The 57,671-nt window shown below is 62.2% G+C and carries 47 protein-coding genes (2 of these 47 cut by a window edge); 30 read left to right on the top strand and 17 right to left on the bottom strand.

Translation table 11 applies throughout. The features are described 5' to 3' along the window. Nucleotides 1-1,318, bottom strand: the 5' portion of a protein-coding gene (locus Q4F19_RS07360; RefSeq protein WP_303541206.1) for a membrane-bound PQQ-dependent dehydrogenase, glucose/quinate/shikimate family. 1,076 nt of this gene lie to the left of the window's left edge; 1,318 of the gene's 2,394 nt are visible here — the first part of the coding sequence; its start codon is at nt 1,316-1,318; its stop codon lies beyond the left edge, outside the window. Between the two features lie 415 nt (nt 1,319-1,733). Between Q4F19_RS07360 and Q4F19_RS07355 the strand changes: the two genes are divergently transcribed. The 5 genes from Q4F19_RS07355 (at nt 1,734) to Q4F19_RS07335 (ending at nt 11,616) form a co-directional block, all read left to right on the top strand. After that, nucleotides 1,734-4,187, top strand: a complete 2,454-nt coding sequence (locus Q4F19_RS07355; RefSeq protein ID WP_303541205.1) for a TonB-dependent receptor — start codon at nt 1,734-1,736, stop codon at nt 4,185-4,187. Nucleotides 4,188-4,205: 18 nt separating this feature from the next. After that, nucleotides 4,206-5,381, top strand: coding sequence for an alginate lyase family protein (locus Q4F19_RS07350; protein WP_303541203.1), 1,176 nt, complete (start codon nt 4,206-4,208; stop codon nt 5,379-5,381). A 116-nt stretch (nt 5,382-5,497) separates the two neighbouring features. Continuing rightward, on the top strand, nt 5,498-7,339 hold the full coding sequence (locus Q4F19_RS07345) for a hypothetical protein (RefSeq protein ID WP_303541201.1): 1,842 nt from the start codon (nt 5,498-5,500) through the stop codon (nt 7,337-7,339). A 71-nt stretch (nt 7,340-7,410) separates the two neighbouring features. Further along, the gene (locus Q4F19_RS07340; protein WP_303541200.1) at nt 7,411-10,341 is read left to right on the top strand and encodes a TonB-dependent receptor; all 2,931 of its coding nucleotides are present in this window, start codon (nt 7,411-7,413) and stop codon (nt 10,339-10,341) included. Between the two features lie 30 nt (nt 10,342-10,371). Further along, nucleotides 10,372-11,616: an alginate lyase family protein gene (locus Q4F19_RS07335; RefSeq protein ID WP_303541199.1), complete on the top strand. Its 1,245-nt coding sequence runs from the start codon at nt 10,372-10,374 to the stop codon at nt 11,614-11,616. 162 nt (nt 11,617-11,778) lie between these two features. On the opposite strand, the gene Q4F19_RS07330 is transcribed toward Q4F19_RS07335, so the two are convergent. Together Q4F19_RS07330 and Q4F19_RS07325 are read right to left on the bottom strand one after the other, a co-directional pair. Continuing rightward, nucleotides 11,779-13,338 carry a carbohydrate porin gene (locus Q4F19_RS07330; RefSeq protein ID WP_303541197.1) on the bottom strand — a complete coding sequence of 520 codons (1,560 nt, stop codon included), beginning with the start codon at nt 13,336-13,338 and terminating at the stop codon, nt 11,779-11,781. Further along, entirely contained in the window at nt 13,335-15,047 is a 1,713-nt protein-coding gene (locus tag Q4F19_RS07325) for an FAD-dependent oxidoreductase (RefSeq protein ID WP_303541196.1), read from the bottom strand. Before Q4F19_RS07325 ends, Q4F19_RS07330 begins: the two co-directional genes overlap by 4 nt. Before the next feature lie 317 nt (nt 15,048-15,364). Between Q4F19_RS07325 and Q4F19_RS07320 the strand changes: the two genes are divergently transcribed. Both Q4F19_RS07320 and katG read left to right on the top strand, forming a co-directional pair. Further along, a complete protein-coding gene (locus Q4F19_RS07320; protein ID WP_303541194.1) occupies nt 15,365-16,060 on the top strand; it encodes an alpha/beta hydrolase in 696 nt (231 codons plus the stop codon). 143 nt (nt 16,061-16,203) lie between these two features. Beyond that, on the top strand, nt 16,204-18,447 hold the full coding sequence (katG, locus tag Q4F19_RS07315; RefSeq protein ID WP_303541192.1) for a catalase/peroxidase HPI: 2,244 nt from the start codon (nt 16,204-16,206) through the stop codon (nt 18,445-18,447). 291 nt (nt 18,448-18,738) lie between these two features. Here katG and Q4F19_RS07310 read toward each other — a convergent pair whose 3' ends face one another. Both Q4F19_RS07310 and Q4F19_RS07305 read right to left on the bottom strand, forming a co-directional pair. After that, the gene (locus tag Q4F19_RS07310) at nt 18,739-19,158 is read right to left on the bottom strand and encodes a hypothetical protein (RefSeq protein WP_303541190.1); all 420 of its coding nucleotides are present in this window, start codon (nt 19,156-19,158) and stop codon (nt 18,739-18,741) included. Nucleotides 19,159-19,873: 715 nt separating this feature from the next. Next, entirely contained in the window at nt 19,874-20,596 is a 723-nt protein-coding gene (locus Q4F19_RS07305) for a Crp/Fnr family transcriptional regulator (RefSeq protein ID WP_303541188.1), read from the bottom strand. 175 nt (nt 20,597-20,771) lie between these two features. Between Q4F19_RS07305 and Q4F19_RS07300 the strand changes: the two genes are divergently transcribed. From Q4F19_RS07300 to Q4F19_RS07285, 4 genes are all read left to right on the top strand, one after another. After that, complete coding sequence (locus tag Q4F19_RS07300) at nt 20,772-21,080, top strand: hypothetical protein (protein ID WP_303541186.1); 309 nt, start codon at nt 20,772-20,774, stop codon at nt 21,078-21,080. A 660-nt stretch (nt 21,081-21,740) separates the two neighbouring features. After that, entirely contained in the window at nt 21,741-22,523 is a 783-nt protein-coding gene (locus Q4F19_RS07295) for a formate/nitrite transporter family protein (RefSeq protein ID WP_303541185.1), read from the top strand. 797 nt (nt 22,524-23,320) lie between these two features. Further along, nucleotides 23,321-24,496: a zinc-dependent alcohol dehydrogenase gene (locus Q4F19_RS07290; RefSeq protein WP_303541184.1), complete on the top strand. Its 1,176-nt coding sequence runs from the start codon at nt 23,321-23,323 to the stop codon at nt 24,494-24,496. 211 nt (nt 24,497-24,707) lie between these two features. Beyond that, nucleotides 24,708-25,748 (top strand): patatin-like phospholipase family protein, encoded by a 1,041-nt coding sequence (locus tag Q4F19_RS07285; protein WP_303541182.1) that lies wholly within the window; start codon nt 24,708-24,710, stop codon nt 25,746-25,748. Nucleotides 25,749-25,991: 243 nt separating this feature from the next. Here the strand turns inward: Q4F19_RS07285 and Q4F19_RS07280 are convergent, their stop codons facing one another. Next, nucleotides 25,992-26,381 carry a PRC-barrel domain-containing protein gene (locus Q4F19_RS07280; protein WP_303541179.1) on the bottom strand — a complete coding sequence of 130 codons (390 nt, stop codon included), beginning with the start codon at nt 26,379-26,381 and terminating at the stop codon, nt 25,992-25,994. A 53-nt stretch (nt 26,382-26,434) separates the two neighbouring features. After that, nucleotides 26,435-26,674, bottom strand: coding sequence for a CsbD family protein (locus Q4F19_RS07275; protein WP_303541177.1), 240 nt, complete (start codon nt 26,672-26,674; stop codon nt 26,435-26,437). A gap of 113 nt (nt 26,675-26,787) precedes the next feature. Between Q4F19_RS07275 and Q4F19_RS07270 the strand changes: the two genes are divergently transcribed. After that, nucleotides 26,788-27,066, top strand: coding sequence for a hypothetical protein (locus Q4F19_RS07270; protein WP_303541176.1), 279 nt, complete (start codon nt 26,788-26,790; stop codon nt 27,064-27,066). 49 nt (nt 27,067-27,115) lie between these two features. On the opposite strand, the gene Q4F19_RS07265 is transcribed toward Q4F19_RS07270, so the two are convergent. Next, nucleotides 27,116-27,292, bottom strand: coding sequence for a hypothetical protein (locus tag Q4F19_RS07265; RefSeq protein ID WP_303541174.1), 177 nt, complete (start codon nt 27,290-27,292; stop codon nt 27,116-27,118). A 251-nt stretch (nt 27,293-27,543) separates the two neighbouring features. Here Q4F19_RS07265 and Q4F19_RS07260 point away from each other — a divergent pair, with 251 nt between their 5' ends. Then, nucleotides 27,544-27,786, top strand: a complete 243-nt coding sequence (locus tag Q4F19_RS07260; protein ID WP_303541172.1) for a hypothetical protein — start codon at nt 27,544-27,546, stop codon at nt 27,784-27,786. A 1,211-nt stretch (nt 27,787-28,997) separates the two neighbouring features. Here Q4F19_RS07260 and Q4F19_RS07255 read toward each other — a convergent pair. From Q4F19_RS07255 to Q4F19_RS07220, 8 genes are all read right to left on the bottom strand, one after another. After that, nucleotides 28,998-29,225: a hypothetical protein gene (locus Q4F19_RS07255; protein ID WP_303541170.1), complete on the bottom strand. Its 228-nt coding sequence runs from the start codon at nt 29,223-29,225 to the stop codon at nt 28,998-29,000. A gap of 191 nt (nt 29,226-29,416) precedes the next feature. Next, nucleotides 29,417-29,743 carry an HU family DNA-binding protein gene (locus tag Q4F19_RS07250; RefSeq protein WP_303541168.1) on the bottom strand — a complete coding sequence of 109 codons (327 nt, stop codon included), beginning with the start codon at nt 29,741-29,743 and terminating at the stop codon, nt 29,417-29,419. Between the two features lie 395 nt (nt 29,744-30,138). Next, complete coding sequence (locus Q4F19_RS07245; protein ID WP_303541166.1) at nt 30,139-30,858, bottom strand: Crp/Fnr family transcriptional regulator; 720 nt, start codon at nt 30,856-30,858, stop codon at nt 30,139-30,141. A 2-nt stretch (nt 30,859-30,860) separates the two neighbouring features. After that, complete coding sequence (locus Q4F19_RS07240; protein ID WP_303541165.1) at nt 30,861-31,106, bottom strand: DUF6894 family protein; 246 nt, start codon at nt 31,104-31,106, stop codon at nt 30,861-30,863. Further along, nucleotides 31,103-31,417, bottom strand: a complete 315-nt coding sequence (locus Q4F19_RS07235; RefSeq protein WP_303541164.1) for a hypothetical protein — start codon at nt 31,415-31,417, stop codon at nt 31,103-31,105. The genes Q4F19_RS07240 and Q4F19_RS07235 overlap by 4 nt, the downstream gene beginning before the upstream one ends. Before the next feature lie 69 nt (nt 31,418-31,486). After that, nucleotides 31,487-32,458, bottom strand: a complete 972-nt coding sequence (locus Q4F19_RS07230; protein WP_303541941.1) for a manganese catalase family protein — start codon at nt 32,456-32,458, stop codon at nt 31,487-31,489. Between the two features lie 416 nt (nt 32,459-32,874). Beyond that, the gene (locus Q4F19_RS07225; RefSeq protein WP_303541162.1) at nt 32,875-33,333 is read right to left on the bottom strand and encodes a PIN domain-containing protein; all 459 of its coding nucleotides are present in this window, start codon (nt 33,331-33,333) and stop codon (nt 32,875-32,877) included. Continuing rightward, nucleotides 33,330-33,563 carry a type II toxin-antitoxin system Phd/YefM family antitoxin gene (locus tag Q4F19_RS07220; protein WP_303541160.1) on the bottom strand — a complete coding sequence of 78 codons (234 nt, stop codon included), beginning with the start codon at nt 33,561-33,563 and terminating at the stop codon, nt 33,330-33,332. Before Q4F19_RS07220 ends, Q4F19_RS07225 begins: the two co-directional genes overlap by 4 nt. A 446-nt stretch (nt 33,564-34,009) precedes the next feature. Between Q4F19_RS07220 and Q4F19_RS07215 the strand changes: the two genes are divergently transcribed. Next, the gene (locus Q4F19_RS07215) at nt 34,010-34,513 is read left to right on the top strand and encodes a lipocalin-like domain-containing protein (protein ID WP_303541158.1); all 504 of its coding nucleotides are present in this window, start codon (nt 34,010-34,012) and stop codon (nt 34,511-34,513) included. Nucleotides 34,514-34,713: 200 nt separating this feature from the next. Here the strand turns inward: Q4F19_RS07215 and rpsU are convergent, their stop codons facing one another. Further along, entirely contained in the window at nt 34,714-34,914 is a 201-nt protein-coding gene (gene rpsU / locus Q4F19_RS07210) for a 30S ribosomal protein S21 (RefSeq protein WP_303541156.1), read from the bottom strand. A 773-nt stretch (nt 34,915-35,687) separates the two neighbouring features. On the opposite strand from rpsU, the gene rpoD reads away from it, so the two are divergent. The 16 genes from rpoD to Q4F19_RS07130 form a co-directional block, all read left to right on the top strand. Further along, the gene (gene rpoD, locus Q4F19_RS07205) at nt 35,688-37,733 is read left to right on the top strand and encodes an RNA polymerase sigma factor RpoD (RefSeq protein ID WP_303541154.1); all 2,046 of its coding nucleotides are present in this window, start codon (nt 35,688-35,690) and stop codon (nt 37,731-37,733) included. 117 nt (nt 37,734-37,850) lie between these two features. Further along, nucleotides 37,851-38,456, top strand: coding sequence for a hypothetical protein (locus Q4F19_RS07200; protein WP_303541152.1), 606 nt, complete (start codon nt 37,851-37,853; stop codon nt 38,454-38,456). A 6-nt stretch (nt 38,457-38,462) separates the two neighbouring features. Further along, the gene (locus tag Q4F19_RS07195; RefSeq protein ID WP_303541150.1) at nt 38,463-39,650 is read left to right on the top strand and encodes an MFS transporter; all 1,188 of its coding nucleotides are present in this window, start codon (nt 38,463-38,465) and stop codon (nt 39,648-39,650) included. A gap of 1,036 nt (nt 39,651-40,686) precedes the next feature. After that, nucleotides 40,687-42,270, top strand: a complete 1,584-nt coding sequence (locus tag Q4F19_RS07190; protein ID WP_303541148.1) for a TonB-dependent receptor — start codon at nt 40,687-40,689, stop codon at nt 42,268-42,270. Continuing rightward, the gene (locus Q4F19_RS07185; protein WP_303541146.1) at nt 42,267-43,028 is read left to right on the top strand and encodes a TonB-dependent receptor; all 762 of its coding nucleotides are present in this window, start codon (nt 42,267-42,269) and stop codon (nt 43,026-43,028) included. Before Q4F19_RS07190 ends, Q4F19_RS07185 begins: the two co-directional genes overlap by 4 nt. A gap of 262 nt (nt 43,029-43,290) precedes the next feature. Then, on the top strand, nt 43,291-44,175 hold the full coding sequence (locus tag Q4F19_RS07180) for a LysR family transcriptional regulator (RefSeq protein ID WP_303541144.1): 885 nt from the start codon (nt 43,291-43,293) through the stop codon (nt 44,173-44,175). A gap of 103 nt (nt 44,176-44,278) precedes the next feature. Further along, a complete protein-coding gene (locus Q4F19_RS07175; protein ID WP_303541142.1) occupies nt 44,279-45,526 on the top strand; it encodes an amidohydrolase family protein in 1,248 nt (415 codons plus the stop codon). A 23-nt stretch (nt 45,527-45,549) separates the two neighbouring features. After that, nucleotides 45,550-47,097, top strand: a complete 1,548-nt coding sequence (gene mhpA, locus Q4F19_RS07170; RefSeq protein WP_303541140.1) for a bifunctional 3-(3-hydroxy-phenyl)propionate/3-hydroxycinnamic acid hydroxylase MhpA — start codon at nt 45,550-45,552, stop codon at nt 47,095-47,097. Beyond that, the gene (locus Q4F19_RS07165; protein WP_303541139.1) at nt 47,094-47,519 is read left to right on the top strand and encodes a GlcG/HbpS family heme-binding protein; all 426 of its coding nucleotides are present in this window, start codon (nt 47,094-47,096) and stop codon (nt 47,517-47,519) included. Before mhpA ends, Q4F19_RS07165 begins: the two co-directional genes overlap by 4 nt. Further along, nucleotides 47,516-48,412 carry a VOC family protein gene (locus Q4F19_RS07160; RefSeq protein WP_303541137.1) on the top strand — a complete coding sequence of 299 codons (897 nt, stop codon included), beginning with the start codon at nt 47,516-47,518 and terminating at the stop codon, nt 48,410-48,412. The genes Q4F19_RS07165 and Q4F19_RS07160 overlap by 4 nt, the downstream gene beginning before the upstream one ends. 11 nt (nt 48,413-48,423) lie before the next feature. Beyond that, nucleotides 48,424-49,260 carry a fumarylacetoacetate hydrolase family protein gene (locus Q4F19_RS07155; protein WP_303541135.1) on the top strand — a complete coding sequence of 279 codons (837 nt, stop codon included), beginning with the start codon at nt 48,424-48,426 and terminating at the stop codon, nt 49,258-49,260. A 26-nt stretch (nt 49,261-49,286) separates the two neighbouring features. Further along, the gene (locus Q4F19_RS07150) at nt 49,287-51,587 is read left to right on the top strand and encodes a TonB-dependent receptor (RefSeq protein ID WP_303541134.1); all 2,301 of its coding nucleotides are present in this window, start codon (nt 49,287-49,289) and stop codon (nt 51,585-51,587) included. Between the two features lie 17 nt (nt 51,588-51,604). Further along, nucleotides 51,605-52,465, top strand: a complete 861-nt coding sequence (locus tag Q4F19_RS07145; RefSeq protein ID WP_303541132.1) for an alpha/beta hydrolase — start codon at nt 51,605-51,607, stop codon at nt 52,463-52,465. Further along, on the top strand, nt 52,462-53,766 hold the full coding sequence (locus Q4F19_RS07140; protein WP_303541130.1) for a family 1 glycosylhydrolase: 1,305 nt from the start codon (nt 52,462-52,464) through the stop codon (nt 53,764-53,766). The genes Q4F19_RS07145 and Q4F19_RS07140 overlap by 4 nt, the downstream gene beginning before the upstream one ends. Continuing rightward, complete coding sequence (locus Q4F19_RS07135) at nt 53,766-57,107, top strand: glycosyl hydrolase (protein ID WP_303541128.1); 3,342 nt, start codon at nt 53,766-53,768, stop codon at nt 57,105-57,107. Before Q4F19_RS07140 ends, Q4F19_RS07135 begins: the two co-directional genes overlap by 1 nt. After that, nucleotides 57,104-57,671, top strand: the 5' portion of a protein-coding gene (locus tag Q4F19_RS07130; RefSeq protein ID WP_303541125.1) for an alpha/beta hydrolase. It continues 371 nt past the right edge of the window; only the first 568 of its 939 coding nucleotides appear in the window; it begins with the start codon at nt 57,104-57,106; its stop codon lies off the right edge, out of view. The genes Q4F19_RS07135 and Q4F19_RS07130 overlap by 4 nt, the downstream gene beginning before the upstream one ends.

Raw genomic sequence — 57,671 nt, 5'->3', positions numbered from 1 at the left:
TCGTGGCTGGGCGGCGGCCACCCCACTGGTCGACGGCGCCCATGCCGATCGGAAGGTAGATCAGGCCGAGACGTTCGTCGGCTGCTGGTGTGCTCCACATGTTCGGTGTCGATGGAGTGTAGTGAGCGCCGGCCTTCAGCGGCGTCGTGTCGTTGGGCCGACCCGGATCGAAGTTCCACACCAGCCTGCCTGTTATGCCGTCATAGGCGCGGATCACGCCCGCAGGCACATCGACCGAGGCATTGTCGAACACCGCGCCACCGAGGACGACCAGGTTGCGCGCGATCAAAGGAGCAGACGTGTATTGATACCAGCCATCGTTGTAGTGGGACTGGCCTTCCAGTAGGCTCACCACCCCGTTCGTGCCGAAGCTGCGGCAGACGGTGCCGCTCCGTGGGTTCAGCGCTATTAGCCTGGAATCATTGGTGGCGACGAACAGGCGTTGCGGACACTCTGACGAAACCTTGCCGGTAGTTGAGGCGTCGAACCATGACACGCCACGGCACGTAAGGTGCTGGACGTGCTTCGGCACTTGGACTTTCGGATCGAACCGCCACAGCTCCCGGCCCGTATCAGGATCCAACGCCAGCACCACGTTGTGCGGCGTGCACATGTAGAGGGTGTTTCCGACCTTGATGGGCGTGACCTCGTAGGTCGTCTCGTCCGGGTCGCCCGCGCGTTTCGTGTCCCCGGTGTGGATGGCCCACGCGACCTTGAGCTTACCGACGTTCAATGGATTGATCTGCGCAAGTGGCGAATATTTGTTTCCATGCCACGTGCCGGCATAGGCTGGCCAATCGCCGTCCGCCATGAGGGCGGTGTCGGAAGTGGGGCCCTGGCGTATGCCGGGCAGGGATCCGGGGACGTCGTGGACATCGCGTGCAATTGCCAGGCATCCGACGACGGCGGCGATGGAAAGCGACGCGACGAGAGGCATGGCAGCGTATGCCCACCGCGTTTCCGGGTGGAGCCGCCGCATCGCCGGGGGAAGCAGCAGCAGGAGACCGATGACGAAGATGAGGTCGCCTCTCGGCACGAGCGCCCACCAGTCCAGACCGACTTCGAGCAGCGACCACAGGACGGTGGCGACTATGATCAACGCGAACAGCCAAGTCGCAAGCGATTGCGCCCGCCCGATCAGCACCGCGGCGATCACGAGGGCGGCGCCGACAACGAGATAGTAGGGGCTCCCGCCCAGCAAAAGGAGCCAGATTCCCCCGGCGACGGATAGCGCACCAAGGGCCATCGTCAGTGCGGCTACGCACCATAGGTAGGGTTTGCTCAAGCCACCGGGCTCTCGATCGGGCGTGTCGTCCACTGCTTTCTCCCAGTTCCAAACCGCGAACAGATGGGCTCCAGCTGCTCGACCCTCCAAAGAGATAGCGCGAGCAAGCTGCGCGCTTGACTGCATCGGATATGAAATTGGGTGCTCGTCCGAAAGATATACGGCAGTTGGCGCATCGCACATACTAAGGTTTAGTGCCGAAGGGGTCGGTTCTTGTGTGGATCTATCTCTATCCGGATCAAGCCGGACGAGCGGTCAACGCATTCGTTTTCGGTAGCAGACGTGCTCGACCTGAAACGAAGTTGCCGTAAATATTGGAAAGAGGACGGGAAGGCCCTGACAGATAATAGCTGGGTTTTTTGTGATCCGCACCCCCCTTTTGGGTCGTTGACACCGGTGTCTAAAGTGCCGACCAATCTCGTCAATAAAACAAGATCAGGAGAGGGTTATGGGGCGGCACGCATCGCGCGCAGTGGCACCTTTGGGCCTATTGTGCATCCTTCAGGCTAGTCCCGGCGTCGCTCAGCAGCACGTCGATGGGGTTGGGAACGCGGGGGAGATTCAGGGCATTCGAGACAGCCAGGCTTCGGCAGGCGGGGGGCTGGAGGAGATCGTCGTGACGGCTAACAAGCGGTCGGAGAACGTTCAGAACGTTCCGGCATCGGTCCTCGCGGTGACGGCCGCCGGTCTCGAGCGCGCAAACGTTCGCGACTTCGACGACGTCGTTCGCGTCGCGCCATCCCTGACGATTTCGAAAACGAGTCAACCTGCGAACAACAGCATCAACATTCGCGGCATCGGGACTTACGCGTTCTCGATCTCGACGCAGCCCAGCGTTGCCGTGGTGGCGGACGACATTCCGCAAGCCTTCCAGGCGGCGGCATTCACAGCCCTGACCGACGTCGCTCAGATCGAGGTGCTGCGCGGCCCGCAAAGCACGCTGTTCGGCAAGGCGGCCTCGGCAGGGGTGGTCAACATTACCACCGCTGCACCGACGAAGGACTTCACGCTAGGCGGTCAGGGCCTCATCACATCAGATCATGAGCGGCGGATTCAGGCGTCGGTCTCCGGCCCGATCACGGAGACGTTGAGCGGCCGCCTGACCGGCAACTACAGCAAGTATCGAGGGACGCTATACAACGACACGACGGGGAACTGGCTGAACGGCCAGTCGGATCTGACGCTGCGGGGCAAGCTGGTCTGGACACCTTCGGCCGATTGGACCGTAACGCTCATTCCATACGTGGTCCGAACGCGCGCGTCCTGCTGCGCGCCGGCGCTCTACTTCCTCAGTCCGGGTGTGACTTTCGCGCGCGCGAACGTCCCACAATCCACGCTGCTCGGCTCGATCGTGCCCTCGCCGGACAATCGGCGGACCCGCTTAGATACCGATGCGAAGGGCAACTCGACGGATTACGGCTCCGGGTTGAAGATTGCGCACGATCTGTCCGGCGGCCAAACGGTGATGCTGATCTCGTCCTACGATCGATATCATCTGATTGATAGGCAGGACACAGACTCCAGCGACTACAACTTTCAGCTGAGCGACCCACGCCTCCCGTTTGGAGGCTCGACTAACGGTGGCTTCTTCACGATCCGCACCGTGACCGAGGAAGTGAGGCTTACCTCCCCCTCCTCTGGTCGGTTCCGCTATGTGGGTGGCCTGTTCTACAGCAACACTGCCTCGATCCGCGACTTCACCCGAGGATCGCTTTCGCTGGGCAATTTCAATGGCATTGCGAACCTGCCGTCCACCAACACGATCGCCTATTCCTACTACGATTCGCGCTCAAAGCAGTCGACCTACGCGTTGTTCGGACAGCTCTCCTATGATTTGACCGACAAGCTCACGGTGATCAGTGGCGGCCGGCTTCACAGGGAGGAGCTGAGCTACAACTTCACCGATTTTGGTAACAACATCACCTACGGAAACCCGAAGTGCGACACGAAAAGTGGGACGGCTACGGTCCCGATCTCGACGTGCGACCATGACAATGTCGTGACCGGGAGTGCGGCGATCCAATACCGCTTTTCACCGGGCATCATGGTGTTCGGCCACTATGCGCGAGGTTACAAGGGCCTGGCCTACGATCTGACCAGCACCTTCACCGTGCGCACGCCTTTGACGACCGGGCAGTTCGCCGGCGTTCCCACTGCGGACGGGATCGCCGCACGCCAGCCGATCGCGCCTGAGCACAGCAATGCGTTCGAGGGCGGCTTCAAGGCTACTCTCCTCGGGGGACGGCTGACATGGAACATGACCGGCTTCTACGAAGAATATCTTGGGTTTCAGGCGCAAAGCCGAGACGAGGTCACCAACCAGAACATCCTGAACAGTCTGGGGAAGGTCACATCGAAGGGCGTGGAGATGGAACTGGCTGCCCGCTTCGTGCCGGGGCTGACCCTTAATTTGAACGGCGCCTACAACATCGCCAAGATCAATGATTTTCCCGGCGCTGCCTGCTTTTCACGGCAGACTGCAGCTCAGGGCTGCGTAGGCGGAGTGCAGGACCTGTCAGGCGCGCGCCTCCCGAATGCGCCGAAGTGGACCGCAGCCCTTTCCGGTGAATACGAACGTCGTCTCACGGACGGCCTCACCGGCTTCATCAACGCCAGCATGCGCTATCAGACCGGAGTGAACTTCAGCCTGCTGGGCGATCCGGACGCCGAGCAGAAGGGATACGCGCTCGCCAATTTCGGTGTTGGCGTAAGCACCGATCACTTCAAGGTGACGGTGTTTGTGAACAACGCCTTCGATCAGAACTACGTGCTGACCAAGGGACGAGAGGTGGTTTGGAATACCAACCCAACGTTGGCCGTGAACCCGACCAACGCGATCTCCTTCAAGCCCGGCCGAGATAGCGAGAGATACTACGGTGTTCGGCTTGGCTTCAATTTTTGAAAGCGTGAAATTCAGCCGATGGACCGCCGCACCCTTCTGACAGCGTTGGCGCTGGCGCCCTTCACGGCGGGGGCGGTTTCGGCCGCGTCCGAGCCTGACCGAGAGGCCATCCGCCAGCGCGAGAGGCCGCGCGTGGTGGCGGCTGCAAACCGCTTTCTTTCGCTCCGCCCGACTACCGTTACTGCCCGCCGTGCAACGCGTAGTCCGGGGCGCGCGCATGACTATTATTCGGAAGGAGACTACTGGTGGCCGGACCCCGAGCGACCGGGCGGCCCCTACATCCGCCGGGATGGCTATTCCAATCCAGATCGCTTCGACGAACATCGCCAGGCGCTAATCTCTTTCAGCGTCCAGATGCCAACGCTCGCGGCCGCGTGGCAGCTAACCGCGGATCCGCGCTACGCACGTCACGCCGCGGAGCATCTCGACGCCTGGTTCGTGAACCCCGCCACGTGCATGGCGCCCAATCTGGATCATGCCCAGGCGATCATCGGCGTCAATACGGGGCGGGGGATCGGCGTGATCGACACGCTTCATCTGGTGGAGGTCGCGCAGGCCGCGCTCGTCTTGCAGAGAGCGGGGTCTGCCTATCCTGCCGCTCAAGGCGCCGCCGTCAGACAATGGTTTGCACGCTACCTCGAGTGGTTGACGACCTCGCCGAACGGCCTCGACGAAAGTGACGAAAAAAACAACCACGGTTCTTGCTATGCGCTTCAGGTGGCTGCGTTCGCGAGGCTGGTGCGCGATCGGAAGCTGGTCATGGCACAGGCGCGGTCGTTCCGCGAGGTCCTCATCCCCAATCAGGTCGAAGCCGATGGACGCCAGCCGCTGGAGCTCGCCCGGACGAAACCCTACAGCTATTCGCTGTTCAATCTCGACGTCCTGTCGACGCTCGCGACCATAGCGTCGAGTGCGGACGACGATCTGTGGCATTTCGCCACGGCGGACGGCCGCGGGCTCGCCAAGGCACTCGCCTATATGGCGCCAGCAATAGCGGACAAGCGACGCTGGCCCGCCAAGCCGGACGTCGAATTCTTCGACAAGCTCCCAGTGCGGCAGGTCTCACTCCTGTTTGGAGGACTCGCGCTGGGTCGATCGGATTATCTGAAGCTCTGGCAAGGCCTTGATGCAGATCCGGAGACACCGGAGATCATCCGAAACTTCCCCATTCGTCAGCCAGTGCTGTGGATCTGATTTTCTGCTCAGGGCAGCAATAGCTCGAGGATAATCGAGACAATAACAGTTGGACAAAGCGTGTCGCAGCAGAAGGTAACATAATGATTTGTTCAAAATCTCTTCGACTCGTGGGGATGACTGTGATGCTGGCTTCAGGAACGCCGGGCGTTGCCGAGACTGCCGCTGCGGCTCCGCACGGCCCAGTCTACGGCACCGTGGCCCCCATGGACGTGACGATCCGGACCCGTCTCATGCCCCAGCTTGCGGCTCTTCTTGATCAAACGTTGCGCGAGAAGCGGGCCATGCGGCTGGACGGGGTTCCGGTGTTCGATGCCCATGACAAGTTCCTGCCGGGAAAGATCGCAGGCGCATTCGCCCTGCTGCTCCTCGATACGCCGCATTCCGATCCCCGTTTTCAGACATACTTGGCGGGCTTCCGACAAATCGCCGACATGACTGTCGAGGACGATAACGACTCTTGGGGCATGTATTACTACATTTCTGCACTCTATTCGTTGAAGAAGGCGGGACTGCTTGACTCTGCCGTGAGCGCTGAAACCCAGCGAAAGCTGCGCGAGAAGCTAGACTGGCGACGTTTCGTCCGCACCGACGACCTGACCCTCATCGAGCTGCCGAACAACTATTTCGGCGTGGCCTTTTCGATCGCACGGTTGCGCATGCTTCTCGGCTGGGAGGATGCAAGCGGCAGTGACGCCCTGTTCGAGAAGATGCTCGACCATTACCGCAAATACTCGGGCGCATTCGGCTTCGCGGACGAGACGGACGGTAAAGGTCGCTTCGACCGCTACTCGGTGCTTCTGATCGGGGAGATCGCACAGCGACTGATCGAAACCGGCAGGACCCCGCCCCCCGAAGTGCGGGAGTGGTTGCGCAAGTCAGTTGATCTCATGCTGCCGCGCTTCAACTTAACCGGTGAGGGCTTCGAGTATGGACGTAGCATCGGGCCCTACGGTGAGACCTGCTTTCTGGAGGTCATGACCGCAGCCGCCGAACTCGGAGTGCTCACTCCGGAGGAACAGCGGATGGCCTACGCGTTCTCCTCTCGGATCGCTGCCCGATACGTCGATTTCTGGATCGATGCAGACACGGGATCAGTGAACATGTGGGACAAAGGGCGTCGCACTGACGGCTATCGCGAGAAGTATCGCATTCTCGGCGAAAACCTGAGCCTTGCTCGTCAGTATGTCTATACGAACGAGGAATGGAACGATCTCGGCTTCAGAAGCAAGCCGACCGATCCAGGCTATGCGGCTTGGCTTGATCGCCTTCCCAAATCGACATTCACCTGGTTCGCCAAGGGCGATTACGACCGCGCCCTGCTCACTCTGCGGGATGGACGACACGTCATCGGACTGCCGCTCATCAATGGGGCAGACGGGCAGCATATGCACAACGCCTACTTTCCGATCCCCGCCTCCACGGGAATGCTGTCCGGTTCCGCTGACGCGACCTTCCCCCAGCTCGTGCCGCAGGTCACGCTACAAGATGGCACGGTGCTGATGCCGCTCGCCTGGTTTCGGGATGTGACCGTTGAGCTAAACGGCATTACCACGATCGTGACCTATCGGCAGGACGCCGCGGATCGCATCGGTGGTGACGATGCGGTGAAGGACAAACGGCTCTCCTTCGAGACGCGTTATGTCTTCAGCCCCGGTCATATCACCCGCACGGATCGGATGGTTCCGGCCGAGCCGCTCAAGGTTAAGAACATCTCACTCGAGTTTGCGAGCTTCTCTTCGAAGCCGGTCGTTCAGGCGGCCGGTGCGATCAGTTATGGGGAGGGGGAAGTCACGCGCTTCGATGTGCAGGGCTTCCAGAGGTGCAGGGCGGCCGAGGTGAACGCGGCACCCTACCGCGCGCCGACCGGCCCACTCTCGAGCCGAGCACTGTGCGAACGTGGCGCTGCGACCATGGCGAGCCCGCTGTCTGTCGGCTGGAGCCTTACATATCGATAGCCGGCCTCGGGTTAGAGCTAGGTCGGCACAACAGTCAGAAGCCCGGATCGGGCAAACAGGGGAGAATGAGAATGACGGACACCAGGTCGGATCCGCAGCGGCAACTTGCCCTGCGAGTTATGCTGCTTGCCTCCATGGTAGGCGTCACGGCGCCGTTGATTGCGCAGACGGTGGACAACGCGCAGTCCCCGGGGGCCGCCGCCAGTTCGCCTGTCGAAGGGAGCATCAAGTCTTCGTCGGTGCAACCCAACCCGGTAGCTGAACCCGAAACGGCGGCGATGCCGGCCCAGGGCGTCGCCACTACTGCAAACGCTTCAAAAGAGGATGAAATCATCATCAGCGGAGCGCGCGCGACTCAACGCTCATCGTTGGAGACGAAGCGCAGCGCAGCCGTCATTCTCGACGGCATCGTCAATGACCAGATAGGTGCTCTGCCCGACAATTCGGTGGGTGACACACTGACGAGGATCACCGGCGTGACGTCGGATCGCTTCAAGGGCAACGCCAACGAGATCTCTGTGCGCGGTCTTGGGCCGACGCTGAGTTTCGCGACGTTCAACGGGCGCGAAGTCAGCAGCGCCGGCGCCGACCGCTCGGTTGCGTTCCAGCAATTCCCTTCCGAACTCGTCAACGGCGTCCTCGTCTACAAGTCGCAGGAGGCGGACTTCGTCGAGGGCGGTTCGGCCGGTATCATTGACCTCCGGTCGCTGAAGCCGCTCGATTACGGCAAGCGCCGCATTGTGGCCGAGGTGCGTGGGGCTTACTCGCCGCAAGAAAACGACAATCTTGGAAGGACTGGCGCCAGCTACCGCGCGAACCTGTCCTACACCGACCAGTTCGAGACCGGGATCGGCGATATCGGCGTTAGCATAGGCTACCAGCGTCAGGACACTACCGCGCCCGAGGACTACTACACGACAAATTCGGCATTCGTGCCGTGCACGACGTCGGCGAATGCTCCCGGCACGAGTGCCACGAACTGCAGTAACGCCGTCACCGCACCAACTGGTAGCACGGTGGGAGGCCGCTACTTCGCGACGAGCAGCCGGGCCTGGCGCGCAAATGTCACCAACGAGAAGCGTGACGCGCTCATCGGCGCCCTCGAGTGGAAACCGACCTCGGAACTCGATATCTCGCTCGACGGACAATATTCGAAGCGGCGCAGCCTGGAGCGACGCTTCATCTTCTCCATCACGGAGGCCACTCGCGGCATCCAGCCGCAGATTATCGGTGGTGTCGGAAACGACGACTCCGCCGGGGCGCTGCTCCGATACGCTGGCAACTCCAACCTCGAAACACAGAACGAGCGTCGCCAGAGGAATGAGACGTATGTCGGCGGCGGCGGGACCGTGAATTGGAAGCACGACCAGCTGACGCTCGTGGCCGACGCCTCATATTCGGGGTCGCATCGCACAGAGACGCAGAAGGCAACCCGACTGCGCTCCAACACCCGCGTAGCCTATGTCTTCGATAATACGCGGGATGCCGTCCCAAGCGTGTCCTTCGGCAACTTCAACATCAACGATCCCGCTAACTACACATTGGCGGGATATGCCCGGAACCGGCTCGCGACGAACCGACGGGATAAGATCTACGCGGGCCGCGTCGACGGGTCCTACGACCTCGATGGCGATTTCCTCCAGTCGCTGAAGGTCGGCGGACGGTATTCCTCGCATCGGCGCACGAACGACAACGCTGCTAACACGGATCTCGACACCATTGCGCCTGCGCTCTCGGTCGCCGGCAATCAGCAGTGCCGCACGTCCTTCCCGACAAACGACTTCATGCACGATTCCAAGACGAACATCTCCTCTTGGGCCACCTTCGACAACGACTGCCTCTATCGGACATTTACGGGCGGCTCGGAGGGACTGCCCTTTCCGACAGAGACGCGGGATCCAAGCGACATCAACGTGCGCGAGCGCATTTGGGCGGGCTACGCGATGGCCAATTTTCGGAGCCAGGTCGGGGACGTTCCCGTGTCCGGAAACGCGGGTGTGCGCTACGTCCGCACCACTATCGATTCCAAGGGCTTTAACGTGCCCGTCTCGGTCGTGATCGATCCAAATTCCGGGCTCTTCGTGGTCAATCCCGTCGCAGGGGCGACCGTCGTGGAGTCCACGCAGAAGGGTAGATATGCCTACTGGCTCCCGAGCGCCAACATAGCGTTTGACGTCTCTGAGAAAGTGAAGTTGCGCCTTGCGGGATACCGGTCTCTCTCCCGGTCGGGCATCGAGAGCTTCGGGGCCGGTGTCGCCATCGGTGCCGCCAGCTCGACCGCGACAACCGTTCAGGATGCACTTGCAAACAGCACCACGGGCAATCCGGCGCTCAAGCCTTTGATGGGTTGGAACGCGGACGTCTCGATGGAGCTCTATCTCAATAAGGACACATCGTTTTCCTTGGCGCCCTACTATAAATGGCTGAAGGGCGCGGTGATCGCGAGGAGCGCGCCGCGTTCGACCACATTGGTAGTGAACGGTGCGCCGATCACTATCAGCTCGATTGCCCCGATAAACGATGACACCACGCGCCGCCTCTATGGACTGGAGGTGAGTGGAAGCCATCAACTGGCTTGGTTGCCCGCTCCCCTCGACGGCTTCGGGGTCAGCGGCGGTTTCAATTACGTCCATGCCAACTTCGCGTATCCGGATCCGTCGACGCTGGCGCCTTACGTGGAGCCGGCAAATCTGATTGGTTCGTCGAAATACAATGCGAACGCATCGATCTGGTGGGAGAAGTATGGCTTCTCGATACGTGGATTCTACCGCTACCGGTCGAACTACTACAAGCCGAACAGCAGCACCAACCGCTCTGTTCGGGGATCCGACTTCCTAGACGTGTCGGTCCAATACAACATCAACGATCACGTCCAGCTGAAGGCTCAGGCCCAGAACATTACGGGCACCCGCGACATATTCTTCAAAGGGGGATACGATAGCGTTACGGAGGTCAGCGCTAGCGGCCCAACCTACTATGCCGGTGTGCGTGTGGTGTTTTGATGCGCCTCACTCTTTTTTGTTATCGCGGCATTGGAACTGGGCGTCGCGCCGTATGGCTCTACACGAGCCTACGGAGCAATCGTCTCTGATCGCTGTGCCGCAGACCTCAACGGCGATCTCGGCGGTCCGAGCTTGATCATTTGGAAGGAGGATCAGCTGGCGGTTCTGAAGACGCGCCAGGCAAACGATCCGGCGCTCGCTCGCACTGTCGCCGAACTGGTAGCGCGTGCCGACGCGGCGATGGGCTTGAAGCGTTTCAGCGTCGTCGACAAAAGCAGCCTGCCACCATCGGGGGACCGTCACGACTACATGAGCATTGGTCCATATTGGTGGCCGGACAAGACGAATCTTCAGCGCCCCTACATCCGCCGCGACGGCGAGGTGAACCCGGAGCGCGCCACCAACGCGTTCGACGCGACGCGCATGGACGCGATGAGCAATGCCGTCGCGGACCTGGCGCTTGCCTACCACTATACTGGCCAGCGCCGGTATGCCGAGGCGGCCGCCAGGTTTATCCGCGCTTGGTTTCTAGATCCAAGCACCCGGATGAACCCGAACATGGACTATGCGCAAGGGGTGCCGGGCAGAGTGTCGGGTCGGAAGGAGGGGGTGCTGGACACCAGTCGCCTTCTCCGCGTTGTCGAGGCGATCGGCCTGATGAAATCGAGTGCCGCCCTCGCTCCCGAGGAACAGGCCGGTCTTGAGGAATGGTTTTCGCGATACGTCGACTGGATGCAGCAGAGCCCGAATGGACGCGCGGAGCGGGCAGCGAACAATAATCACGGGATGTGGTTCGATGCCCAGCTGACCCGTTTCGCTTTGTTTGCGGGCAAACCGGATGTCGCCCGCGCGGTCGTGCAGGCATTTCCGAAGCGTCGCATCTCTGTGCAGTTCGCGCGTGATGGGCGCCTGCCTCGCGAGCTGGCGCGGACGCGGAGCCTCCACTACTCGATTTACGCGCTAACCGCGGCATATGACGTTGCTGACGTCGCTGCGTGTCTTGGAACGGATCTATGGGACTATCGTGACGGCAGAGGCCGAGGTCTTCGTTCCGCTACCGATCTCCTGGCAGGCTACGTGCAGAAGCCGGAGCGTTGGCCATATCCTGAGCTCAGCGTGCCAAAGGGAGAGCTGTCTGACTTGATGACGCGCGCAGGTTGGGCTTGGCGGTCCTCCGACTACGCTGCACCTGAACCGAGCGCGGAGACGCAGCTTCTTTATGAGCGTTGGCCGGGACGGGGCGCCACGTTGCCTACGTCCGTTCCCAAGAGCTAGATCGCCAGCCCTACCTTACACAGCCTTCAATATCAAAAAGGGCGTCGGGACGGCGGACCGTCCCGACGCCAGATCAGGCCGGGGAGGGGTGCGGCCTGAAGGGGAAGCTGCTTTTGACCAAGGTCGTACTTTGCACGCTCGATGATTTTGATGAAAACAACATCAGAAGGTGATCGCGCTTTTGAGCCCGAGCACGACCACGTCCGGTAGTGCCGCCCGCCCGCCAGGGTTAAGGACGTATTGGAAGTTGGGGCGCAGGATCAGCCAAGGAGCGAGATGAACACTGTAGAAGAATTCCCCGGCATACTCTGCTTTCGCTCTCGGCGTTCCCGGGTCTGAGAGACCTTCCGAGCGGTCGGCACGGCCGTTTACGTTGGTTCTCGCGAAACCCAGCCCGATGTCGTCGTGGGGGCGGAAGGCGATCGCACCGGTCAGGAATAGCCCGGTTGAAATCTGGTTGTCCGTCCGCTGCGTCCGGCGGTCAGTCTGGGTGATGTTCAGAAACAGCGTGAGTCCCTTGATGGTGCTAGGTTGGCCGTTGGCGTCGAGCTTCGCGGCTCCGGTGATCTGCTGCTGGAGCATGACATAGGCCCCGTAGCGCCCGTCCCGCCGCAATGGCGCCAGTCCGGTAACGGCATAGGGGCGGTGCGACCCGTCGAGCAGAAGGTCGTTGGCGTTGGCGGTATTATACCAGGCGCCAAGCCGATAGATGCCCGGCAGGCCAGCGGCGAGCCGAGGCGTGTAGCCCACTTCCATTGGCACGAGTGCGCCTTTGGCGCCATGGAAGTAACCAACGATGAACCTGTTGTTGAGGTTGCGCGGGTTCTGTTCGTAGACGCCGGCCTGCGCATACCAGCGCGTTTTCTTCATGCGGAGCCTCACGCCCCACTGGCTGATCGGCCAATTATACCAGTAGTCACCCGCGAGGTTGCCCGCCGGCGCTCCGCACAAGCTGAGATTCATGAAGTCGCACGAGAAGGCATTGAACTCGCCCCCACCAGGGATGCGCCCGAGCTTCACATCGACCCCGCCGCCGAGGCTCTGTTGATACCACAGACGCGTCAGTCGCCAGGTCTGTCCACGTCCGTAGACTTCCTGAACCTGCTGGAGCAGTCCCAATCCGGCTCGATCCGTGAGATTGTGACCGCGCCGATAGGTGATGCTTGCCTGGACCAAGCCACCACGCAGGCCGAACAGCTTCTCTGTGTCGATCGCGGCGCCGAACGCGAGCTGACCCGTCTCGGTAGCGTCCTTGCGCGCTCCCCCGCTGATGTTCGTCGCCAATTCGCTGACGTAGGACGCGTTCAAATCGACGCCAGCGTCCCTGATTCGGGTCCGCAGGCCTCCCCACTCGCCTGTCAGCGTCGGCGGCGCGCTCGCGTGTTCCTGCGTATCTGCAGCCAAACTGTCGGGATTCGCATCGGGAACAACGTCGCGGCTTTGAGCAAGAGCAGTCCCGCTCCATCCTATCAAGAGCGATGCCGAGAGAACTAAAATGGCTGACTGTGCCCGACGGCGACAGGGCAATCGCGGTGTCATGCGATCTACTGCGAAGGCGTCCCCGGCGCCATCAAGAACGAGCGGTGGGGCGACCGTATGGGTGAGGTGTCGGTTCAACGAGACATTCCGGGTCGAAGGGATGATCTGCGTGGCCTGCCACCGGTATTGCTGTGAGGATTGTCGCCACGAGACGCCTTTTTGGACGAGCTTCGTATTATTCATGAGGCACCGCCGGCCATCATTCGAGGTGCGATCGGGCGTTGGCCAAGGTTGTCCCCAGCTGACGAACGGGTCGAAGCGGCCTGAAGCCTTGGATGATGCTGTTCGCGGTGCTTCAAGGAGGCGGAGATCCGATCCCCTGTCCTCAAGGCCAAGGCGGCGATCGTGACGGTAGGGTTCGCCCATCCGGAGGTGGGGAACGTCGACGATCCTACGATGTAGAGATTCGCGATGCCGTGCACACGACCGTGCGGATCAACGACTCCCGTGCGCGGATCGGAAGACATCCGGGTCGTCCCGATGTGGTGATAACCACCTAGCGGGTGCGACGAGACGAGGGGGTCGCTGTGCCAAATACGTCTTGGATCATCTAGCCATTCCGCCCGTTCGACATGGCCCAGACCAAGACGACGGAGCTCTGAACCGAGCGCATCGACCAGTCCGATCACGCTTCGCTTGTCCAGCTCCGTCAGGCGCCAGTCTAGCTGGACGCGCGGCATCCCGACGACATCGACGTCGCGCGTCATGGTGATCCGACTGTCCCGGTTCGGCGCTTGTTCGGCGCGGACCAGCAGCGAAAGCTCGAGACGCCCCATCTTATACAGAGCCCAGGGCCGAGCGGGATCAACATGGCGCTGGACCGAGGAAGCGAAGTTCTTGGCGCCCATCCACAGGGCTCGTCCCGCGCGGTTGGGTGGAATGTCGTGTTTCATCCCGTCATAGATACGCATCCCCAAAGATTTCCTCGCATCCTCGGGTTGCCGGGCCACGATCGTGAGCGAGGAGTTCAGAAGACCCTGCTTGCGCTGCAGCGCCGGGCTTGTGGCGATCATCGCAGCCATGTCCTGGCCCTCGATGCGATGTCGACGCGCGAAGAGCTTGAGCATCCGCCACGCCGCGCCGCCCACGATCCGCCCCCCGCGGGCGTGCGGGTGCTCCATGAAGAAGCGCCCGACCAAATCGTGTCCATTGCCCAACCCGCCCGGCATCTCTGTCCGTGACGCCAACAGCAGTCGTGGCGTTTCTATGCCGCCTGCGGCAAGCACGATTGCGCGGGCATGCACGACGAGGCGGCGTCCTCCGATGGTTCGCGCGATCAATCGACGGACGGAGCTTGCCTCCAAGTTAGCCTGTAGTCTGGTGACGTTGGCGTGGAGGACGATCCTGGCTCGCGGATGGGAGGCGATGTCGTCGGCACGGCCTATAGTAAATCGGTTGAGGCTCGTGTCGAACGTCCAGAGGGGGGTCGTTAGGAGTGCTTCGTCGAAAGGAGGCATCGTAAGCCCGGCGCCCACCATGTCGCTGATGTCGGGCCGCCAGTTCGGCTGCCCGAACAACGGCCGCGCCTCCTCGTAATAGTCACGGATTTCGCGCCAACCGAGAGGCCAGCCGGAATGGGGGATCCACTCGCGCTTCTCCAGATCGATCGGTTCGAGTTCGGCGCAGCGACCTCCCCAAATGGCGGTGGTCCCGCCGAAGAAGCGGAGGCGCGCGTCTCGGAGGGGGTAGTATGCCTGCCCGACGATCTTTCCGTCGTTAAGACCCGCTGTTCCCAGTTCGTAATCGGTCCCGCCGCTTTCGAGCAAAGTGACCTCGTGACCCAGCGTAAGCAGACGGCGCGCGATCGTCTGGCCAGCGGCGCCTGATCCGACGATGCAGATCTCTGTATGAAGCGTGATGTTTTCACTCGCCTTCTCAAGATCGATGATCATCAAACCTCCGCGGGACTACAGCGTTGACCGGCGCGAGAGGAATGTCGCCGGAATTTGTGCGGCGAAGTGCTAAAGTAGCGGTGCTGGCGTTTATTGGACGCGATGTGCGCGAATTGTCGGACCAGGCTGACTGGCAACACCCTTTCGGGTCGGCGCTGCCGATGGAGCGGACCGCCCCGCTTGTTCACGGTCAGCGCTCATACGAGCGAACTGCCTCCGTCCCGTCATTCGAAGACAAGAAAGGGCTTAATGCGACAATAAATCTGCTCGGAGTGCCCTTATCGGGCGACGATAGTTCCTAGGAATGAGGCCAGGTCATGTTTTTGTCATCGCCTACCGCCGTTTTGGTCCACGGCGCTTGGGCTGACGGCTCCAGCTGGCAGCGGGTCATTCCAATTCTTCTGGACAACGGAATCCCGGTCGTCGCCGTTCAGAATCCGACCACTTCCCTCGCTGACGATGTCGCGGCAACCCGGTTGGCTATAAGTGCGATAGAGGGTCCCGTCGTGCTCGTGGGCCTTAGCTGGGGTGGTGCCGTGATCACGGAGGCCGGTAACGATCCGAAGGTTAAGGCGCTGGTCTACGTAGCCGCTTTCGCGCCAAAGGCTGGCGAGACGGTGGGCGAACTCGTCCAGGCTCACGCTGCACCTCCGGGCCTTGCCCAACTGAGGCATGATGGGGCCAGCAATCTGAAGCTCAGCGTCGAGGCTTGGGCGCATGACGTCGCCCAAGACCTGCCAGAGGCGGAGACGCGCGTTCTCGCTGTGCTCCAGCCGCCGCTTCCGGCGAGCACTTTCGGCGAGGAGATCACGGAGGCAGCGTGGGCAAGCCGGCCATGCTGGTATGTCGTTTCCACGGATGATCGCATCGTCAGCGTGGAACTCGAGCGCGCTCTCGCCACCCGGATGGGCGCGACGACGGTCGAGCTTGAGGCGAGCCGTCTGTCGATTCTTTCCCAGCCTCAGAAGGTTGCGGCCGTGATCCTCGACGCTGTGGCTCACGTCGACGCCTGAACCGCATCGCCCGCCAGAACCACGAATTATCCCTGACGAACGCTGCCATGATGATCAACGTCGTTTGATCACGGCACGATCCTACAAGCCTCGCTCGCCCCGCAGCGGCATTCTCGCCGCACATCGACCGACGGAGAATTTGCATGGACGCCATCACGAAGGGGAGCCCGCTAAGCGATCCGGACAAGGTGCCGCAGGCGATGAGAGCTCTGCTCGGTCGCACCAACAGGGACTGGTGGCCTAACGCCCTATCGCTCGACATTCTGACGCAGGGCGGTGTTTCACCAAGCCCGTTCCTTCCAGACTTCGACTATCGACAGGCTTTCCGATCACTCGACTACCAAGGGGTCAAGACCGACCTTTTGGCCCTGATGACGGACAGCCAGCCGTGGTGGCCCGCAGACTATGGGCATTACGGACCATTCTTCATTCGCATGGCTTGGCACTCGGCCGGCACATACCGGACGGGTGACGGTCGGGGTGGTTCGTCGTCCGGCTCGCAGCGGTTCGCGCCGCTCAACTCGTGGCCTGACAACGGGAATTTGGATAAGGCGCGCCGTCTGCTCTGGCCGATCAAGCGCAAGTATGGGGCGAAGCTCAGCTGGGCCGATCTGTTCATTATGGCGGGAAACGTCGCGATCGAGTCGATGGGGGGTCCCATCTTCGGTTTCGGAGGCGGACGCGCGGACACGTTCGAGCCGCAGCGCGACATATACTGGGGCACAGAAGAGCAGTGGGTCGGCGATCCCGAAAGCAAGACGCGTATCGACGATGAGGCGGGGCGGGCGCTCGAGGAGCCACTCGCCGCGATCCAGATGGGCCTCATCTACGTCAATCCTGAAGGGCCCGGTGGCAGGCCCGAAGCCCTCCAATCAGCCCGTGACATTCGTCAGACGTTTGCGCGGATGGGAATGAACGACGAGGAGACCGTGGCCCTGACGGCCGGCGGACACACCTTCGGCAAGTCGCACGGCGCGGGGGATGCATCGAAAATCGGCGCGGCACCCGAAGGCGCCGACGTCGCGCAGATGGGCCTCGGTTGGCAGTCGGGGCATGAGAGCGGCGTAGGCGACCATACGATTACGAGCGGCATCGAAGGCTCTTGGACGCCAACGCCTACCACGTGGGACATGACTTACTTCGACATGCTGCTGGATCACGAATACGAGCTGATCCGGAGCCCGGCTGGTGCGAAGCAGTGGCAGCCGATCGGCAATCCCGCCCAGACTTTGGCCCCGAAGGCGCATTCGCCCGGCGTCAAGGTTCCTACGATGATGACTACGGCCGACATGGCGATGAAGGTCGACCCCTCCTACCGAGAGATCATGGAGCGCTACCGCAGCGATCCAGCCTTTTTCGCCGATGCATTCGCACGCGCTTGGTTCAAGCTGACGCACCGCGACATGGGCCCGAGGGGCAGGTATCTCGGACCCGACGTCCCGGAGGAGGATCTGATCTGGCAGGATCCGCTTCCGAAAGCCGGGCCCATTCGGATCGACGCCTGGGATCTGGCGGACCTCAAGGCCAGCATCGCGGATTCCGGCCTGTCGATAACGGAACTGGTCGGCACGGCCTGGGCATCAGCTGTAACTTTTCGACATTCCGATAAACGGGGAGGCGCGAACGGCGCGCGCATCCGCCTGGCACCCCAGAACGGATGGGATGTCAACGAACCGGCAAGGCTTAGACGCGTGCTGTCGGCCTATGAACAGGTCCAGACCTGCTTCGAGTCTAAAAGCAGTCCAGAGGGCCCCTCTGGGGGCAAACGTGTTGCGATCGCCGATCTGATCGTGCTTGGCGGTTCGGTGGGCATCGAACGGGCCGCAAAGGCGGCCGGCCATGAATTGGAGGTGCCCTTCGCTCCAGGTCGGGTAGACGCCACGCAGGAGCAAACGGACATCGCGAGCTTTGCGGTCCTCGAACCGCGGGCGGACGGCTTCCGGAATTACCTTCAAGTGCCGTTCAACGTGCCGACGGAGGAGTTGTTGATCGACCGCGCGCAGCTCCTCGGGCTCAGCATCCCAGAGATGACTGTGCTTGTCGGCGGATTGCGGGTGATCGGCGTTGTGCATGAGGACTCGCCATGCGGCGTCCTCACGGACCGGCCGGGAACGCTGACCAATGACTTCTTTGTCAATCTGCTCGACATGCGAACGGCTTGGAAGCGCATCAGCGACGAGAGTGACGAGGAGTTCCAAGGCACCGACAGGGACAGCGGTGACGCACTTTGGACCGCTTCGCGGACCGACCTCGTCTTCGGTTCAAACTCGCAGCTCCGTGCCGTGTCGGAGGTCTATGCAGCTGTGGATGCCAAAGACAAATTCCTAAATGATTTCGTCGCTGCCTGGACCAAAGTCATGAACGCGGACCGCTTCGACCTCGACTAAGCGTTTCGGCCGGGAACATGCGGTCGCGGCAGCCTGCTGTGGTCGTCTCTAGCCCATGGCACTCGGTCCGTGTCGCCTGTGGCGGTTCGGTCGCGAGGGCCGACTGAGCGGGCGCGCTCGGGCGTCAAATCTAATCTGTAGCCACCGGTGGTGGCCGAACGCGAAGTCGAGGAATAGCGACAACGCGTCGACTTGATCGTCGTGGGTGCAGTCCGGGAATACGACTAGCTCCCGCTTGAGATCATAAAGCCAGGCGGCTGCCGTCGGAAGCAGATAGTCCCCGGTAGCGAGCTAAGCGGAACGGCCCGCTAGGCGTTCTTCCTTAGATCCCCTCGAGGTAAGAGCGAGCACCATATCCATAACGTCGGCGCGTTTGACGGTTTGCCGAAGCGATATGCCGATACATGCTCCTTCGATCACCATAGCGTCTGCCCGCCACTTACGCTGCCAAGCAATGACGCGATCAAGCAGGGTTGGAAAGGATAGGCGAGCCCGAATAAGGTCGAGGAGATACCGCTGTTCCTCATGATATCCCCAAGTCATGCCGACCGAGTAATCCGCTGATATGCGCTCGCTAATAGCGGGATCCCGAACCTGTACGACCTTTAGAAAGGCAGAGCGTACCGGCATTTCCTCATATTGTCCGAACCACGCCAGATCGATCAGCGCGCCGTCGGATACAAAGCGAATTTTGTTGGCATTGAGCCGCAAAATATTGTGGGCCCTGCAGCAGCTTTAACTCCTTCAAATATGAAAGCGGCGCGCGAATTGGGTCAAGAACCGAGCTCTCTTATGAGTGCCTGACTTTGGGTCGTTTCAATTAGGCGTTATGATGGGAGCCAACCAGCACCAATTCTATTGCGCCGCTATTGCCTACAGCTTGGATCCGGCGAGCCAACGGTTGCGACAGCCGAGCATCGGGAGCGGGGGAGGGTGACCCGGACGGTGTCACTCGTCTCTTTGAGGTATTAAGATGGACGATAACGACGAACATTTCGCCGTCTGTGCACATGCGACGGAGCGATTTTTAAAGATGCTAGCCGGCCTGTGACCATGCCCGGCCGTGAAGGGGGAACGCCGACTGGTACGCTCGTGCGGCTGCCCGAGCTATCTAACCCTTGACCCGTCAACGAGCGCGGCGGAGTGGAAGGCTTCGAAGGTTAGGAACGCATCCGAGCTATTATGGCTCGGCGGCTTTGGAAAGTGAAACCGGCGCCAGGTATCAGACTCGCCCGCCTCTTACGGCCCGAGTGGTGACGAGATCGGCAAGCGCTACCACGAATGGTGCACCCAATAGCCATATCCAGAGATAGGGTTGCATGGCAAAGGTCCTTATTTGATTTATTCCAACGATTCGTCGGCCCTCTCGTTCCCGCCGATGCGGAAGCAACCGAGCAAGAAGGCGCTCGGATTAAGCCCTATGGCGCTAGCGTGTCTGACGAAGCCGCCGGTGCAGGAAATTTTCATCAAACCCCGCAATCTTGGCCAATTTCGACGGATCGGTGATCATCAGGCTGCCTCGCTTGAGGGTCATGGCATCGGCGAGCCGCAATTCCTTGAAGACGCGATTGATGTGAACAGGCGTCATGCCCAGCGCGTCCGCCAACACAATCTGAGACATCGGCAGAGCAAAAGGGCCCTCCGACGTTAGGCCGATATTGCGCGCTCTTAGGTAAAGTTCGCACATCAAATGGGCAACGCGCTCGACGCTGGACCGTCGCCCCATACTGGCGATCCAGGCTCGCATTGTCCCTTCGTCCACGAGCTGCGCAATATACATCGCCCTGGCCACGGGGCGGTGAGCATCGAGGATCGCATTCATCTCGACCCGGTCGATTTTGGCAACGAGCGCCGGGGTCACGGTCTGGATGCTATGGTCCATCTCCGCCAATAACCCGATATGGAGATCGCAGCAGTCTCCGGGCATCAAAAACGCCAACACCTGTCGCGTACCGCCGGGCATGATCTTATAACGAAACGCCCACCCGTCGAGCATGACGAACACAGGGCCGGGCCGGTCGCCTTCTCGGATGAGATCGGATCTGGCGGCCACTTTGCGCGGCATCGCCGTCGCCTTTGTGAGGGCGGCCTCGCCCGCTTCCCCAAGTTCCCCAAAATTGCGCAGCTTGGTGAGGAAACGATTGTTCATAAGCCGGTATCTCACACTCGGCAAGTTCCTAAAATTGTCCAAAGTTAATGCCGATTGTTAATTTCGTTGAATGTCCAGCTGGCGGTATTCGGTAAGATAGCCGGATCGTCGTGCCCTATTTCTCGCCCCGGCGGCTGGGGCTGGGGCGTGTCTGTCTGGGCGGAGTCTTGAAAATATGTCGGAGTTCATCTCCAACGACAATCACCGCAGTTTAGATGGTCGGCGGCGGATCGAAGATCCTCACGGGGAAGCAGCGATCCTGTTGGTGGAGAGCCTCATTCATAGTTTGATCGCCCGCCGCGTGCTAAGCTTTGCGGAAGCGATCGAAATCGTAGACATTGCCGGCGACGCGAAACGGGAGATTGCAGCAGATGTCGGTGAATCCGCTGCTGAGATCCAAACGCTCACGATATTGGATGCTATTCGTGCAACTTTATCGATTGATCTCGCGGGTGACGAAAGATCGAAGCCCTTGGTGATTTAATCCCTATGAAATTGATGACGCTCAATCATCCAGAGACCGCGCTGCTATATCAGGTGCGCTGAAGCCAGGATCTGGTGGACGGCTATCCCAGTCGTCACACCCGCAAAATGGGATGTTTGGGGAGGCGAGGGCAGCGGCCCGCCGTTAATCGCCTACTGCTAAACCGTCGCCGAGTCTCTCACCGTGCCGCGGACGAAACGCGTCGGCCATAGCCCGACACGCGTTCCTACGAAAGATTTGCCCGCAATGTTAACCTAGGATGAGGTGTCTGCGTGATTGCGTATCATAAACGGCCCATGAGCAGAGAGCCGGCCTCGTCCGCCACCACAGCAATTCTCCAGCGATGGGATGCTGAGAGGGCTGAGATGCACAACGCGCTGGAAAGCGCCTGGTCAGCAAACTCGGCGCGGGTAGCGCTGCATGTCTTGCATTACCGTCTCCGGCCGGTTTCAAGTGCGGAGCCTCTTTCGCTCCCCTGGAATAAGGTCGGGAGTATTATTTCGACATTTGAAGAACGGGCAGCGGCCTCAAGCGAGACGGCACGCGCAGGATAAACAGTGATCGAGCACGAGCATTGGGGGTGGTGTGGGAGCTGACGGGCATCTTGCTGAGCGTGAGTCCGAGCCTTCGTCCGGTCTTTCCAACACGGAGGCTGACTCCGTGTTCGAACGAAAAGCGGGATCCCCCAAGGTCGTTCACGAAGTCATAAGGCTCCAGGGCGACGAGGAACTCGGTCGTCCACTGCCCTCCCTGCTATTCTCTGGCTTTGCCGCAGGTGTCGCGATTAGCGCATCTATCCTGGCCGAGGCATTTCTGCACTCGCGACTGCCCGACGCCCCTTGGGCGAAGTTGGTTTGGTCGCTGGGCTACTCAGTCGGCTTTGTGATTGTCATAATGGGGAACCTCCAGCTTTTTACCGAAAATACGGTCACGGCTGTCTTGCCGCTAGCCACTCACCCCACGAAACGAAACCTCGCAAGGCTATTGCGGCTATGGGCTGCGGTATTCATTGCCAATATGGCGGGGACACTGCTTGTCGCGGTGTTGGTGGCGTACCAGATCATTGTCGATGCCGAACATCTGCACGCAGCGCTGGTAATCTCGCGGCCAATCCTCGGCCATGATGGAGCCACGACGTTCCTGATGGGAATGCCAGCGGGGTTTCTTGTTGCCGCAATCGCGTGGATCCTGCCCAACGCTCGCGGTAGCGAGTTCTGGGTGATCGTTTTGATGACCTACGTCATCGCGCTCGGCGGCTTCAGCCACGTCGTTGCCGGCTCGGGAGAGGCTTGGTTGCTTTGGTTGGCGCATGAGACGACGTTCTACGACGCAACTTGCGGGCTGATACTGCCCTCGTTGCTCGGCAATATCGTCGGGGGTACAGGGCTATTCGCGTTACTTGCGCACGGGCAGGTTAGGGGAGAAATCCAACCGGAAGGGTGATCGCGTCTTAGGGACACTGCCCTGCCCGTTGACTTCCAAGACGCCGGGAAATGGGACGTAGCTGTGCGGTCACGGCGGTTTTCGTCGCCGCCAGCGGTGCAACCGGCGCTACCGTGATCATCGCACCCGGCGGTGCGTTTTTTTGTCCTTTTCGATGGATAGCGAGGGTTTTGAAGTCGCGCCCCGGCTTGCGGATCGCGGCATTGCCTTCGTGCTCAAGTATCGCACGATCCGAAGCCGAATGACGAGCCGGGTATAGCCCTCGTCGGCCGCGTGATGCGCTAAGCGCCCCCACCCGGCGGCACCCGTGAGATCACCGATCCGCTGACACCGCCGATGGGCTCAAGGATGTGGCAGCACGCCGCGGACTGGCATATCGACCCACGCGCGGCGCTATGGGTTTTCAGCTCGAGCGCAGGCAACGCTGCAGACCGTGCTGATCGGCGCCGCGGGCGATATGTGCGGCGCTCGCGTGCATATCGGTCGGCACGGCTTATTCCGAATTTGGCGGGATGAGCGATGGTGTCGCACCGCTTACCGCCGAAAGCGACCCTAATAACCCTGCCACTTCGCAAGGATTGTACGCTTGATCGCGATGGCCGAGATCGATCGTAGGCACGCGAATGAGCGGCCGAAGTTGGAACCACAAGCACAGGCGGAATGTCCGGTTCCGGGTCGTTGCGCTGTTGCAAGCACATAGGTTGCTCTGCCAAAAACCGAGAACAAGGTTTTGATTTCACGAGGAACATGTCGCTCCCCCACCTGTTCGGCTTGCACATCCCTCACAGGAGGACTTCATGCGCGCTCTCTGCTGGCACGGTAAAGGCGACGTGCGCGTCGACACCGTCGCCGATCCGGAAATCAAACATCCCCGCGACGCGATCATCAAGGTGACCGCCTGCGCGATCTGCGGTTCCGATCTGCATCTTCTCGATGGCTATCAGCCGACGATGGAAGCAGGCGACATTCTCGGTCATGAAAATATGGGCGAGGTGGTCGCGCTCGGCTCCGAAGTGACCAACCTCAAGATCGGTGACCGCGTGGTCGTCCCCTTCACGATCAGCTGCGGCGACTGCTGGTTTTGCAAGAAGGGCCTTTACTCGGCATGCGAGCGGACCAATCCCAACTCCGAGCTGGCTATCAAGGCGATGGGCCATTCGCCGGCGGGCCTGTTTGGTTTCAGCCACATGCTCGGCGGCTATTGCGGCGGGCAGGCAGAATATCTGCGCGTGCCAATGGCCGACTTCGGTCCGATCAAGGTGCCCGACAACGTCACCGACGAGCAGGCATTGTTTCTCTCGGACATCTTCCCGACGGGCTATATGGCGGCGGAGAATGCGCAGATCGAGCCCGGCGATACGGTGGCTGTCTGGGGCTGCGGGCCAGTCGGTCAGTTCGCGATCCGTTCGGCGCTGATGCTTGGCGCAGGCCGCGTGATCGCGATCGACGAGGTCCCAGAGCGTCTGGCGATGGCCGAGGCGGGCGGCGCCGAGACGATCGATTTCAGTCAGGTCGACGTCTATGATGAGCTCCAGTTCCGCACCAAAGGACGCGGTCCCGACAGCTGCATCGATGCGGTCGGAGCCGAGGCGTCTGGCCATGGCGGAGCCGATGCCGTTCTCGACAAGCTCAAGGCGGCGACCTTCCTTGCAACAGATCGCGTCCATGTTCTGCGCCAGGCGATCATGAGCTGCCGCATGGGCGGGACGGTTTCGATCCCGGGCGTCTATATCGGCATGGGTGACAAAATCCCGATCGGCGCGATGATGAACAAGGGCCTGACGATCAAGACTGGCCAGACGCATGTGCAGGCCTATACGAAGGAATTGCTCGCGCGGATCGAGGCGGGCGATATCGACCCGAGCTTCGTGATCACGCACCCGGCAAGCCTGGAAGATGCGCCGGAAATGTACCGAAAGTTTCGGGATAAGGAAGACGGTGTCATCAAGGTAGTGATGCGGCCACACGGTTGAATTGAAGCCGGTGCGCAATAGTTCGAAGCGCACCGGCCTCGGCAGAGGATGGGCGCTCGCGAGCAGCCAGCCGGCGCCTTAGGGCTAGGACGGCTCACGTCTTTTGAAGCACAAGGCCAGACGACCGACGACCTTTTCGCAATCCCCGGAAAGTTTGCCGTTGCGAACCTCTGCCGACTTACCGCGGACTTTCATTGGTGTGAGAGCTAAGATGGCGATCGAGTTCGCTCGCGAGCGACGCGATTTCAATTTCGTTCTCATCCTCAGCGGCGGGAACGCCCTGGGTGCCTTTCAGGCGGGCGCCTATGAAGCGCTGAATGAGGCCGGGCTCGAGCCCGATTGGGTCATCGGCGCTTCCGCCGGTGCGATGAACGGTGCAATCATTGCCGGCAACGATCCGGCGGCGCGCTTGGCCAAGCTAGCGGATCTCTGGCGGCCAAGGCGGGGCCGCCAACCTCTGCCTTCCCGACACCTGGGCAGGACGATAGAAATCTTGAGGCGATCGGCCGCCGCGCATTGGACAATGACGGCCGGTCGTTTGGGGGTGTTTGGGCCGATCTTGTCCGGGGCGGGCACGCCTGCAATCTTTGAAACAAGCCAAATGGTTTCGAATCTGGACACACTGGTCGATTTCGAGCGTCTGAACAGGGGCAATGTCCGCTTCACGGCGACCTCTGTGGATATAGAGAGCGGTGAGGACGTGCTGTTCGATACCGATCGGGACGTTCTCGGGCCTCAACATGTCCGCGCAAGCGCAGCACTGCCGGTGGCGTTTCCGCCCGTCGAGATAGATGGCCGCTGGCTTGCGGACGGCGGGCTCTCCGCAAACCTTCCGGTCGATCCGTTTTTCGCGTCGCCGCCAGCCATTCCCACGCTTTGCATCGCTATCGACCTGCTGCCGCTTGCGGGGAGGCGGCCGCGGACGCTCGGTGACGCGGCAACCCGGATGCAAGACCTCCTGTTCGCGACTCAGTCACACCGGTCGATGACAAGGTGGAAAGATCACTATCAAAGGCGTCAGGGTGAAAACCTGCCAGGCATCTCCTTCCTGCGATTGGCCTACGAGGCGCCCGACACAGAAATATCCGGTAAGGCGATGGATTTCTCGCCCCGGTCGGTCGGAGACCGCTGGGATGCCGGTAAAGCAGAGATGGAACGCCTGATCGATGGGCTCGGCCGGTTCGCGCTGCCGATCAGAAAAACGGGGATTGCCATGTTCGATGGACGTACGCAGAAAGAAATGGTCGCCTAAGCTGGTCAGAGCTGATCCCCTTCTTTGCTCAACACGATTGGGGGCACCTCATGGCCCTGCTCGGGAATTTGCTGGCAGACTTATTGTGAGCGAAGCCGAACCGAAATCGGAGGCTTGAGCAAACCATCGATCCTAGCGCAAGCAATCGATCGCGCGGGAAGGATTGCGGAGGAAGCCAACATAACGGCGCGGCGCCTGCAGCTTATGAACGTCAGCCCCTGATGGTCGCTGTCACGTACGACGTTAGAGCGAAATCGTACCGGCGGGCGGACGATAATATTCGTCGATCCGTGCGCCGTAGGCGTCATCGAAAATGGGCGCTGTGTCGGGCCGAAAACTCGGACCGCCGGAGAGCATGTCGCTCGCGACCTCGACGACATATCCCCCTTTGCCGTCTTCGTAGCGCAAAGCCGACCACGGCAACGGGTGATAGGCCTGGCCGAGCCCAAGGAACCCGCCGGTCGATATGACGACATACGCGACTTGACCGGAACGCTTATCGACCATGAAATTGCGGACGGTGCCCAACTTCGAACCTGCCGCGTCAAACACGCGGGTTCCCTCGACTTTGCTCGACGCGATCAAAGAACCTGTCTCCGATGCTTGGATGGTCTCGCTGTCGATCGTATCCATGAACTGGTCCCTGTTGAACTCGGGCGCCGCCGTCAATGGCGGCGACGCACCTTCTAATTGCCGCGCAGCGTGTTGAGGATCGCTAAGCCGATTATTCCAGCGACCGCGGCCGTTGCTAAGGGACGATCGCGGGCAAAGTCGCGCGCTTTGCCATACGCATTCTGGATATTTCCGGAAAATTGGTCGGCGATCCCGGAGCCCTGCATTTGCTCATCACCGATCGCCTTGCCGGTAACCTCTTTGATCTGACCGGTCACGTTCTTGCTTGTGCCGATATATGTGTCGCTATTCATGATGACCCTTTCGGACCGCGACGGACGCGCCGGGTCCCTGCTCTAACCATCCGGGGCGCGATAAGACCCGTAACGGCTCAGGTGTTGCTATTCTCAGGCTCGGCCTCGGTGCCATGCTGAACTGGCAACTCCGGCCTTCCATCGCCCGCCGCCGGATCGCTGTCGAAATCTTCGACCCCGCCGCCGCCGCCAGCCCCAGCGCCGCTACCGACGACCTCGCCGTTCTTCGTGACCCCGGCGCGGCGACCGCGGTTCTGCCCGCCGTCGGTTGCGACAGACAAAGCGAACCGAGCGTCGCCAACCGGTGCCGGGGCCTCAGTTTCTCCGCGCGGCCGCGCCGCTCCTTGCTCAGGATTGATCAGACGATCGTCGCTCACACCGTGCTCCTGTAACCGGGCTACCGTCCTGCCGTTCAGCAGGTCGGTGGCTTCACCTCCGTGTTCACTGGACGCCACCCTCTGTGCGCTCTTCGGGGGCTTCGTCCTGGACTTCTTCCAAATCGGCAGCGTCGTCGTCTTCAATCGCTTCAACGTCGGTCGGAAGCTCCCCACCTTCGGTGGCGGCTTCGAGCGCGATGTCGTCAGTCAGCTGCTTCTCAAGCTCGGGATCCGGGATCATTGCGATTTCTCCATCAGGTCTTCTTGAACGAGCGGGAATGAGAGGAAGGCCCCGGTCGACCAGATTAAATTGCAGCCAACGAGATACGCCGCATCATCACCCTTCATCCAAAAAAAGCGTTCCTATCTCGACGTAGATCAAGATTGACATGGCGAGCGGGCGGTAGAGCGAAACATCGCTGGCCGGGGCTGAGGCGCCAGAGACAGGACATGCACCGTGGCATGTTCGCCTCGAAGAGTGGGAGCATGGGGATGCATCACTTCCGCCTCTATTTCTTGGATCCGGATGGCCGCATATTGCGGGCAGAAAACTATTCCGGCGACAATGATGCCTCGGCTGTCGCCGAGGCCATCCGCCAGGATCATCCTGGCTATGTTGAAATTTGGCAGGGCACGCGGCGCGCCGCATCAATCAATCCGGATACTGGCCAAGTCGCCCACGGGGCCTTGGGTAAGACATTGTCCGTGCGATCTTCTATGCACGGCTTATCGTAAACACCTGGCGCACGAGGCATGATGCGCAACACGTCCATCTGCATTCTACGCGGCGATCCGCCGGTGACACCACTGCCGATCGCGAGAGGGCAGTATTGCCACACCGCTCGACAGCGCCATTCCTTACGCGTGACCACGGCCGACCGAGAGGGATCTGCTGCTCGGCATACTTGTCGGCGGAGCCGGCGGCGAGTCCTGGGCTTGGCGTGCCAGCATCGGCCATGATCAATACCCCCCCGATGACGCCGCACTCCAAATACAATTGGCGGGTGACAGCTACCGGCGAAAAGGATCAGCGCACGCCGCGGATGCTGCGCCGCAGTTGTAAGGAGCATAATCCCAACCTACCCGAAAGACGGCGCCTTAAAAGACAGGAGATCGTGCCCCAGCCTCCGCTGGATCGCGGTACGGAGCGCCAACGAGTGCCGCATGATTTGGCGCGTTCGCCGTGCAATCGGCGACCTCGACTTTCACCTCCTTCGCCGTCTGCACGGCTTCAAGAGCCCGAGGGGCGTGAGCGCCGCTGCCTGGGTCAAGGCGGCTAAGGTCGCGTCCGGCACAAAGACGCGCAGCCTGACCGTGGGCCTCAGGAACGCGCGGGGTCCAAGGCTGTAGTCGTTTTCGTTGATGAGCAAGACGTTGCTCGTGCTACGCAAGCGGAGTGCGCGTATGTCTCTCGGTCATCGACGCCTGGATCGCATGTCGATGATGCAGCGCCCATCTCTCTTTTGAAAACGGTTCATGCTCGCTTACTTACGGGCGCAGGACAACTTCTATCGACCACCAGGAACGACATGGGCAGAACATCGTTTTAGCTGAGCGAGATACACGCCTCCCCCTGCGATTTCGCTAGAGCCCCGTCGCCACCCCCCGTCAGGCGGGGCTCCTATCGGCCTGAGCTCGTCAACCTCCGTTGGAGCGAAGTGCGTCGGGCTCGAATTTCCGCAATCAGCTTCAGCGCGACCTTCATGTGACGATCGGCTTCTTCGTGTCTTCCAGCGACGTTGGCCTCCGACATAGCGGCAAGCCGGGCGGCCAAAGCCTCGCAGAGCTCAAAACAAAGAGGAATATTGGCAGTTTTTCCCACTATTCTGGATACGCTCTGCCACCAGCGTTGTTCCGATAGCGCGCCTGCTCGGTCGAACATTGTAGGTGAAGACTGTCTTAACCCACGCCACCAGATGATGCGTGACTAGCCTCACCGCTGGGCTTCACGCTTCCGCATATGGATGATGTTCTCGAACGAGTTCAGCCGCCTTCTCCACTGCGGTTTTCTCATCGGCCGTTCCGACGGGGATCACGCGCCAGTTCGACTGCGGGTGCTTCGTAATCGGCAGCACTTCCACCACCCCCACCGCGCGGACCCACTTCGCATATTTTCCCCCCGTCGCGCCGACCAGCATTTCGACGAGTAGCGTTTCGAGCGCAGCGGCTTTCATACTCACATCCTGTGTCGTCGCTGCTGCAATGACAAGCACCGCGCGTCTGTGAAGCAGAGCGCGAAACCATGAACTAGAGCGGCGGTTGGGCGATATTCGCTGCGCAGGTAAAATGCCATATCGAGAGAGAGTTCTCCGGCGTGGGCCGCCATTTGACCCCACCTAGCACCGTACGCATGAGGCCGAGCATTCTACTTGATCAAGCCCTTCAGCCCCTGCGCAGGTCGAAACTTGGGGCGCCGGATCGTGCTGATGTTCAAAGGCGCGCCGGTACGTGGATTGCGCCCTAAGGAGGCCTTCCGCTCCCCGACGTAAAACCTTCCGAATCTGGCTAGCCGGACTTCGCTGCCGGAAGCCAAGGTCTGGCTGATCTTGCCGAGGATAGCCTCAACAAGCCGAGCCGCATCGCTCCGGTCAAACCCCGTCTGTTCCGCCACTGCGCGGATCAAATCTTGCTTGTTCATCCGCCCATCATCTTTTGTTGGAGCGAATAAGCCCCGCGCTGCGGCGTCTGTCAAAGGAAAGTCGTGCAGAACCGAAGCTCTTACGAGGTAGCCTCGCCGGCGAGCTGCGGGATCGTCGGATTTGGCGTCGGCACGATGAGCCCCAGCGCTTCATGCACTGCGATCCAGCGAAGCGCCGTCGTCCCCGGCCCAACGCCCTGGGCGATCTGTCGCCCGCCGCGGTCTGTGGAGATCAGCGCGTCGAAGGTTCGAAGCAGCGAGCATCTCGCCGCGAGAAACCTCGCCCCCGCGATCAGCGGTCGCGGGTCACAATGCATTTCTACGCCTGTCCTAATGCCTCATGAGCAGTGGCACACGGCGCGTTGGCCGATAGCAGTGCCCAGCGCCGGTTCAGCGATCTGAAGCGTGACATAGCATTCGCGTTCGTTCGGCATGACGCCACGCCCGAATTACCGCTTCCGACGTTCGAGATAGAGGTAGGCCGGATCAAACTCTGCTACGGCGGCCAGCCCTGCCAGATCGGCGATCCGCACCCGACCACTGCGAAACTCGACGAGTTTCCGTTCGCGAAGTTCCTTTAGCGTTCGGTTGACGTGGATCTGGGTCAGCCCCAGGCATTCCGCTAAATCGAGTTGGGTAAGTGGGAGGGAATATGCGGCCTCTTCGGCTAAGCCAACGATTCCGAGGCGAATGCGGAGTTCGCAAAACAAGGCTGCGAGCTTGGCTATAGCGGTCCGTCGGCCCAGCGAAAGCTCCCACTCCCGGTGAATAGCGGCATCGAGGTTAGTTTGAAACCAATATACCCGGGTAAGGTGGGGATGCTGTTCGGTGATAGCCGACAGTTTTGCATGCGGGACCGTCGCGATGCGACACTCGGTCAGCGTCAATATCGAGTGATCGAGGCGCTTGAGCGAAAAGCTGTGCAAATCCACAAAATCGCCGGCGACATGCAATTCGGTGATCTGGCGCTCGCCGTTGCGTAGATCTTTGAAACGGCACATCATCCCTTCGAGGAGCAGCGTGCTCGCCGCGAGCTCTTCGCCTTTGCGGATCGCGATCGTGTCGGCGGGCAGTCTGATCTCGGGGCACGCGGCCGCCCGAATTGCGGCCTCTTCAGGCGCGCTGATTTCGTCTCGTGCGCGTAACTTGCGCAGATGGATATCGAGCATCGTCACCCCTTCGAAAGCCGCAGGTCAATCGCCTCCTCGTAGCGCACGAGACACAGCAGTTTTCCAAGAGAGTCTAGAACCTCTATCCGCCCGGTAAGGTCCACCGTTCCCTGTCGGGCTTCTTCGCTGATCAAGGACCGAATGCCATCTATCGCGGCGGCTTTTGCCTCGGCAAGGCTAGCGAAATCACGACCTTCTTCGTCCTCAACCATTCCTATGCCGTTGTAGATGGTGAGATAGTATCTCATCGTTGATATCGGGCCACGCCCGGTGTCGGCGAGCGCTCTTCGTGCGCCACTTTTGTCGGACGAACGAGCAGTCGTTCCAAGCTGGCATCGGTCGAGGCTCTTGTCGATTTGGGAGATGATGCAGCCAACAAGGCAGTGCCGCTCACGAATAGGATCATGATCGAAGACCCGATGTCCGGTTCGTCGCCCATTAGCGATGCGCTGCCCATCGCCAGGAGCGCGATGAGCGACAGGAGCAACCGGCTGCGCGAGCCGTAAACCGATTTGCCAATCTCAATATCGATGGCGCTGCCTATACGCGCGTGTTTCATTTCGTCGCCTCCCTGACCACGGACAGTCAGCCCGGCGCGGCTTATACGACCTCGCCGGGCTTGAGAGGGTTAGGTCGTCAGGGTGTCCACGGACGCCGGCGGGTTCGCCTCGGCAAAGGCCGGCGCGGATGCAATGTCTTCGGCACCACCCAGATCAGCATCCGTGGTACGGCCGGCGCCGGGGCCTGCGCCCAGATCAACGCCCGTCCTTGGGTTCGAAGCGGGATTTGATGCGGTTCGCGCAGCCAACTTGGCTGCCGCGACCTCCTCCGCCGAACTCAACCCGACGCTGGCCGTGCCATCGCCGCCATCAATCGGCATCGTCTGCGTAAGGTCGTCGATCCGATCCCATTGACCGCCAGCGTTCCACGGTCCGTTCGTGTCACCTTCTCCCTGCGACGTGTTGACGTAGATATTGGCGTATTTTGCGACACCGGGCAGCTTGCCCGACGGAAAGTTGTCCTCGATCGCGTAAAGCGCCTTCTCGAAGGATTTCTGATGCGCAATTTCGCGCGTCATCAGGAAGCCAAGCGCTTCCTTGATGCCTGGATCATCGGTGATGTTGATCAGGCGCTCATAAACGATCTTCGCGCGGCTTTCGGCTGCAATGTTCGAACGAAGGTCCGCCGTCGGCTCCGAGCGGCTGTCGATATATGCGGCGGTCCAGGGAACCCCGGCGGAATCAATCAGCGCAGGTCCACCACCGAACAAGAGAGCCTCCTTCGCGCTCACGCCTGATGTTCCGAACGTACGGTAAAGTTCGACTTCTTCCATCTGGCCTTCGGCCAGCTGCGCCTTCACGCCCTTGTTGAGCATCGCGATGATCGACCCGATCACTTCGAGATGGCTCAACTCCTCGGTCGCGATGTCTAGCAGCATATCCTTGCGACCGGCATCGTCCTCGCCGAGTCCTTGAGTGAAATAGCGCATTGCGGCTGCAAGCTCACCGTCTGCGCCACCGAACTGCTCAAGCATCATAGTGGCGAGACGCGGATTTGTCTCACTAACCCTCACGGTATATTGCAGACGCTTATTGTGCATAAACATTAGGAAATTCTCCGGTAGGAGCGATTGAAACCGGTCGCGTTAATCGACGTTCCCCGGTCTGATCATAAATGAACATAGATTATTGGTTTTATATTTGTGCCATCGTGGTGGCGGTGTGGATTGGCGCCTCAGAATGGAGGGAGTCATGCGGCTGGTCGGAAGACCGGCTCTTATCGAGGTCGATCTGCGTCGCGCGCGCCTCCGCATATGCAAATACGCACCGGATGCTGGCGCCTCGAGCAGGGAAAATAGAGCTGCTAGTAATCGTTCCGATCGCGGGGGGGGGGGGCACGTTAATCGTGTCGTCGGCGACTCAAAGAAGCGCGCGACGCCCAAGCATAAAATTTATTGAGCCCGTGCTTGAGCCGTCCCTCGACGCTTCCATTCCTGTCTTTGTGAATGGCCCGAGATCAGGCCAAGAGGCTGGTCAACCGCGCGTCTGGCTCTGGCGCAAAAGGATTGACGATGATCACACCGCGCCACGCAAAGCCCAGCGACATGTCCTCAGACAGCAGCAAGCCGCAACTGGCTTCGGCAGCGGCGTTGCAAATCAGCGCATCCCAGAATTGAAACTTGTGCGCAGCCGCGAGATCGAGCGCCGATAGGAAGGCGGAGGCATTGCTGTCGGCCGTCCCGAAGGCCTCTGTCATACGCAGCACGGTATCGCGGGCTTCATCACGCGTCGCGCCTGAGCGCGTCAGCACGACAAAAAGCTCGCCCAGCACTTGAAGTGGGGCCACGAGCACGGCGCGGCCGCGTAGGCGCTTAAGAAGCGTTCGGCTGGCGTCGATCTTGGCGCCGTCGTCGGGATGACGGTCGACGCCGGCTAGATAAGCGAGGACGTTCGTGTCGAACGCGATCCGGGTCACTCGTAAAGATCCTCGCGTCGCCACGCCTTTCCATGGCGGCGGGGAAGGGTCGCAACAAAGTCGAGCAGCGCGTCGAGCGCGGGATCCTGCCGATCGAGATCGTCGATCGGTGACACTTTGGCGACGGGCCGACCGCGCGACGTCACGACGAAGGTTTCGCCTTCCTGCACCTCGCGGAGCATCTCGGAGAAACGCTGATTGGCGTCGCTGGCACTGATCGCCCGGTCCATCGTCAAACCTTTCTAGTGGTAACACCTAGATAGTGAGATGTCCGGTTTTGTCGAGGGCGCTTAGACAATCACGCGCCCGTCCAAGGGACTGAAGCGCTCTTCAACGCCCTCGGTCTTCCCACGCGCGATCGGCGACGCCAGACGTCGTTCCAATCGTCGCCGGCGGTAGAAGGCGGCGGCTTGAATGCTCTTCGGGCGAGAAATCGTCCGTCATTCCAGGGGCGGCGTACATCGAGTGCAGCATCGATGGACGAATGTCCCATCGCTTTGGCGGCAGGGGGCGCAAGCTCGTTATATCGTCTTTGCCGTGGGGATCTGGGGGGTCCGCAACTCTCCCTGCCACGGACCCGCCGGGCGTCTCGCGCCCGCTTGCGGACATCGGTCGACTGAACCAAACTGACTTATGGCTCTATCGGTTGGGAAATACATTGTTCTTTAGAGCGCTCGTGCTGACGTCACTGACGATCATGCCCCCGGTTTTCGCTTCGCAGCATGCGGTAACGCAAACGGATCATGCCGCGCCCGTGGATGAATGGGGGTTGGTCGGCACGTGGCGCCTCGTCCGTTTTGAGAATATGTCGAAGGATGGAGCGGTGAAGACGCCTTACGGCGCCCATCCACGCGGGTACTTCATGTACGACAAGACGGGCCACCTCAGCGTTCAGATCATGCGCGATCCGCCGCTGCCGGCGTTCGCCGCAGATAGCAAGAAACCAACCGACGCTGAGAAAACGCAGGCATATGGCGCTTTCGTCAGCTACTTTGGGACCTACCGTGTGGACAAGGTCAATCACCTTATTCATCATGAGGTAGAAGGCGCGTTAGATACGACTTACACCAATACAGACCAGATACGACCGTACAAGCTTTCGGGTGATACGTTGATTATTGAAGCGGATGATTTGAAGGACGGAACGCACTATTATCGCGAGCTCCATCGCGTGCGTTAGTCTCGCCCTCGGCATTGATGTCGCTTTTGATTTGCGCCCGGCAGGCGTCTGCAAGGGCGAAAGCAAGTGGAACGCTCGTGGCCGACCAGTTCGGCTCCGAGACGACCACGCTCAGGTGGTCGATCGTTACGCGGGGCAATAAAACGTCAATGAGCGCCCAAAGTAGGGGACAGCGAGGTGTCTGCTGCCAGCGACTTCTGTTACCGATCCCGCTCCGCTCGCTTGCGATCGGCCTTCCGGGCACGGCTGACTGCGGCCGCATGCTCGCGCGCGCGCTTCTCGGAGGGTTTCTCATAGTGCCGACGAAGCTTCATCTCGCGGTATATGCCTTCGCGTTGAAGCTTCTTCTTGAGCGCTCGGAGCGCCTGGTCGATATTGTTGTCGCGAACGATGATCTGCATTTTCGGCTTCTGCCTGCGCGGGAGCTGGGAAGGCATGCCGTCTAGGCTAACTAACGGAACTTCGCGAGCGAATATCCAGCGGGATGAGCATCTGGTTTGGCTGGAGGACGGGTCAAGCGGACTGTCAAATTTTCGCTACTCGTTCCGCGAGTGGCGGGCCGGGTCCAACACGTCTTTCTATCCGGGAAGCCTCATTGTGGTGCAACGGGCTAAGCCGTCCGGTGGACGGCGATCCGGCTCGCTGATAACGGCGCATCCCACAAAGCTCGAGGGGCGGCGCCGGCTGCCACCTTGCGATGATCGGAGCGATACAAGGTAGTGGCCACGAAGCAATCCCCGCGACGCGGGAGCAAGACCAGTGTGCGCCGACGTCCGACATCTTCAGGTCGCAATGACGGCTGGTTGCGGGCCGTGCGTTGGCTCATCGTGCTCGCGCTGCTGCTAGTCATCGCTCGATACGCTTATATCGCGGCACAGCCGGACCGGAGCTGTTACACATTCCTGCAGCACAAGATCGAGTGCGATCGAGTAGGGGACTATTCTGACAGCGACCGAGCGAAGCTCGAGAGCGTCATTGAAAAGGCGACCCCCGCGCAATAACTTATCAGGCCGCCGCCGTGCATGTCTGTTTCGCCTGAGCAGCATTTGACGCCCAGACGCCGTCAGGGAGAGGTAGTTCGCGCTCGTCTCACCGTCGCCTCACATCGGACTTTCTTAAGCGTAGGAGCGCAAAGGCACCTTCTTGCGCACGCATCAGGATCTGAAACGACAAAATGGCCAGTACAATGACGCCAGAGCCCGACAGCGATCACGACGCAGGAGGTGCGCCGCTGATCGAGTTGAATGAGGCCGGTGTCAGGAATCTCATCGCTCGGGCCAAGGCGCAGGGCTACGTCACCCACAAACAGCTCGCCATGGCGTTGCCGCAGGACGAAATGACGTCCGGACAGATCGAGGACGTGATGGCAGCCATCAACGAGATGGGCGTCACCATCGTCGAAAATGAAACTGCCGGTGACGACGACGATGCCGATGGCGAACGGCCGGACGACGACAATGCCGATAGGGCTGAGGCCTCCAATGAAGCCGATGAGAGCTCGGCCGTCTTTGCGCAGCCGCCGACGAAAGAGGTCATCGACCGTACGAGCGATCCGGTCCGCATGTATCTGCGCGAGATGGGCACGGTCGAATATCTCACCCGCGAGGGTGAGGCCGCGGTCGCCAAGCGGATCGAGGCCGGGCGCGATACAATGATCCGGGGGCTCTGCGAGAGCGCGCTGACCTTTACCCAGATCATCGACTGGTCGAGGCGGCTCGATGACGGCACGATGCAGTTGCGCGAGATCCTCGATCTCGACGCGATGATCTCCCGTGGGCCGACGCCCGAGCAGGCCGCGCGTGCCGGGGAAGACGATAGCGGCGAGATCAGCGCAACGTCTGCTGGGCCATCCTTCAAGGAGGAAGAGGAAACCGAGGACGCGTCCGCCGACGAAGGTCCGGAAGGCGCCGAAAATCATCCGTCGCGGCCATCCGACGACGAGGATGAGGAAGACAATGCGCTGAGCCTCGCCCAAATGGAGCAGCAGCTCAAGCCGCAGGCGCTGGCGCGGTTCGCGACGATCACGACGGTCTATCGGAGTTTCGCAGACCTGCAGCGCGCGCGCATGGCGGCGATGGGCTTGGGAGCGGCTTTCCCGGCGGCGCGGGAGCGAGAGTATCAGCAGCTCCGCGAGCAGCTCACCGCCGAGGTCGAGGGCGTCAAATTTCGTAGTGCGTTGATCGAGGAGTTGCTCGACCAGCTCTACTCGTTCAACCGCAGGCTGACCGCGCTAAGCGGACAGATGCTGCGCATGGCGGAACGCCACAAAGTCCCTCGTACGGACTTTCTAAATCGCTATGTCGGTCACGAGACCGAGGAAGGCTGGCTCGAGCGCGTCGGGACGGTCGACAAGAAGTGGATCGCGTTTGCGACCGTCGAGGGCGCCGCGGTCGAGCGCGTCCGCGCCGAGATCGCCGAGATCGCGCAGGCGACGGGCATGGCGCTCACCGAGTTCCGCCGGATCGTCAACATGGTCCAGAAGGGCGAGCGCGAGGCGCGCATTGCCAAGAAGGAAATGGTCGAGGCGAATCTCCGCTTGGTCATCTCAATCGCTAAAAAATATACGAACCGCGGCCTGCAATTCCTTGATCTCATTCAGGAAGGCAATATCGGCCTGATGAAGGCGGTCGATAAGTTCGAATATCGCCGCGGCTACAAGTTCAGCACCTACGCCTCGTGGTGGATCCGACAGGCGATCACCCGTTCAATCGCAGATCAGGCGCGAACGATCCGCATCCCAGTCCACATGATCGACACGATCAACAAGCTGGTCCGCACCAGCCGCCAGTTCCTCCACGAGACCGGTCGCGAGGCGACGCCGGAGGAGCTGGCCGAGCGCCTCTCGATGCCGCTGGCGAAAATCCGGGCGGTTATGAAGATTGCCAAGGAGCCGGTCTCGCTCGATTCCCCGGTGGGCGAAGAGGACGACAGCAAGCTTGGCGATTTCATCGAAGACAAGGATGCCGTGATCCCGGTCAATGCGGCGATCCAAGCCAGTCTCAAGGAAAACGTGACGCACGCGCTCTCGGCGCTTACGCCGCGCGAGGAGCGGGTGCTGCGCATGCGCTTTGGCATTGGCATGGACACCGATCACACGCTCGAGGAAGTCGGACAGCAGTTCGGCGTGACCCGCGAACGGATCCGCCAGATCGAGGCCAAGGCGCTCAAGAAAATGAGCCATCCCGCACGCGCGCGACGGATTCGCAGCTTTCTTGATTGACGCGGCACGCTCGGCGCACGGAGCCGCCGGCTGCGGCGAGCAGCTGGACGCCTGGCGCTGTCAGCCTCCGGAGTGCGAGCGCTGGCGCTGACCGGCACACGCCGCTATCTGCTCGCGATGTCCGTCGCGAAAGACCTCACCGAGCTTGGTAAGCTGATAGCCAGGCAGCACGGCTGGCCCGCGGCGAAGGCCTTCAAAGCGTATGAGATGAATGACCGGGATCGCGCCGTGCTGACGACGAGCGCCGTCGATCTCCTCACGATCTTTCTCGACGTCCCCGCGGCCTGTGCAGCGATGAGCGCAGCTTTCGCGGTTCAGCTCGAAAGGGTGTTGCGCGGCCCGATCCAGGTCGTTGCCGGAACGCTGACGGTGGAGGGCGAAGCCGTTTTCGGTGATCGCTCGCCACGCGGCGGGGCGGCTTCCTGCTCTACCGAAGCTTATGACTGTAACGGTCACGTCTGGGTGATGGTCGGGCCCTACGTGGCCGACATTTCCATCTTTCGGATCGCCTATTCGCCTCACGGGCCTCCGAAGCTGGCGCGTCACATCAATCTCGTCTTCGGTCCTAACCAGGGTCTCTATGTAGAGCACTGGAGGCGCACCAGGCGGCGCGGCCTTGGATATGAGCCGCACTATGTACTGAGCGCGGCTGAGGTCACGGCGCTCATGGGCGGAGCTTATCAGACGATCGAAGCGCATCGAACCTCAAGCGCAGCAGCCTGAGTCGCGATGAACAGCAAGACGCGCGGACCGGGCATCGGCCCTGCCCTCACCGCCATATTCTCGGTCGCCTGCGGGCTGATGGTGGCGAACCTCTATTATGCGCAAGCGCTGATCGGCGAGATCGCGCCGGCGTTGGGCCTTCATGGCGGGGTCGCGGGCCTCGTCGTCACATCGACGCAGCTGGGTTATGGCGCGGGCTTGTTCTTCGTCGTCTCGCTCGCGGATCGCGTCGAGAACAAGCGGCTGATCCTGCTGCTGACGGCGGGAGCATGCTGCGGACTGTTCGGTACCTGGATGGCCGCCGACGCGGTGAGCTTTCTTCTGTTTTCGTTCGCGACTGGCTTTTGCTCGGTCGGCGCCCAGATCATGGTGCCGCTTGCCGCCCATCTGGCGCCGCACGACAGCCGCGGCCGGGTCGTCGGCAATATCATGGGCGGGCTGATCACCGGCATCATGCTGGCCCGCCCATTGGCGAACGGCCTTGCCGCCGTGGCCGGCTGGCGCGCGATTTTCGGAGTCTCCGCACTTGGCATGGCGGCACTGGCGCTGCTCATTGCGCGCACCGTCCCGGAGCGGCGGCCCGAGCCGGTATTGCGCTATGGGCAGCTCTTGCTGTCGAGCCTTTCGCTGCTTGTGAAAACGCCAGCGATCCGGCGACGCACGGCCTACCAGGCGACGATGTTCGCAACGTTCAACCTGTTCTGGACGGCGGTGCCACTGCTGCTCGCGGGGCGTTTCGGCCTCGGTCAGGCCGGTATCGCGTTGTTCGCGCTGGCCGGAGCCGGCGGAGCGCTGGCAGCCCCGATCGCGGGACGGCTCGGTGATCGCGGATATGTTCGAGCTGGCACGGCAGCGGCGCTCGCATCGGCGATCGTCGCGTTTCTGATCGCGGGCTGGGCGGCGGCCGCGCATGCGCTGATTCTGCTCGCTGCGGCCGCCATCCTGCTCGATGCGGCGACCCAGATGAACCAGGTGCTCGGCCAACGCGTGCTCTTCTCGATCCTTCCAGAGGCTCGCGGACGCATCAATGCGGTTTACATGACAATCGTCTTCCTTGCCGGGGCTCTTGGCTCGACGCTCGCGACCTTGAGCTTGGACCAGGGAGGCTGGACGGCCACCGCCTCATTGGGAGCGGTATCGGCTACAGCGGCGTTCCTTCTCTTCCTTACGGAGCGCCGACCGACCATAGCGTAGGCTTAGCTCGCGGCTGCGACCACGCCGCGAGCCACGGCGTAACCGACCGCCACGGGCCGCCTCCGAGGCGAAGGGGCATTGCGCTGCTCGACGAACGAAAAAAGAAGGCGTCCATATGTCGGACGGCTCCCTATGGCGCTACGCTGAGCCGACTAGGAGCGGACAGGGAATGCCCGCGAAAGCTTTGATTTTCGCGCTTGAAGCCCCCCGTGATTGATTGCCGGCGCTCGCAGTCTAGATCGCGGAGATGACATCAATATTCGGCGTGAAACTTCCTTCGGTCGCAACCGCACCGTTCTGCCCGTCCGAGACTGTTGGCAGCGTCGTCGTCCCTTCAGGGGGTTCGCTCGCGCGACGGGTGGCAGGGTTCGTCGGCCCTGGCATGTTGATTGCCGTCGGCTACATGGATCCCGGGAACTGTGCGACGGACATCGCCGCGGGCGCTAGCTTCGGTTTCGACCTGCTCTTCGTCGTCGCCTCGATCTCGCCCAGGCCTGCCGGCTCCGCTACGGCAGGGCGCCCAATTTACCTCTATGGGCGCGGGGCTCATGGAAAGCCGGGTCTACGAGAGCCCGATCCTTATCTCAGCGGTGTCAAGTGGGCGCTTTAGGATGTATCGCGAAGAGTGAATTGGCCGTTCGCATATATGGTTGCGCGATGCCGCTTAACCAGCGGCCTATCGAGATCAGAGAACGGATTTGAGGCCTGCATTTGGTATTCTGATGGCAACTTCACGAAGGAGCCACGTGGCCGCTCTATCGTGTCGGCGCTAGCAACTGCCTCTCTTCAAAGTCATCGGTCGCGTAATCGCAGCGGCGATATCGATAGCAACCGGTCCTGCCTTCCCATTACGCGCTTTGCGGTTTCTGGCAGAGATACGCACCGAGATCACTTTAACGGTGGGACTAGGTCGGCCGACGTGCCCATCAGTGGCCTCGCGGCGGACTATGTTTCCGAAAAAATAAGATGACTGGGGATGATGATGAAGAGGATCTGCCAGGGAGCAGCCGTAATCGGGTTTAGCGCTTTACTAGCCATGCCGCCGGCACATGCTCAAAACACGGAAGGCTCGACCCTTGGATCGGGCGATATCATTGTGACGGCGCGTAAGCGCGACGAGCGCTTATTGGACGTGCCGGTCGCCGTATCTGCTTTGTCTCAGGAACAGCTTTCCCGATATTCGAACGTAACCCTGTCAAGCATCAGCCAACTGGTGCCGCAACTTGTCATTGCCGAATCTCAGAATCAGGTGGGTGGTTCGATCAATCTTCGCGGGATCGGTTCCGGCATTTCGAATCCGTCCACAGAAACGGCGGTGACGCTCAACATGGATGGCGTCCCGATCAGCTACGGCAACGCGATAAGGCTTGGTCAGATCGATCTCGGCCGGGTCGAGGTATTGAAAGGCCCGCAGGCCCTGTTCTACGGCAAGAATAGTCCGGGCGGCATCATCTCGCTGGTATCGCAGGATCCGGGCCGCGACCTCGAGATGAAGCTTCGCACAGGTTACGAGTTCAATGCGGACCAAAGATATGTCGAAGGGGTCGTCTCGGGACCGGTGACGGACAAGCTTGGCGCGCGTATTGTTGCGTATTATTCGAAGGAAGATGGCTGGTTTCGCAACGTTGCGGTGCCCATTCCCAATGTAACGCCAGGACCGGCGGCCAAAACATACAACGCTGAGGACATATTCGTTCGCGGCACGCTCAATTACAATCCTGCGGGGGGCGGTGCCATTTTCAAAGGCAAGGTCGCCTATGGGCAGAGAACGCGTGATGGCGTGGGCCCGACCGGCGGGTCGCAGATCGTCTTCTGCCCCGGCGGCGTCAGCCGGCTGTCGGGAGCCATCGACTGCAAGCTCAACCGCAACTTTTACAGTGTGATCATCCCTCAACGTGTCACCGCCCTCGATCCCACGCTCGAGGATGGCGTTCCCTTCGTCAAATCGACGCAATTCCTGTCGTCCTTGGCCATCGACCAAGAGATCGGCAGCGATTTCACGCTGTCCTCCGTGACCGGCTATTATCGGCTCGGAGAAAAATCGGTCGATCCGTTCACCTTTTCCAACGTGCCTTATTTCGCCGCCTCCAACGATATCGTCGCGGACGGTTTCAGTCAGGAACTGCGCCTGGCGACGGATTTCGATGGTCCGGTCAACTTCCTCGCTGGCGGGTTCTATCAGGACGCCCATTTCAAGATCCGGCAGGCGTTCGGCGTCGATTTCGGCGCGCCATTCCTCGTGGGCTCCACATATTACGACGTTCATACGCGCGCGACGTCCGTCTTCGGACAGACCCGCTATAAATTGCTGGACGATCTCGAACTGGCCGGCGGCGGTCGTTATTCGTGGGAGCGTAAATCGCTGACCGGAACATCGTTTGGCAGCACGATCGACGTGCTGTCTCCGAAGCGAAACTATCACGATTTCTCGCCTGAGATCACGCTTACCTACCGCCCCAATACGAACCTCACGCTATATACCGCCTATCGCGAAGGCTTCACCTCGGGCGGTTTCAACACCGTTCCTGCAACGTTGCGATCGGCCGCCAATCAAACGCTACCGCGCACGGACTTGTCCTATGGGCAGATGACCGCCCGGGGCGGCGGAGGGGGGGCGTGAAGGGGTATCTGGCGGGCAGGCAGGTGCTGTTCGATCTCGTTGGATATTATTACAAGTACAGTGGCCTGCAGCTTTCCCGCTACGACAACGCCTCCTTCACCCAGCTTACGCAGAATGCCGGCGGCGCAAAAATACAGGGTCTGGAGTTCAGCACGACTATCCGCCCCAACCAGCTTCGCGGGCTCGCGCTCAACGCGGCCCTTGCCTACAATCATTCGCGATATACCAACTTCATCGGCGGCTGTTATGCGGGGCAGGCGATCGCGGCCGGGTGTAATCTCAATCCCCGTAGTCCGGGGCTACCTGCATCGACCTACGGAACGGCGGCTAATCCCTATCAGGATCAGGATCAGACCGGGCAGAGACTGTTCCGGGCCCCGCGGTTCGGCCTGACGGCCGGTATTGGTTACGACCATGCGTTCACGGACGGCCTTGGCGGCACAATCGCGCTCGATACCGCCTACAGCAGCTCCTACGTCACCCAGACCGAGGCGAACCCTCTCAACCGCCAAGGTCGCTATTGGCAACTCAATGGCACCGTCACCCTCAACGGCGGCCCGAACAAACCTTGGGAAGTCGCACTGATCGGGCGAAACTTGACGAACAAGCTGTACGTGGTTGCCGGCTCCGTCGTCGGCTCCACCGCCACGGGGACCGGCACCGCGGTGACGCGGCAGGGGGACGTACTGGGGACGGCGAGTGCGCCGCGGGCCATCACACTGCAGGTAACGCTGAAAGACAGCCTATTGCGCAGATAGTCTCCGCGCCCTGCAAACCGACCGCTTCGACCGCTGGAGGCCACCCTAGGGGCGGGCATTGCGCAGCGGTGCGTTGCCACCGTCGCACTGAGGAGGAAGGGATCCCGCTTTTGAAAAACGCGAAGGCCGGCTCATCGGGTATACGCTAGTGCAATCCGCGAATTCACAACGGGTAGGCAACATTCCTATTTTGGATGCTTCTAGTGAAGCAGTGATGGGCGACGCACTCGGTTTCCGGCGGCGCATCGCTTAGGATCGCGCGATGCTTGACCCGCGCTCTCTCCGAATCTTCCTGTCAATCTGTCGAGAGAATTCGATCAGCGGCGGAGCCCGCGCCTTAAGTCTCTCACAGCCCTCCGTGTCCGTGGCTATGGCGCAGCTCGAAAGAGCGGTAGGAGCCATGCTGTTCGAGCGGGGGCGGCGTGGCATCTCGCTTACGGCTGCCGGGACGGCGCTTCGTGCACGCGCCGAGGCGCTCGAACTCCTGCTTCAGCACGCGAAGGAGGACGTGCTTCACGCGCGTGATGCGGTGGCCGGGCCGTTACGCGTGGGCGGCACGCCGGGCGCGCTCGTCAGCCTTCTACCCGAGGCGGTGAAGCGCATCGAGGGCCAGGTCGGCCGGCTCGCGCTGCAGGTGCTGGAACGGCCGGACGGCGATCTGGTCGGCATGCTGCAGAAGGGGGAGGTGGAACTCGCGCTCGTCACGACCGGCATGGAGCCGCCCCCGGCTGGCATCGCAGAGCTAACATGCGCGCGGGAGCCTTTCGACCTGCTGGTCGGCCGCGCCAATGACCATCTGCCGGCAGAGATCTCCCTGCGCGCGACCAGCGAGATGCGTTGGGTCCTGCCCGAGGCGAGAGGCGGCTTTCGTCGGCATATCGATGCGCTGTTCATCGCGACCGAAGCACCGACCCCCCAAGACGTGATCCGCTGCGACTCTCTGCTGACGACCAAGGCGATCGTTCGGGGCGGGTCGCGCGTTACCATCTTGCCGCGGCTCGTCGCGGCCGCAGAGCTCTCGATCGGCGTCTTGCGCGGCATCCGGATCATCGACGCCGGGATCAACCGAAGCGTCGGCGTGCGCTACGTTGCCGACCGGCCGCTTTCGCCACTGGCGGCGATGCTCCTGGCGGCGCTTCAGCCATAGCCTGCACCTATGGTGTGGCCACGAATCATTATTTTACGTGACTGCGCGGACAGGCGCATAAGCTCGACGAGCGACCGGAAAAGCCGGCGAACGAGAGGGTCTGATGCGTCATATATTTCGTGACATCCAGCTGTTCGACGGTACCGGGACCGCGCCTTATGCCGCAACCGTCGTCGTCGAAGGCGATCGGGTCGCGGCCGTCCATCGCGGGTCGGCCGGCTTCGAAACCGGCGAGGGCGATCATGTCATCGCTGGTGCCGGCCGCATGTTGATGCCCGGCCTGATCGAGGCGCATGCCCATCTCTCCTGGGGCTCGTCGGTCGAGAAAATCTATCACACCTTCATGCTTCCGCCCGACGAGATGCGGATCGCGACATGGCGCAATGCCCGCGTCCTGCTAGATCACGGCTTCACCAGCGCTTTCTCAGCCGGCGCGCTCGGCAACACGCTGGAGGTGGAGCTTCGCGACGAGATCGCGGCCGGCACGGCGCCCGGCCCCCGCCTGCGCGCGTCGACGATCGAGCGCAGCCCGGAAGCGGCCGAAGGGGTCGAGACCGGCAAGAAGATATCGATGGAGGGGAGGGGCCCCGACGCGATGCGGGCCTTCGTCCAACGATGCAAGGACTGGGGGATCGACAACGTCAAGCTCGTCATCTCGGGCGAGGATGCGCTCCTGCCCGGCAGTTCGCAGCACATCCTGTACGAAGAGGACGAGGTGGCCGCCGCCTGCGACGAAGCGCATCGGCTGGGCATGCTTGTCGGCGCGCATACGCAGGCAGCCGAGGCCGTGAAGATCGCCCTGCGCTGCGGCGTCGATGTCCTGTACCATTGCAGCTACGCCGACGACGAAGCTCTCGCCATGCTGGAAGCGCAGCGCGACCGCATCTTCATGGCGCCCGCGATCGGTGTGATCGTGGGCACGCTGGAGGCCACGCCGCCGCCGCACATCGACATGAGCTCGATGAAGGAGATGGCCAAACCCGTCATCGCCAATGCCAGGCGGATGATCCCTGAGCTGCGCCGCCGCGGCGTGCGCGTGCTGCCGGGCGGCGATTACGGCTTTCCGTTCAATCCCAATGGCCGCAACGCGCGCGATCTTCAGCATTTCGTGGACCTGTTCGAGTGCACGCCCACTGAAGCGCTGGTGGCGGCAACGAAGCTCGGCGGCGAGCTGATGCAGATGGGGGACGAATTGGGCCTCGTGAAGCCCGGCTATCTCGCCGACCTGCTGCTCGTAGATGGCGATCCGACGATCAACGTCTCGATCCTGCAGGACAAAACCAAGCTGGCGATGATCATGCAGGGAGGCCGCCTTCACAAGGCGCCGGAACCCGCGCTCGCCATCGCCTGAACCATTCGACCAAGGCTGATCTGATGTACGATGTGGCAATCATCGGCTGCGGCCCCGTGGGCGCGCTGGCTGCCAATTTGCTCGGCAAGGCCGGGCTCGCAACTTTGGTCGTGGAGCGCGAGGCGGCGCCCTTTCCGTTGCCGCGCGCCGTGCATCTCGATCATGAGATGCTGCGATTGTTCCAGTCGGCTGGCGTGATCGATCGGATCCTGCCGGACATGCGCGATACGGCGGGGCATCTGCATATCGGTGCCGATCATGGCGTGATCCGCTACATGGGCACGGTCGGCCAGCCGCGGCCATTCGGCTGGTCTAACGACTATTTCTTCTATCAGCCCGAGCTGGAAGCGCATCTGCGCAGGGCGCTGGACCGGTTTCCCAATGTGGACCTGCGATTTGGCAGCGAGCTGCGCGGGCTGACGCAGGATGCGGACGGGGTCACGCTGGCTTTGGGTGATGCGGCGGACGCGCAGTCGGTGCGCGCGCGTTGGGTGATCGCCTGCGATGGCGCGCGATCGGCCGTGCGCAAGGCGCTGAACGTCGCTCTCGAAGATCTCGATTTCGAAGAGCCGTGGCTGGTGGTGGACGCGGAAGTCGACGGTGACGTGCGCTTTCCCGATCTGACCGGCGTGCCAGAGGCGGCCGATCTGCAGCATCTTTCCGTGATGATGTGCGATCCGCGCCGCCCCGCGACGATCGTGCCGGGGCGCGGCAATCATCGTCGCTGGGAGTTCATGCTGCTGCCCGGCGAGGATGACGAGGCCATGATGCAGCCGGGTGTCGTCTCTGCATTGGTCGCGCCCTGGCTGGCGGGCGTGCCACACCGCATCACGCGCGCCGCCACGTACCGGTTTCACGGATTGATTGCGGAACGCTGGCAGGTTGGCCGCGTGTTCTTGGCGGGCGATGCCGCACATCAGACGCCGCCCTTCTTCGGCCAGGGCATGTGTCACGGGCTGCGCGATGTCGCCAATCTCTCCTGGAAGCTGGCGATGGTGGCGAACGGCGTCGCCGCGCCGTCGATCCTCGACACCTACCAGCCCGAGCGCGATCCGCATGTCCGCGCGGTGATCTCAGCGGCGGTGGCGGCGGGCCGCTACATCTGCATGCTGGACACGGACGCCGCCGCCGCGCGCGACAAAGCGATGCGCGAAGCGGCTCGCGCGGCGAGCCACAGCACGGCCGCCGACCTCATCCCCGCCATCGGCACCGGGATCGTCATGGGCGGCAGCGCTGCTGCCGGCGAGCGCTTCATCCAGCCGTGGATAGAGCGGGACGGGGTGCCGCTGCTGCTGGACAGCGCGACGGGCGACGGCTGGCGGCTTTTCGCGATCGATACGGCGACGGCGCAGGCCGCACGGTCTCGTCTGCCCACATATCCCGTGATCGATGCATCGCAGCTCGGTGACGGGGGGGCGGTCGCGGCATGGCTGACGACACGCGACGTTCGCGCAGTGCTGGTGCGGCCCGACTTCTACGTGTTCGGGACGAGCGACGATGTGGGCGCGCTGATCGAGAGCTGGAACGCGATGCTGGGTGGCTCTCCGGCGCGCGCGGAGGAGGCGGCATGATCCTGAACCTCGCCGCCGCGCACATCATTCTGACTGCCGCGCTTGCCGATGCGCGCGAGCGGGAAGCGAAGCCACTCGGTATCATCGTGCTCGACGCGGGCGGGCATCCGTTGGCGTTCGCGCGCGAAGACGGCGCCAGCCTGTTCCGCTTCGACATCGCCCGCGCCAAGGCGATGGGCGCGCTCGGCATGGGCGCGGATACGCGCGAGATCGCCGTGCGCGCTGCCGGCAATCCTGCCTTCTTCACCTCGGTCGCGATCGCGACGGGCGGGCAATTGGCGCTTTCGCCGGGCGGCGTGCTGCTCCGCGATGAAGCCGGCGCGATCATCGGCGCGATCGGGGTTAGCGGCGATACCCCAGATCAGGACGAAGCCTGCGCCATGGCGGGCATCGCCGCCCTATCTCACGGAGCCGAAGCATGAAGCTGCGCAGCATCGAACTGATCACACCGGACGCGGCGAAGGCCGCAGCCTTCCTGACCGATATCTGGGGCATGGCGCCTGCCGAGCAGCGCGGTACTACGCACTATCTGCGCGGATCGGGGACGCACCCCTATCTCGTCGCGTTGGAGGAGGGCCAAGAAGGCGTCCGCTCGACGACCTTCCTGTGCGAGGAGACTGAACTCGCTTCGCTGCAGAAGCGCGTCGCGGAAAGCGGGTTGGCCGCGAAGCCAGTGGTGTCGGAAGATCCGGGCGGCGGACATGGCCTGATCGTCGAGCTGCCCGAAGGTGTTTTGTTCCGCTTCCTCGCGGGTAGCGCGGAGGCGGAGCCGCTCGACGGGCGCGATCTGCCCGTGAAGCTGACCCACGTGGTGCTGAACGCCGCCGATGCCGAGGCTGCCGGCGATGTCGCGGAACGGGTGCTCGGCTTCCAAGTGTCCGATCGGACGAAGGCGATGGTGTTCGTCCGCTGCAACGATTCGCATCACAGCACCGCCTTCGCGCGCGCCGGCTTTTCGTCGCTCAACCACATCGCGTTCGAGATGGCGGATATCGACGCCGTCTTCCGGGGGATCGGCCGTCTTCGCGATCAGAAGATGGCGCCGGCCTGGGGGCCGGGACGGCACGGCCCGGGGGCAAATGTCTTCGCTTACTTCATCGCCCCGTTCGGCGCCGTCGTGGAATTTTCGACCGCCGTCGAGAAGGTCGCCGACGACTATAAGGTCGGCGCGCCCGAGGACTGGACCTGGCCCGAAAACCGGATCGATCACTGGGGCTTGTCCGAGAAGGACAATGCCGCGCTGCGCGAGGCCGAACAGCGCTTCCGCTTTCATCGCGACTGGGTGGCTGCCCCGCTCGCCACCACCGCTGCCTGAGGACAGATTCCATGCGCTATGTCAGCTTCCGCCGGACCGACGGCACCGCCAGCTACGGCCGGATCGAGGGCGATCAGATCGTGGATCTGGGCGCCGCGCCGGGCGCGCCTGTGGATCTGAAGTCCGCAATCGCCGCGCAGGCTTTGGCCTCGCTCTCGGGGAAGGCGCGGGTTGCACTGGCCGACGCCTTGCTTCTTCCGGTCATTCCCAATCCGGGGAAGATCCTGTGCGTCGGCCACAATTACGAGAGCCACCGGCAGGAGACCGGGCGCGCCAAGGTCGCCCACCCCTCCATCTTCACGCGCTTTGCCGATACTCTGGTCGCGGACGGCCAGCCGATCGTGCGGCCGCGCGCCTCGACCGATCTCGATTACGAAGCGGAATTGGCGGTGGTGATCGGCAGAGGCGGACGCGCAATCGCGGCGGGCGATGCGCTTGATCATGTCGCGGGTTACGCCTGCTTCAACGATGCATCGGTGCGCGACTGGCAGTGGCACACCACGCAGTTCGCACCGGGCAAGAACTTCCCGGCGACCGGCGGCTTCGGCCCGTGGCTCGTCTCGCCGGACGAGGCAGGCGATCTTCTGGGGGTGCGCGTCGTCTCGCGGCTGAACGGCACGGTGATGCAGGATCAGCCGGTCGGCGAGATGATCTTCTCGATCGCCGACATCATCGCCTACGTCTCCGCATTCACTCCGCTCTCACCGGGGGACGTGATCGCCACGGGTACGCCCGGAGGGGTTGGCGCCAAGCGTCAGCCACCGGTCTGGATGAAGGCCGGCGACAGGATCGAAATCGACATCGGCCCTATCGGCACGCTCACCAATCGGATCATCGACGAACAATAAAATCACAAAATAGCAGGAGGGATGACATGAAGACGAAGCTTTCCGCAATGATCGGCACCGCCAGTCTTATCGCATTGTCCACGCCCGCCATGGCGCAGGATGCATCCGCTACGCCAGCCGCAGCGTCGAACGCGGCGCAGGGCGGCACCGACATGACCGAACAGCAGGCCGGTGACATCGTCGTCACAGCCCAGCGGCGGCAGGAGCGCGTCGTCGACGTGCCGATCTCGATCACCGTCGCCAGTCAGGCGCAGCTCGAACGTCAGCAGGTCAACACCGTCAACGATCTCTCGCGCATCTCGCCGAGCCTCGAAGTGCAGCAGGCGCCCGGGCAGAATACGGGCGGCGGTGGCTCGCTGCGCGGGCTCGGCACGCAGACCTTCTCGGCCGGCGCCGTCGCCTCGGTCGGCATCGTCGTCGATCAGGTCAGCCAGGGCAACGCCAACATCTCCGATCTGTTCGACGTCGGCCGCATCGAAGTGCTGAAGGGGCCGCAGGGCACGCTCTTCGGCCTGACGACCTCCGCGGGCGTCATCAACATCACCACGAACGCGCCCGATCCTTCGGGCTTCAGCGCGCGCGTCCGCACCGAGCTATCGGATGCCGGAACCGCTGGTTCGCAATATGGCAACCAGATCGTCCAAGGCGTCGTCAACGTGCCGATCACGACCGATGCCGCGCTGCGCGTTTCCGGTTTCGGCAATCTGCGCCAGGGTCCCAATCGCAACGCGACGGGCGATACGCTGAACGACACCAACCGCTATGGCGGTCGCGCGCGCCTGCTGTGGCGGCCGGGTGATCGGCTGACCTTCAACCTGATCGGCGACTACAGCAAGACCAAGACGGAGAATGGCGGCGACTTCTTCACCTTCGTGAGCACGGGCGGGCCCGGCCTGATCTTCGGTGCCGTGCCCGATACGCGCGGCATCACCGCCCGCCTCGCCAGTTGCGGCGTCACCGCCCGCGAAGGCAATCGGGACTATTGCACGAGCCAGAGCTATACAGGGCGCTTTAAAAGCTATGGCGGCTCGTTCCAGGCGGATTACGAGGCGGAGCCGTTCACGCTGACGTCGATCACCGCCTATCGTGAGGCCAGAGAAACCGGCCTCGGATCGGCGACGAACGTGTTCCGCGCCGATCCGCTCGAGCTGCAGGTGGCCAACGGCCCGGTCAACCGGCGGATCAGCCTGTTCACGCAGGAGTTTCGCATCTCGTCGCCGGCCAGCCAGTTCCTCGAATATACGGCCGGCACCTTCTTCTCGCGCCAGATCCAGAATCGCGATCCGGAATCGCTGAGCGTCTCAATCGTCCCCGCGCCCGGGGTCGTGATCCCGGTCGCGCGCAATCTGGGGGCGTTCGATCGTATCCTGGACGAATCCCTGTCGGTCTTCGGTCAGGGTACGATCCACCTGACGTCGAAGGCCCGGCTGATTGCGGGCGGGCGCTATACAAGCGCGAAGCTGGCGCTCAATCGGACCAGCCTCGATACCCCGGCAAGCCCGTTCTACCGGCAGGAGCTCAGTACCGGGAAAATATCCTATCGCTTCGGCGCGCAATATGATCTCGCCAACCGGACGATGGTCTACGCAACCGCGTCGCGCGGTTTCAAGGGTGGCCAGATCGCCACGCCTGCTCTGCCGGCAGTGCCTTATGTCGTGCAGCCAGAGATCCCGACCGCCTATGAGGCAGGCCTCAAGACGACGTTGTTCGGCGGCTGGGTCGCGGATCTCAACGTCTTCTATACGAAGATCAAGGATTTCCAGGCGCAGTCGTGCACTACCGATCCGGCGACGGCGGCGATCTCCTGCGTGCAGAACAATATCGACGGCGTGAAATCCCGCGGCGCCGAGATCAATCTGTTCGGGCGCGTGACGCGGGATTTGTCCATCAATACCGGCTTCATCCTCGCCAAGGCGACGTATCCCGGCAGCTATATTGGCACGGATGGCACCAATATCGGCGGCACCCAGCTCGCTTATGCGCCGAAGTACAAATTCACCTTCTCGGGTGAATATGAGCATCTCGTGGCGAACGGCTTCAAGGGCTTCCTCGCCGGCGATACGGTCTGGAAGTCACGCATCCGTTACGAGGCCAACTCGCTCGCGGAGACGACCTACCGCGCGCACTGGACGGTTGGCGGCCGCCTCGGCGTGCGGACCGAAGACGATCGCTATCAGGTGGCGGTGTTCGCGCGAAACCTGTTCAATCAGCACGAGCCGCAGCTCATGCAGAGCTCATTTCCATATGGCGGGGCGACCAACGTCGGCGCGATCTATGGCCCGCAATCGTTCCGGCAGATCGGCCTGAGCCTCGACGCCAAATTCTGACAGCCGGGGATCGAGCCATGACAATGCAACCGGCCGCCGAACGGACAGCAATAGCCGGGCTAGGCCGGCGGCTCGGGCCCGATGTACTGGCGGCGGTCTATGCCCTGTTCCGCGAGGAACAGGGCCACCTCGCCGCCGCGCAGCCGGTCCATGCCGCTGATATCGAATATGGCGATCATTCCCGACAGCGTCTCGATCTCTATGCACCGGTCAGCAGGGACGGTCCCGTTCCCGTGTTGCTCTGGGTGCATGGCGGCGGCTTTCTGCGCGGCGAGAAAAGCAGCGTGGATCATCCTTTCAATGCTCATGCCGCGCGGTGGGCGGCCCGAAACGGGATGCTGGGCGCGGTAATGAACTACCGCCTGGCGCCCGATCATGGCTGGCCGGCGGGAGGTGAAGATGTGGGCCTCGCGGTCGACTGGCTGCGCGAAAACGGTGCGGCGCATGGCGGCGATCGCGCGCGGATCGTGGCGATGGGAACATCGGCCGGTGCGGTGCACGTCGCCACCCATCTGCGCCTGCGTGAAGAGACCGGGCTCGCTGCCGCAGTGCTTCTGTCCGGCCTCTACGGCTTTACGCCGCTCGATGAGCGCGACACGCTCTATTACGGGTCCGCGGCCGACTATTCCGATCGCTGGCCCAAGGAGGCGATGGTCGCGACCTCCCTGCCGCTGCTGCTCGCCGGTGCCGAATATGATCCGCCGCGCTTTCAAGCCGAGTTCGTCGGCCTGCTGGCGGCGCGGCTGGAGCGGCATGGGGTGCTTCCGCGAAGCTTCTCTGCCTCCGGCCACAACCATTTCAGCCTCGCTTATCACCTTGGCACGGCCGACACGCGGCTTGCCGACGAGGTGCTCGCCTTCATCGGAGATCTGGCATGACCGTCGACCGTCGCACCTTCCTCGCCGCCGCTGCTGCCACGGCGGCGCTTCCGGCGTTCGCCGCGGCGCGCGCCGGCACGGCCTTCCCCAAGGGGTTTCTGTGGGGCGCGGCGACCGCAGGGCATCAGGTCGAAGGAAACAACGTCAACAGCGACGTCTGGTTCTTGGAAAACGTGAAGCCCAGCGTGTTCAGCGAGCCGTCCGGCGATGCCGTCAACAGCTTCGAGATGTGGCCGGTCGATCTCGATCTGGTTAAATCGCTCGGGCTCGGCGCCTATCGATTCAGCTTGGAATGGGCGCGGATCGAGCCAGAGCCGGGCCTCTTCTCGACCGTGATGCTGGATCATTACAAGGCGATGATCGAGGGGTGCCACGCTCGCGGCATCCGCCCGATGGTGACGTATAATCACTATACCGCACCGTTGTGGTTCACCAGGCAGGGCGGCTGGCTGTCGGCCGACGCGCCCCAGCTATTCGCGCGCTTCTGCGATCATGCGACGCGGCATCTGGGCGCGGGCATCAGCCATGCGATGACGCTCAACGAGCCGAACATCATGCCGATCCTGCGTTACGTGCTGCCGCCATTCGTAATCGACCTGCAGCGCAAGATGCTCGCAGCCGCCGCGGCGAAAGCCGGCATGGCCAAGTTCACGGGCGCCAATGCAGCCAATCCGGAAGACATCGACGCGATCACCGTCAACATGATCGCCGGGCACAAGGCGGCACGTGGCGCCATCAAGGCGGTGCGCTCCGATCTGCCCGTCGGTTTCACCCTCTCGATGTTCGATGACACTGCGGTCGGCGCGCCAGCCAAGCGCGATGCGGCGCGCAAGGAGCTCTACAGTGCGTGGCTGGAGGTCGCGCGTGACGACGATTTCATGGGCGTGCAGAATTATGAGCGCGTGCAGTGGGGGCCCGAGGGCCGCATGCCGCCGTCTAAGGGTGCGATCCTCAACGCAGCCGGCGGTGAGGTCTATGCGCCGTCGCTCGCCAATGCGGTGCGCTATGCTTATTCGCAGACCCGCAAGCCGATCATCGTGACCGAACATGGCGTCAACACCAACGACGATGCGATCCGCGCCGCTCTGATCCCCGCCTCGCTGGCCGAGCTGCGCAAGGCAATGGACGAGGGCGTTCCCGTCCAGGGCTATGTCCACTGGTCGCTGCTCGACAATTTCGAATGGATTGCGGGCTTCAAGTCGCAGCTCGGCCTCGTCGCGGTCGATCGCGCGACCTTTGCTCGTACACCCAAGCGCAGCGCGGGCGTCTATAGCGCCATCGTCCGGCGCAACGCCCTGTGATGGCGCGCTTTCTGGTTGCCTCGCTGGCGGTGATCGCCTGGATGGGGAGCGCGGGTGCGGCGCACGCGGCCGATCCGCTGGCCGATGGCTTTCGCGATCCGCCGGCCAGCGCCCGCCCGCGCGTATGGTGGCATTGGCTGAACGGCAACATCACCGAGGACGGGATCACCAAGGATCTCGAATGGATGAAGCGCGCCGGGATTGGCGGGGTCCAGACCTTCGATGCGTCGCTGGGCACGCCGCAAGTCGTGAAGGATCGGCTGGCCTATATGACGCCGGCCTGGAAACAGGCCTTCGCCCATGCGGCCGATACGGCCGATCGACTGAATCTGGAGCTCGCGATCGCCGCCTCGCCCGGCTGGAGCGAGACCGGAGGCCCTTGGGTGGCCCCGGCCGATGCGATGAAGAAACTGGTCTGGAGCGAGACCGACGTCGCAGGCGGCAAGCGTTTCGCGGGCCGCCTGGCGGCCCCATCCTCGGTGACCGGTCCCTACGGCGCCTCTCCGCTTTCCAATCCGCTGGCCGCATTCGAAGGGCGTGATGCCAAGCCCGCGCCGACGGCCTCGGGCGAGATTGCCGTCTTCGCTTATCCGGTCGGCATGACAGTGGCGGGCGATGCCAAGGCGACGGATCAAGCCGGCGCTCCTCTCGACATCGCCGCGCTGGAAGACGGGCGCGAGGACACGCAGGTCTCGCTTCCGCGCGGCGACGAAAAAATGCCAGCGGCGCTCACGATCGCCTATCCAAAATCGCGACTGGTGCGCTCGGCAACATTGTTCATTCCCGATGCCGTACCCCCGTTCGGCGACCCGGAATATCTGCCGCGTCTCGAAGCGCTGACCGCGGCCGGTTGGCGAGCGATCGCCACGCTGCCGCTCGGCAACGTCCCGACGACGGTCGCTTTCGATCCCGTCGAAGCGCAGCGCTTCCGGCTGGTATTGGCGGCGAACGACAGTGCCAAGCGCACCGCTCTGGCACCCCCCGCGCCGGGGGCGATCGCGGACGGCATCTTCCCCGCCGGCCCGGTTCGCACGACGGTGCCGATCGCGAGCTTCGTGTTGTCGGCCGAGACGAGGACCGATCGGTTCGAGGCGAAGGCGGGCTTCGCCACCGTGCCGGATTATTATGCACTGGCGGGCAACGCGCCCGATCGTGGCGCGGTGGCGCCTGATCGCGTGATCGATCTCACGGACCGTCTGCACGCCGACGGCACGCTCGACTGGACACCGCCGCCGGGCCGGTGGCGGATCGTGCGGCTGGGCTGGTCCCTGCTCGGAACGACCAACCATCCCGCCTCGCCGGAAGCGACCGGGCTGGAGGTCGACAAATATGACGGCGCGGCAGTGCGGCGCTACCTTTCGACCTATCTCGACACCTACAAGGGCGCGATGGGCCCGTCGGGCAGGGGCATCGATGCTCTCCTGACGGACAGCATCGAATCCGGCGACGCCAACTGGACCCCGCAGATGATCGCGCGGTTCAGGGCATTGCGAGGTTATGATGCGAGGCCCTGGCTGCCGGTCCTGACCGGCGCCGTGATCGGATCACGCGCGCAGAGCGACGCCTTCCTCTACGATTACCGGCGTACTCTCGCAGATCTGCTGACCAGCGAACATTATGGCACGATCGCCACCATCGCGCACGAACATGGCCTGAAACTGTATGGCGAAGCCCTGGAGGATGGTCGGCCGCAGCTCGGCGACGATCTGGCGATGCGCGCGCATACCGACGTGCCGATGGCGGCGATGTGGGCGTTCCCGAAAGGCGGCGCGCCACGTCCCACGCTGATCGGCGACATTCTCGGCGCGGCGTCGGTCGCGCATGTCTACGGCCAGAATCTGGTGGCGGCGGAGTCGTTCACCGCCTCGTTTGCGCCTTGGGCATTCGCTCCCTCGGACCTTCGTCGCGTGGCGGATCTCGAATTCGCGCTCGGCGTCAATCGGCCGGTCATCCACACCTCCGTCCTGTCGCCGATGGACGACAAGGAGCCGGGCCTGAGCCTCGCCATCTTCGGACAATATTTCAACCGGCACGAGACTTGGGCCGAGATGGCGCGGCCGTGGGTCGATTATCTCGCGCGATCGAGCTTCCTGCTCCAGCAGGGCAGGCACGCGGCAGACGTGGCCTATTTCGCCGGCGAGGAAGCGCCGCTGACGGCACTCTATGCGCAGGCCCCTCTCGCAGACGTGCCGACGGACCGAGGGTTCGATTTCGTCAACGCCGATATGCTGGTGGACCAATTATCCGTCTCCGGCGGCGTAATCGTAGCCAGGGGCGGCGCGCGATACCGGGCGCTCTATCTGGGCGGCAGCAGCCGGTTGATGACGTTGCCGACGCTGCGCCGGATTGCGGAACTGGCGGACGCGGGCGCGATGATCATCGGCGATCCGCCGATCGGCTCGCCGTCGCTGGCGGACGATCCGGCGGAGTTCGCGACACTGGTGCACACGCTCTGGCGAGATGAAAACGAGACCCGGACGGGCCGCGGGCAGGTGACACCAGGGCATGACATCGGCGCTGCACTCGGCCGCGCCGGCATCGTACCCGACTTTACTTATGCAGGGGCGAACGGCAGCGACGTCCTATTCCAGCATCGCATCCTGTCCGATGCCGACATCTACTTCCTGAGCAACCGCACCGATCGTTCGCTCGCGATCGACGGCAGGTTCCGCGCGAGCGGACGTGCCCCGGAGATCTGGCGTGCCGACGCCGGAACCGGCGAGCCGGCGTCGTATCGCCGCGAACTCGCGCAGACGATCGTGCCGCTTGCGCTCGCGCCCGAGGAGTCGCTCTTCGTCATCTTCCGCCGGCCGGCACCCGCTGCCAGCTTGACGGTCACCGCGAAGGCGCCGCGAACCATCGAGACGATGTCCGCACCATGGCTGGTCGCCTTCCAGCCGGGCCGAGGGGCGCCGCCGACGATCACGCTTCCGCGGCTCGCGCCGTTGGAGCTGCAGGCGGATCCGGGCGTCAAATTTTTCTCTGGCGTCGCGCGCTACACCAGCGACCTCACGGTGCCGCGCGAAACGAAGGGAGCGCTGCTCGATTTGGGCCAAGTCGGCGATGTGGCCGAGCTACGCGTCAACGGAAAGCTGGTGGGCATTGTCTGGCACGCGCCGTTCCGTCTCGACCTTAGCCGTTTTATCCATGCCGGCAAGAACAGCGTCGACGTTCGCGTCGCCAACCTGTGGGTCAACCGTTTGATCGGTGATGCTCAGCCCGATGCGACAAAGCGCACGTTCATCGCTGCGCCCGGTTATCGCCCCGACGCACCGCTACGGCCTTCGGGACTGATCGGCCCCGTGACCCTCCTCGCTATCGACGAACGGAAAGAACGATGACCCGCATCCTGAGCTGCGTTGTTGCCGCCTTCATCGCTCTGTCACCGGGTATGGCCGCAGCGCAGAAGAGCTTCAGCCTAGGGCACATTTCAGCGCCCGATCAGACGGGCGCCATCCCTCTATATCCGGCATCGATCGCTCCGGAAGGGCCGAGCCTGGAGCGATGGGGCATGTTGAGCGGCCCGATGGGGCCGGATACGCGCATCGTCCGCAATGTGACGGTGCCAACGATCACGCCGGTTCTCCCCGCCGCTGGCAAGGCGACCGGAGCGGCTGTGATCGTCGCACCCGGCGGCGCATTCCTATCGCTCTCCATGGACAGCGAGGGGTTCGAGGTCGCACACCGGCTCGCGGATCGCGGCATCGCCGCCTTTGTGCTCAAATATCGTACGAACCCGGTGCCAAATGAGGAGCCGGCGTTCATGGCCATGGTCGGTCGCGTCATGGGCGAAGCGGCCCGTCCCGGCGGATCGCATGCGATCAGCGATCCGGCCGCCACCGCGGACGGATTGCAGGCATTACGGCTGGTGCGGCAGCGCGCTTCGGAATGGCATATCGATCCGG

Origin of the sequence: Sphingomonas natans, assembly GCF_030546695.1 — a bacterium.
GTDB classification, from domain to species: domain Bacteria; phylum Pseudomonadota; class Alphaproteobacteria; order Sphingomonadales; family Sphingomonadaceae; genus Sphingomonas_I; species Sphingomonas_I natans.
The sequence above is the reverse complement of the archived record's forward strand: the minus strand, read 5'-3'. Positions and strand labels throughout refer to the sequence as shown.

What these genes read in the sequence shown, in the direction of transcription:
- Q4F19_RS07145 (WP_303541132.1), top strand. Translation starts at nt 51,605, where the DNA reads ATGACAATGCAACCGGCCGCCGAACGGACAGCAATAGCCGGGCTAGGC.
- Q4F19_RS07235 (WP_303541164.1), bottom strand. Translation starts at nt 31,417, where the DNA reads ATGAAACACGCGCGTATAGGCAGCGCCATCGATATTGAGATTGGCAAA.
- Q4F19_RS07265 (WP_303541174.1), bottom strand. Translation starts at nt 27,292, where the DNA reads ATGATCCCGGATCCCGAGCTTGAGAAGCAGCTGACTGACGACATCGCG.
- Q4F19_RS07245 (WP_303541166.1), bottom strand. Translation starts at nt 30,858, where the DNA reads ATGCTCGATATCCATCTGCGCAAGTTACGCGCACGAGACGAAATCAGC.
- Q4F19_RS07160 (WP_303541137.1), top strand. Translation starts at nt 47,516, where the DNA reads ATGAAGCTGCGCAGCATCGAACTGATCACACCGGACGCGGCGAAGGCC.
- Q4F19_RS07340 (WP_303541200.1), top strand. Translation starts at nt 7,411, where the DNA reads ATGACGGACACCAGGTCGGATCCGCAGCGGCAACTTGCCCTGCGAGTT.
- rpoD (WP_303541154.1), top strand. Translation starts at nt 35,688, where the DNA reads ATGGCCAGTACAATGACGCCAGAGCCCGACAGCGATCACGACGCAGGA.
- Q4F19_RS07195 (WP_303541150.1), top strand. Translation starts at nt 38,463, where the DNA reads ATGAACAGCAAGACGCGCGGACCGGGCATCGGCCCTGCCCTCACCGCC.
- Q4F19_RS07135 (WP_303541128.1), top strand. Translation starts at nt 53,766, where the DNA reads ATGGCGCGCTTTCTGGTTGCCTCGCTGGCGGTGATCGCCTGGATGGGG.
- Q4F19_RS07320 (WP_303541194.1), top strand. Translation starts at nt 15,365, where the DNA reads ATGTTTTTGTCATCGCCTACCGCCGTTTTGGTCCACGGCGCTTGGGCT.
- Q4F19_RS07220 (WP_303541160.1), bottom strand. Translation starts at nt 33,563, where the DNA reads ATGGACCGGGCGATCAGTGCCAGCGACGCCAATCAGCGTTTCTCCGAG.
- Q4F19_RS07290 (WP_303541184.1), top strand. Translation starts at nt 23,321, where the DNA reads ATGCGCGCTCTCTGCTGGCACGGTAAAGGCGACGTGCGCGTCGACACC.
- Q4F19_RS07165 (WP_303541139.1), top strand. Translation starts at nt 47,094, where the DNA reads ATGATCCTGAACCTCGCCGCCGCGCACATCATTCTGACTGCCGCGCTT.
- Q4F19_RS07280 (WP_303541179.1), bottom strand. Translation starts at nt 26,381, where the DNA reads ATGGATACGATCGACAGCGAGACCATCCAAGCATCGGAGACAGGTTCT.
- Q4F19_RS07150 (WP_303541134.1), top strand. Translation starts at nt 49,287, where the DNA reads ATGAAGACGAAGCTTTCCGCAATGATCGGCACCGCCAGTCTTATCGCA.
- Q4F19_RS07240 (WP_303541165.1), bottom strand. Translation starts at nt 31,106, where the DNA reads ATGAGATACTATCTCACCATCTACAACGGCATAGGAATGGTTGAGGAC.
- Q4F19_RS07200 (WP_303541152.1), top strand. Translation starts at nt 37,851, where the DNA reads ATGTCCGTCGCGAAAGACCTCACCGAGCTTGGTAAGCTGATAGCCAGG.
- mhpA (WP_303541140.1), top strand. Translation starts at nt 45,550, where the DNA reads ATGTACGATGTGGCAATCATCGGCTGCGGCCCCGTGGGCGCGCTGGCT.
- katG (WP_303541192.1), top strand. Translation starts at nt 16,204, where the DNA reads ATGGACGCCATCACGAAGGGGAGCCCGCTAAGCGATCCGGACAAGGTG.
- Q4F19_RS07330 (WP_303541197.1), bottom strand. Translation starts at nt 13,338, where the DNA reads ATGAATAATACGAAGCTCGTCCAAAAAGGCGTCTCGTGGCGACAATCC.
- Q4F19_RS07180 (WP_303541144.1), top strand. Translation starts at nt 43,291, where the DNA reads ATGCTTGACCCGCGCTCTCTCCGAATCTTCCTGTCAATCTGTCGAGAG.
- Q4F19_RS07255 (WP_303541170.1), bottom strand. Translation starts at nt 29,225, where the DNA reads ATGAAAGCCGCTGCGCTCGAAACGCTACTCGTCGAAATGCTGGTCGGC.
- Q4F19_RS07305 (WP_303541188.1), bottom strand. Translation starts at nt 20,596, where the DNA reads ATGAACAATCGTTTCCTCACCAAGCTGCGCAATTTTGGGGAACTTGGG.
- Q4F19_RS07350 (WP_303541203.1), top strand. Translation starts at nt 4,206, where the DNA reads ATGGACCGCCGCACCCTTCTGACAGCGTTGGCGCTGGCGCCCTTCACG.
- Q4F19_RS07155 (WP_303541135.1), top strand. Translation starts at nt 48,424, where the DNA reads ATGCGCTATGTCAGCTTCCGCCGGACCGACGGCACCGCCAGCTACGGC.
- Q4F19_RS07275 (WP_303541177.1), bottom strand. Translation starts at nt 26,674, where the DNA reads ATGAATAGCGACACATATATCGGCACAAGCAAGAACGTGACCGGTCAG.
- Q4F19_RS07355 (WP_303541205.1), top strand. Translation starts at nt 1,734, where the DNA reads ATGGGGCGGCACGCATCGCGCGCAGTGGCACCTTTGGGCCTATTGTGC.
- Q4F19_RS07285 (WP_303541182.1), top strand. Translation starts at nt 24,708, where the DNA reads ATGGCGATCGAGTTCGCTCGCGAGCGACGCGATTTCAATTTCGTTCTC.
- Q4F19_RS07270 (WP_303541176.1), top strand. Translation starts at nt 26,788, where the DNA reads ATGCTGAACTGGCAACTCCGGCCTTCCATCGCCCGCCGCCGGATCGCT.
- Q4F19_RS07190 (WP_303541148.1), top strand. Translation starts at nt 40,687, where the DNA reads ATGCCGCCGGCACATGCTCAAAACACGGAAGGCTCGACCCTTGGATCG.
- Q4F19_RS07140 (WP_303541130.1), top strand. Translation starts at nt 52,462, where the DNA reads ATGACCGTCGACCGTCGCACCTTCCTCGCCGCCGCTGCTGCCACGGCG.
- Q4F19_RS07175 (WP_303541142.1), top strand. Translation starts at nt 44,279, where the DNA reads ATGCGTCATATATTTCGTGACATCCAGCTGTTCGACGGTACCGGGACC.
- Q4F19_RS07300 (WP_303541186.1), top strand. Translation starts at nt 20,772, where the DNA reads ATGTCGGAGTTCATCTCCAACGACAATCACCGCAGTTTAGATGGTCGG.
- rpsU (WP_303541156.1), bottom strand. Translation starts at nt 34,914, where the DNA reads ATGCAGATCATCGTTCGCGACAACAATATCGACCAGGCGCTCCGAGCG.
- Q4F19_RS07325 (WP_303541196.1), bottom strand. Translation starts at nt 15,047, where the DNA reads ATGATCATCGATCTTGAGAAGGCGAGTGAAAACATCACGCTTCATACA.
- Q4F19_RS07260 (WP_303541172.1), top strand. Translation starts at nt 27,544, where the DNA reads ATGCATCACTTCCGCCTCTATTTCTTGGATCCGGATGGCCGCATATTG.
- Q4F19_RS07345 (WP_303541201.1), top strand. Translation starts at nt 5,498, where the DNA reads ATGACTGTGATGCTGGCTTCAGGAACGCCGGGCGTTGCCGAGACTGCC.
- Q4F19_RS07230 (WP_303541941.1), bottom strand. Translation starts at nt 32,458, where the DNA reads ATGCACAATAAGCGTCTGCAATATACCGTGAGGGTTAGTGAGACAAAT.